General features: G+C 46.1%; 58 protein-coding genes, 5 tRNA genes and 1 pseudogene (1 of these 64 running past the window's edge). 51 read left to right on the top strand and 13 right to left on the bottom strand.

The genetic code is table 11. From position 1 onward, the window contains the following. The first annotated feature begins 666 nt into the window (after positions 1–666). A complete protein-coding gene (locus E7L17_RS09560) occupies positions 667–1,647 on the top strand; it encodes a DUF4349 domain-containing protein (RefSeq protein WP_316323021.1) in 981 nt (326 codons plus the stop codon). A gap of 68 nt (positions 1,648–1,715) precedes the next feature. Here E7L17_RS09560 and ypeB read toward each other — a convergent pair whose 3' ends face one another. Beyond that, a complete protein-coding gene (gene ypeB, locus E7L17_RS09565; protein ID WP_316323022.1) occupies positions 1,716–3,053 on the bottom strand; it encodes a germination protein YpeB in 1,338 nt (445 codons plus the stop codon). A 339-nt stretch (positions 3,054–3,392) separates the two neighbouring features. Between ypeB and ruvC the strand changes: the two genes are divergently transcribed. The 17 genes from ruvC (at position 3,393) to E7L17_RS09650 (ending at position 17,364) form a co-directional block, all read left to right on the top strand. Beyond that, positions 3,393–3,902: a crossover junction endodeoxyribonuclease RuvC gene (ruvC, locus tag E7L17_RS09570; protein ID WP_316323023.1), complete on the top strand. Its 510-nt coding sequence runs from the start codon at positions 3,393–3,395 to the stop codon at positions 3,900–3,902. Next, the gene (gene ruvA / locus E7L17_RS09575) at positions 3,903–4,502 is read left to right on the top strand and encodes a Holliday junction branch migration protein RuvA (protein ID WP_316323024.1); all 600 of its coding nucleotides are present in this window, start codon (positions 3,903–3,905) and stop codon (positions 4,500–4,502) included. A gap of 3 nt (positions 4,503–4,505) precedes the next feature. After that, positions 4,506–5,564 (top strand): Holliday junction branch migration DNA helicase RuvB, encoded by a 1,059-nt coding sequence (gene ruvB, locus E7L17_RS09580; protein WP_316323025.1) that lies wholly within the window; start codon positions 4,506–4,508, stop codon positions 5,562–5,564. A gap of 118 nt (positions 5,565–5,682) precedes the next feature. Further along, positions 5,683–7,035, top strand: coding sequence for a phosphoglucosamine mutase (gene glmM, locus E7L17_RS09585; RefSeq protein ID WP_316323026.1), 1,353 nt, complete (start codon positions 5,683–5,685; stop codon positions 7,033–7,035). Positions 7,036–7,047: 12 nt separating this feature from the next. After that, a complete protein-coding gene (locus E7L17_RS09590) occupies positions 7,048–7,911 on the top strand; it encodes a class I SAM-dependent methyltransferase (protein ID WP_316323027.1) in 864 nt (287 codons plus the stop codon). 168 nt (positions 7,912–8,079) lie between these two features. Further along, positions 8,080–8,928, top strand: a complete 849-nt coding sequence (locus tag E7L17_RS09595) for an energy-coupling factor transporter ATPase (RefSeq protein ID WP_316323186.1) — start codon at positions 8,080–8,082, stop codon at positions 8,926–8,928. Between the two features lie 27 nt (positions 8,929–8,955). Beyond that, on the top strand, positions 8,956–9,828 hold the full coding sequence (locus tag E7L17_RS09600; protein ID WP_316323028.1) for an energy-coupling factor transporter ATPase: 873 nt from the start codon (positions 8,956–8,958) through the stop codon (positions 9,826–9,828). Next, the gene (locus E7L17_RS09605) at positions 9,825–10,637 is read left to right on the top strand and encodes an energy-coupling factor transporter transmembrane component T (protein WP_316323029.1); all 813 of its coding nucleotides are present in this window, start codon (positions 9,825–9,827) and stop codon (positions 10,635–10,637) included. Before E7L17_RS09600 ends, E7L17_RS09605 begins: the two co-directional genes overlap by 4 nt. Before the next feature lie 13 nt (positions 10,638–10,650). Beyond that, positions 10,651–11,406 (top strand): tRNA pseudouridine(38-40) synthase TruA, encoded by a 756-nt coding sequence (gene truA / locus E7L17_RS09610; protein WP_316323030.1) that lies wholly within the window; start codon positions 10,651–10,653, stop codon positions 11,404–11,406. Then, positions 11,403–12,704 carry a DUF5711 family protein gene (locus tag E7L17_RS09615; protein WP_316323031.1) on the top strand — a complete coding sequence of 434 codons (1,302 nt, stop codon included), beginning with the start codon at positions 11,403–11,405 and terminating at the stop codon, positions 12,702–12,704. Before truA ends, E7L17_RS09615 begins: the two co-directional genes overlap by 4 nt. Positions 12,705–12,907: 203 nt before the next feature. Then, positions 12,908–13,594, top strand: coding sequence for a CvpA family protein (locus tag E7L17_RS09620; RefSeq protein WP_316323032.1), 687 nt, complete (start codon positions 12,908–12,910; stop codon positions 13,592–13,594). A 35-nt stretch (positions 13,595–13,629) separates the two neighbouring features. Next, positions 13,630–14,241: a CDP-alcohol phosphatidyltransferase family protein gene (locus E7L17_RS09625; protein ID WP_316323033.1), complete on the top strand. Its 612-nt coding sequence runs from the start codon at positions 13,630–13,632 to the stop codon at positions 14,239–14,241. An 88-nt stretch (positions 14,242–14,329) separates the two neighbouring features. Beyond that, the gene (locus E7L17_RS09630) at positions 14,330–16,612 is read left to right on the top strand and encodes an ATP-dependent Clp protease ATP-binding subunit (protein WP_316323034.1); all 2,283 of its coding nucleotides are present in this window, start codon (positions 14,330–14,332) and stop codon (positions 16,610–16,612) included. Between the two features lie 371 nt (positions 16,613–16,983). Next, positions 16,984–17,057 (top strand) — tRNA-Gly (locus E7L17_RS09635). Positions 17,058–17,065: 8 nt separating this feature from the next. Beyond that, positions 17,066–17,142, top strand: a tRNA-Arg gene (locus E7L17_RS09640). Positions 17,143–17,148: 6 nt separating this feature from the next. After that, positions 17,149–17,225: transfer RNA gene (locus tag E7L17_RS09645), tRNA-His, on the top strand. 63 nt (positions 17,226–17,288) lie between these two features. Further along, a tRNA-Gln gene (locus E7L17_RS09650) sits at positions 17,289–17,364 on the top strand. A 53-nt stretch (positions 17,365–17,417) separates the two neighbouring features. Here E7L17_RS09650 and E7L17_RS09655 read toward each other — a convergent pair. Next, the gene (locus E7L17_RS09655) at positions 17,418–17,657 is read right to left on the bottom strand and encodes a helix-turn-helix transcriptional regulator (RefSeq protein WP_316323035.1); all 240 of its coding nucleotides are present in this window, start codon (positions 17,655–17,657) and stop codon (positions 17,418–17,420) included. A 111-nt stretch (positions 17,658–17,768) separates the two neighbouring features. Here E7L17_RS09655 and E7L17_RS09660 point away from each other — a divergent pair, with 111 nt between their 5' ends. From E7L17_RS09660 to ilvD, 20 genes are all read left to right on the top strand, one after another. Beyond that, complete coding sequence (locus E7L17_RS09660) at positions 17,769–17,927, top strand: hypothetical protein (protein WP_316323036.1); 159 nt, start codon at positions 17,769–17,771, stop codon at positions 17,925–17,927. Positions 17,928–18,271: 344 nt separating this feature from the next. After that, entirely contained in the window at positions 18,272–18,457 is a 186-nt protein-coding gene (locus E7L17_RS09665; protein WP_316323037.1) for a hypothetical protein, read from the top strand. A gap of 247 nt (positions 18,458–18,704) precedes the next feature. Next, positions 18,705–19,256 carry a sigma-70 family RNA polymerase sigma factor gene (locus tag E7L17_RS09670; protein WP_316323038.1) on the top strand — a complete coding sequence of 184 codons (552 nt, stop codon included), beginning with the start codon at positions 18,705–18,707 and terminating at the stop codon, positions 19,254–19,256. Then, positions 19,249–20,298: a hypothetical protein gene (locus E7L17_RS09675; protein WP_316323039.1), complete on the top strand. Its 1,050-nt coding sequence runs from the start codon at positions 19,249–19,251 to the stop codon at positions 20,296–20,298. Before E7L17_RS09670 ends, E7L17_RS09675 begins: the two co-directional genes overlap by 8 nt. A 209-nt stretch (positions 20,299–20,507) precedes the next feature. Then, positions 20,508–20,972: a GNAT family N-acetyltransferase gene (locus E7L17_RS09680; RefSeq protein ID WP_316323040.1), complete on the top strand. Its 465-nt coding sequence runs from the start codon at positions 20,508–20,510 to the stop codon at positions 20,970–20,972. Between the two features lie 268 nt (positions 20,973–21,240). Continuing rightward, on the top strand, positions 21,241–21,900 hold the full coding sequence (locus tag E7L17_RS09685; protein ID WP_316323041.1) for an amino acid ABC transporter permease: 660 nt from the start codon (positions 21,241–21,243) through the stop codon (positions 21,898–21,900). Then, positions 21,881–22,558, top strand: a complete 678-nt coding sequence (locus E7L17_RS09690) for an amino acid ABC transporter permease (protein ID WP_316323042.1) — start codon at positions 21,881–21,883, stop codon at positions 22,556–22,558. Before E7L17_RS09685 ends, E7L17_RS09690 begins: the two co-directional genes overlap by 20 nt. A gap of 91 nt (positions 22,559–22,649) precedes the next feature. After that, the gene (locus tag E7L17_RS09695) at positions 22,650–23,399 is read left to right on the top strand and encodes an amino acid ABC transporter ATP-binding protein (protein WP_316323043.1); all 750 of its coding nucleotides are present in this window, start codon (positions 22,650–22,652) and stop codon (positions 23,397–23,399) included. A 32-nt stretch (positions 23,400–23,431) separates the two neighbouring features. Further along, positions 23,432–24,316 (top strand): cysteine ABC transporter substrate-binding protein, encoded by an 885-nt coding sequence (locus E7L17_RS09700; RefSeq protein ID WP_316323044.1) that lies wholly within the window; start codon positions 23,432–23,434, stop codon positions 24,314–24,316. Positions 24,317–24,860: 544 nt separating this feature from the next. Beyond that, a complete protein-coding gene (locus E7L17_RS09705; RefSeq protein WP_316323045.1) occupies positions 24,861–25,523 on the top strand; it encodes a formate/nitrite transporter family protein in 663 nt (220 codons plus the stop codon). A 153-nt stretch (positions 25,524–25,676) separates the two neighbouring features. Beyond that, a complete protein-coding gene (locus tag E7L17_RS09710; RefSeq protein WP_316323046.1) occupies positions 25,677–26,858 on the top strand; it encodes a diaminopropionate ammonia-lyase in 1,182 nt (393 codons plus the stop codon). Positions 26,859–27,071: 213 nt separating this feature from the next. After that, positions 27,072–28,157, top strand: coding sequence for a PucR family transcriptional regulator (locus E7L17_RS09715; RefSeq protein WP_027103879.1), 1,086 nt, complete (start codon positions 27,072–27,074; stop codon positions 28,155–28,157). 191 nt (positions 28,158–28,348) lie between these two features. Then, positions 28,349–29,041 carry a cell division ATP-binding protein FtsE gene (gene ftsE / locus E7L17_RS09720; protein WP_316323047.1) on the top strand — a complete coding sequence of 231 codons (693 nt, stop codon included), beginning with the start codon at positions 28,349–28,351 and terminating at the stop codon, positions 29,039–29,041. After that, positions 29,031–29,939, top strand: coding sequence for a permease-like cell division protein FtsX (ftsX, locus tag E7L17_RS09725; RefSeq protein WP_316323048.1), 909 nt, complete (start codon positions 29,031–29,033; stop codon positions 29,937–29,939). The genes ftsE and ftsX overlap by 11 nt, the downstream gene beginning before the upstream one ends. Further along, positions 29,929–31,113: a murein hydrolase activator EnvC family protein gene (locus E7L17_RS09730; protein ID WP_316323049.1), complete on the top strand. Its 1,185-nt coding sequence runs from the start codon at positions 29,929–29,931 to the stop codon at positions 31,111–31,113. The genes ftsX and E7L17_RS09730 overlap by 11 nt, the downstream gene beginning before the upstream one ends. Before the next feature lie 123 nt (positions 31,114–31,236). Then, positions 31,237–32,562, top strand: coding sequence for a S41 family peptidase (locus E7L17_RS09735; protein ID WP_316323050.1), 1,326 nt, complete (start codon positions 31,237–31,239; stop codon positions 32,560–32,562). A gap of 144 nt (positions 32,563–32,706) precedes the next feature. Then, a complete protein-coding gene (gene greA, locus E7L17_RS09740) occupies positions 32,707–33,189 on the top strand; it encodes a transcription elongation factor GreA (RefSeq protein WP_316323051.1) in 483 nt (160 codons plus the stop codon). A gap of 197 nt (positions 33,190–33,386) precedes the next feature. Further along, positions 33,387–34,892, top strand: a complete 1,506-nt coding sequence (lysS, locus tag E7L17_RS09745) for a lysine--tRNA ligase (protein ID WP_316323052.1) — start codon at positions 33,387–33,389, stop codon at positions 34,890–34,892. Positions 34,893–34,898: 6 nt separating this feature from the next. Next, positions 34,899–35,654 carry a hypothetical protein gene (locus E7L17_RS09750; protein ID WP_316323053.1) on the top strand — a complete coding sequence of 252 codons (756 nt, stop codon included), beginning with the start codon at positions 34,899–34,901 and terminating at the stop codon, positions 35,652–35,654. 92 nt (positions 35,655–35,746) lie between these two features. Then, positions 35,747–37,402: a dihydroxy-acid dehydratase gene (ilvD, locus tag E7L17_RS09755; protein WP_316323054.1), complete on the top strand. Its 1,656-nt coding sequence runs from the start codon at positions 35,747–35,749 to the stop codon at positions 37,400–37,402. A gap of 182 nt (positions 37,403–37,584) precedes the next feature. Here the strand turns inward: ilvD and E7L17_RS09760 are convergent. From E7L17_RS09760 to E7L17_RS09775, 4 genes and pseudogenes are all read right to left on the bottom strand, one after another. Next, a pseudogene (locus E7L17_RS09760) lies at positions 37,585–38,507 on the bottom strand (linear amide C-N hydrolase). A 227-nt stretch (positions 38,508–38,734) separates the two neighbouring features. Further along, positions 38,735–39,226, bottom strand: a complete 492-nt coding sequence (gene tadA, locus E7L17_RS09765; RefSeq protein ID WP_316323055.1) for a tRNA adenosine(34) deaminase TadA — start codon at positions 39,224–39,226, stop codon at positions 38,735–38,737. Between the two features lies 1 nt (position 39,227). After that, positions 39,228–40,235 carry a type II CAAX endopeptidase family protein gene (locus tag E7L17_RS09770; protein WP_316323056.1) on the bottom strand — a complete coding sequence of 336 codons (1,008 nt, stop codon included), beginning with the start codon at positions 40,233–40,235 and terminating at the stop codon, positions 39,228–39,230. 177 nt (positions 40,236–40,412) lie between these two features. Further along, positions 40,413–40,901, bottom strand: coding sequence for a helix-turn-helix transcriptional regulator (locus tag E7L17_RS09775; protein WP_316323057.1), 489 nt, complete (start codon positions 40,899–40,901; stop codon positions 40,413–40,415). Between the two features lie 186 nt (positions 40,902–41,087). Between E7L17_RS09775 and E7L17_RS09780 the strand changes: the two genes are divergently transcribed. From E7L17_RS09780 to E7L17_RS09790, 3 genes are all read left to right on the top strand, one after another. After that, entirely contained in the window at positions 41,088–41,768 is a 681-nt protein-coding gene (locus E7L17_RS09780) for a hypothetical protein (RefSeq protein ID WP_316323058.1), read from the top strand. A gap of 176 nt (positions 41,769–41,944) precedes the next feature. Further along, positions 41,945–43,375 (top strand): flotillin family protein, encoded by a 1,431-nt coding sequence (locus tag E7L17_RS09785; RefSeq protein WP_316323059.1) that lies wholly within the window; start codon positions 41,945–41,947, stop codon positions 43,373–43,375. A gap of 61 nt (positions 43,376–43,436) precedes the next feature. Continuing rightward, positions 43,437–44,207 carry a DUF975 family protein gene (locus E7L17_RS09790; protein WP_316323060.1) on the top strand — a complete coding sequence of 257 codons (771 nt, stop codon included), beginning with the start codon at positions 43,437–43,439 and terminating at the stop codon, positions 44,205–44,207. A gap of 227 nt (positions 44,208–44,434) precedes the next feature. Here E7L17_RS09790 and E7L17_RS09795 read toward each other — a convergent pair whose 3' ends face one another. The 3 genes from E7L17_RS09795 to E7L17_RS09805 form a co-directional block, all read right to left on the bottom strand. Then, complete coding sequence (locus E7L17_RS09795; RefSeq protein ID WP_316323061.1) at positions 44,435–45,655, bottom strand: FprA family A-type flavoprotein; 1,221 nt, start codon at positions 45,653–45,655, stop codon at positions 44,435–44,437. A gap of 17 nt (positions 45,656–45,672) precedes the next feature. Beyond that, positions 45,673–47,583: an acyl-CoA dehydrogenase family protein gene (locus E7L17_RS09800; protein ID WP_316323062.1), complete on the bottom strand. Its 1,911-nt coding sequence runs from the start codon at positions 47,581–47,583 to the stop codon at positions 45,673–45,675. 69 nt (positions 47,584–47,652) lie between these two features. After that, positions 47,653–48,063: an Rrf2 family transcriptional regulator gene (locus tag E7L17_RS09805; protein WP_316323063.1), complete on the bottom strand. Its 411-nt coding sequence runs from the start codon at positions 48,061–48,063 to the stop codon at positions 47,653–47,655. Positions 48,064–48,566: 503 nt separating this feature from the next. Here E7L17_RS09805 and E7L17_RS09810 point away from each other — a divergent pair. From E7L17_RS09810 to E7L17_RS09830, 5 genes are all read left to right on the top strand, one after another. Next, entirely contained in the window at positions 48,567–49,271 is a 705-nt protein-coding gene (locus E7L17_RS09810) for a lantibiotic protection ABC transporter ATP-binding protein (protein ID WP_316323064.1), read from the top strand. Further along, entirely contained in the window at positions 49,264–49,986 is a 723-nt protein-coding gene (locus tag E7L17_RS09815; RefSeq protein WP_316323065.1) for a lantibiotic immunity ABC transporter MutE/EpiE family permease subunit, read from the top strand. Before E7L17_RS09810 ends, E7L17_RS09815 begins: the two co-directional genes overlap by 8 nt. A 2-nt stretch (positions 49,987–49,988) precedes the next feature. Beyond that, positions 49,989–50,747: a lantibiotic immunity ABC transporter MutG family permease subunit gene (locus E7L17_RS09820; RefSeq protein ID WP_316323066.1), complete on the top strand. Its 759-nt coding sequence runs from the start codon at positions 49,989–49,991 to the stop codon at positions 50,745–50,747. A gap of 80 nt (positions 50,748–50,827) precedes the next feature. After that, entirely contained in the window at positions 50,828–51,487 is a 660-nt protein-coding gene (locus E7L17_RS09825; protein ID WP_316323067.1) for a response regulator transcription factor, read from the top strand. Next, positions 51,478–52,842 (top strand): HAMP domain-containing sensor histidine kinase, encoded by a 1,365-nt coding sequence (locus tag E7L17_RS09830; RefSeq protein ID WP_316323068.1) that lies wholly within the window; start codon positions 51,478–51,480, stop codon positions 52,840–52,842. The genes E7L17_RS09825 and E7L17_RS09830 overlap by 10 nt, the downstream gene beginning before the upstream one ends. A gap of 314 nt (positions 52,843–53,156) precedes the next feature. On the opposite strand, the gene E7L17_RS09835 is transcribed toward E7L17_RS09830, so the two are convergent. The 4 genes from E7L17_RS09835 to E7L17_RS09850 form a co-directional block, all read right to left on the bottom strand. Then, positions 53,157–54,110, bottom strand: coding sequence for an ABC transporter substrate-binding protein (locus E7L17_RS09835; protein WP_316323069.1), 954 nt, complete (start codon positions 54,108–54,110; stop codon positions 53,157–53,159). Positions 54,111–54,348: 238 nt separating this feature from the next. Then, positions 54,349–54,425: transfer RNA gene (locus E7L17_RS09840), tRNA-Arg, on the bottom strand. An 82-nt stretch (positions 54,426–54,507) separates the two neighbouring features. Beyond that, positions 54,508–54,816 carry a helix-turn-helix transcriptional regulator gene (locus E7L17_RS09845; protein ID WP_316323070.1) on the bottom strand — a complete coding sequence of 103 codons (309 nt, stop codon included), beginning with the start codon at positions 54,814–54,816 and terminating at the stop codon, positions 54,508–54,510. Continuing rightward, complete coding sequence (locus tag E7L17_RS09850; protein WP_316323071.1) at positions 54,813–55,025, bottom strand: hypothetical protein; 213 nt, start codon at positions 55,023–55,025, stop codon at positions 54,813–54,815. Before E7L17_RS09850 ends, E7L17_RS09845 begins: the two co-directional genes overlap by 4 nt. 323 nt (positions 55,026–55,348) lie before the next feature. Here E7L17_RS09850 and E7L17_RS09855 point away from each other — a divergent pair, with 323 nt between their 5' ends. From E7L17_RS09855 to mnmA, 5 genes are all read left to right on the top strand, one after another. Continuing rightward, a complete protein-coding gene (locus E7L17_RS09855; RefSeq protein WP_316323187.1) occupies positions 55,349–55,741 on the top strand; it encodes a helix-turn-helix transcriptional regulator in 393 nt (130 codons plus the stop codon). Continuing rightward, positions 55,722–56,186 carry an ImmA/IrrE family metallo-endopeptidase gene (locus tag E7L17_RS09860; protein ID WP_316323072.1) on the top strand — a complete coding sequence of 155 codons (465 nt, stop codon included), beginning with the start codon at positions 55,722–55,724 and terminating at the stop codon, positions 56,184–56,186. The genes E7L17_RS09855 and E7L17_RS09860 overlap by 20 nt, the downstream gene beginning before the upstream one ends. Positions 56,187–56,335: 149 nt before the next feature. Continuing rightward, positions 56,336–56,866 carry a hypothetical protein gene (locus tag E7L17_RS09865; protein ID WP_316323073.1) on the top strand — a complete coding sequence of 177 codons (531 nt, stop codon included), beginning with the start codon at positions 56,336–56,338 and terminating at the stop codon, positions 56,864–56,866. Between the two features lie 12 nt (positions 56,867–56,878). Further along, complete coding sequence (locus E7L17_RS09870) at positions 56,879–57,394, top strand: flavodoxin family protein (RefSeq protein ID WP_316323074.1); 516 nt, start codon at positions 56,879–56,881, stop codon at positions 57,392–57,394. Continuing rightward, positions 57,391–57,671, top strand: partial view of a tRNA 2-thiouridine(34) synthase MnmA gene (mnmA, locus tag E7L17_RS09875; protein WP_316323075.1) — the 5' portion only. The gene runs 790 nt beyond the window's last position; only the first 281 of its 1,071 coding nucleotides appear in the window; it begins with the start codon at positions 57,391–57,393; its stop codon lies off the right edge, out of view. Before E7L17_RS09870 ends, mnmA begins: the two co-directional genes overlap by 4 nt.

Consider the following 57,671-nt stretch of genomic DNA (forward strand, 5'->3'; position numbering starts at 1 on the left):
GTATCGATTCTCTCCCCTTGGATCCCCTCTCAACGACCAAAGGCTCTGCCTTTGGAATCCGGGTGAGCTCCCGCTCTGCATCTATTTTCCGCACAGGAACAAGCCTGTGCGTTGCAGATTGCGCTTAAGGTTTTGATTGTCGCTCGTAAATGAAAAAAGAAACTAGCTACCGAGCATGTTTCTGCGAGGGGACGAGAGCGCTCTAAAAATGACCGCCGACGGGCGAAACTTGTATGTTTTTTCTTTATGTACTTAGGAGAGTGGGCATTTTTAATGGAGCGCCTTACCGGGGGCTTTCGTTTAATAGTTTGGGGGAGGTGTTCCCCAAACGGAATCCCCTGCGGCACAAGCCGCTATAACATCTCTTTTTTATTTTTACAATAAATATAAGAGATGTTGGTTCCTGCACAAAATTACTCAAAAGCAATCATTTGTTAAACAAGTAAAATGATCTGGCAAGTGTGACAAAATCCTGCCCCGGCTTGAGGGGCGAATGAAAGAAATAAGAAATTTTCTGCGGCATTAACCGCTTTAAATAGCAAAAATAATGTAAGTAAGGTTACGGGATTGTTTCTTTACAGAAAATAGAGCTTCCTGCTATAATCTGGTAAAACGGGCAGGCGATACCTGCAAACCCCTTTTCGAACAAGAAAGGAGCTGATTCCCGTGAGAATTCAAAAAAGATATGTGGCCATTGCGGCAATGTCAATTATTGTCTCAATCTCTCTGCTGTTTGCTGCGTGTGCCGCCACCGGAGTAAGCAACAATACTACAGCCGCCCAAAGTGTAGAAGCAAAGGCTTCCTCCGTTATGAAGGTTACAGATTCACAGGAGAAAGAAAGGGCTGAAGCAGGCGTAGCCGATGCCCCTGCGGAACAGAAGTCGCTTACAAGCCAGATGATAATCGAGCGACTCAACTACCGAATGGAAACATTGGAGTTTGATAAATCGATTCAAACCATGCAATCCCTTGCGGAGGAGCTGGGAGGGTATATTCAGGAATCGGGTGTAGATGGTGATGGTGCGCTGCAAAAAAACGACAGCCGAACCGCCCATTATGTTCTGCGTATTCCACAAGAAAAGCTGAAGGTGTGGAAAGAGCGTGCTCCCAGTATTGGAGCAGTTTTGAATGTAACCAGCAATAGTGAAAATATTACCGAAAGCTATTTTGACACGGATGCACATTTAAGCGCTCTGCGCACACAGAGGGAGCGCCTTTTGGAATTGATGAAAAAAGCGGATAAAATGGCTGATATAGTAGAGCTGGAAAAGGCTTTGGCGGATGTTACCTACCAAATGGAACAGCTTACCGCCATGCTGCGCCAGTATGATTCTCAGGTGAAATACAGCACGGTAACAGTGGATTTGTTCGAAGTGAGCAAGGCAACCATTATCGATAAAACACCTGTGACCCTTGGTGAAAAGATAGCGTACCAATTCCAACAATCTCTGCGCTGGATGGCTGAAGCGGGGCAGGGCGCTATTATTGTATTGCTTGGAGGCCTGCCAATTATACTGTTGGCAGTGGTGATCGGTGTTATTTTGGGGCTAGTATTGCGCCGCCGTAAAAAGGGGCGCACGGTTCCGGTTGCTACGACAATGGCGGAAGAAGTTCCCGATGAATTTAAAAATCCTCCACAGGAATAAATAAAAAAACAGGGCTTATCGGTAACCACTTACGTGGTCGAATCGATAAGCCCTATATTTTTCTATTTTTATTGCGTGAGAACGCCGTTGTCGGAGAACAACAGAATTAAAATATCGCGCTCAAAGCCCTTATTGGCATCAATATACACAAGCACCTGCTCTTTTTTCTTATCCTTGCTTTCGCACAAGAACTCATAGGTCGTTACTTCGTTTAGGCCGGCTGTTGGGATGATTGCCAGCTTACCTTCCTTTACGGTAAGGTAGGGGCTAACAGATTTCTGTGCTTCCGCCATGGTAAGAGCCACCTTGGGTACAGCACGATTGGTGTGGTTCATTACATAGCCGGTTGCGTCCATCTCAACAATTTCGCCGGTGTCCATGGCAACAGAGACCTTGATTAGGTCTGGGTAATAAACGGTACCTTTAATTGCGTAAGCGAAGTTAATGGTGCATTTGCCGTCGTGCATAAAGTAATAGCTTTCTTTCATGCCGGTAAAGCCACGGGAATTAAGAAATTCTTGCGCTTTCTTTAAACACGCTTTGTAATCGAGCTTATCGTTCGTAATGTTGCGAGGGTTCATCAATCGTACTGGTACACCGCCCGCTTTTGTAATGGATACCCGTGTATCACCATACATAAAGTTATAGGTGGGGAGACCGCCCTCGTTGTCTGTGGTATGTGTGAGCTTGGATTGGTCAACGTTCAGGAATTTAGCGGCCAATAGCTGTGCATTACCCTGCTTAATTCCCTCTTTGCCATCAATCAGCTTAGGCTTCTGCTGGCCGATATGGTCGGAGAAAGGGCCATCGTAAATCAGCTTGGGGTAATCTTCAAAGTCTTTGGCAATACTCTCCAGCCGATCACTGAAAACGGGCTGCGAGGCTCTCAAACCCTTTACCAAAGATTCTGTTTCGCCGATTCTTATATTTCCGGCGGTAAGCTCATCCTGAACCTGAGAAAGCCCCTGCCGCAGCTTGGTGGCATAATTGCCAAGGCTTTGAATTTGCTCGTATTCATCCGCACTAATTTTCCCGCCGGCGTTAATTTTCCCAGAAAGGGAAGTAGAGAAATCTCCTACTTGTGAAATGAATTTACTCATGTTGTCAAATTCATCCCCTTTGAGAGGTAACGCCGACAAGGCAGCTTTTGCACCGCTGGAATCACGCATCAGGCGTGCCGCAATACCGCTTTGTTGTGTGGCAGTATTGGTGTAAACTGCCTTAGTCAGCGTTGTTTCGAGGCTCGACACATAGTCCCCCAAATCACTGAGCGAACGGCGGTAGCTATATTCAAGGTCTGTGCGGTACCGGTTTGCGGTCCACCATCCGCCAATTGCGGTGCCGGTGAGCAATAGCACCAGAGCAGTGGCTACGCTGCCGATTTGAATTTTTCTTCTGCGGGTCATTTTCGTTCCCTCCGTTTCTCATTTATTTTGAGCGGAAGGGTAAAAAATATACGAAGTTAAAAAAATGTTAATACAATCAATTGTCAACTGTTATTTTGTATATTCAATTGACAATTGGCGTGCTTTTGCTATACTTGATAAGGAAATTAAATTTAGAAAAAATACCTTAAAATTTGGATGTTCGGAAACTTGGATTACAGCCTGAAATGCTTTTCACAAGCATGGTTTTATGGTATAATACCCGCAAAGCGGCTGTAAGAAAGCCAAAATTTTAAGATGTCGCCACGGTGCGTTGCGACTGTGGTATAATAGATAACGAATACAGAGCGGAGCGGTAAAATGGTAATCATGGGCATTGACCCAGGGTACGCAATTGTTGGGTACGGAGTTGTAAGTGCGCGTTCGGGCAAATACCGACCAATGGAGTACGGTGCTATTACAACACAGGCGGGTGAAGTGTTTGAAGACCGCCTTGTTTCCATATACGATTCGGTTTGCGCAGTATTAGCACATAACCGGCCGGATGCGGTTTCGATTGAGAAGCTGTTTTTTACAAATAACAAAACGACTGCAATTGGTGTTGCGGAAGCGCGCGGAGTGATTTTGCTTGCGGCCCGAAAGGCTGGTGTACCAATTTTTGAATATACGCCCCTTCAGGTAAAGCAGGCAGTAACTGGCTACGGGCAGGCAAAAAAACCGCAGGTGATGGAAATGACGCGTAAGCTTTTGTGCCTTACCGAATTGCCAAAGCCGGATGATACCGCGGATGCGCTCGCAATGGCAATCTGCCACGGACAAGCGGCAGGTTCACCCTTGCGCCGCGCCTTATTGTCGGGAGGAATTAAATAAATGTTTTACAGTGTATCGGGCATCTTAATTCATGCAGAACCAAATCTTGCGGTAGTAGAATGCGGCGGCGTAGGCTTTAAATGCTTTACGTCAATGAATACACAGCGTTCTCTTCCGCAGATTGGCGAAAAGGTTCACTTATATACGCACCTGAGTGTGCGCGAAGACGCTCTAGATTTATACGGCTTCTACACAATGACAGAGCTGAATTGCTTTAAAATGCTTACATCCGTGAGTGGTGTTGGTGCGAAGGTTGGCGTTTCTATTTTATCGGAGTTGTCGCCGGAGCAGGTGGCGCTTGCGGTGGCTTCGGGAGACAGCAAGGCGTTGTCCCGCGCGAGCGGTGTTGGCCCAAAGCTCGCACAGCGCATTGCACTGGAGCTCAAGGATAAAGTGAAGAAAATGGGAGTTGCTACGGTCTCAGCTGGTGAAATCGCAATTAACCCCGCAGTTGGCAATGCCGCCGGTGCGGTAAGTGCATTGGCAGTGCTGGGCTGGTCGCCTACGGAGGCCGCACAGATTGTAGGCAAGTTCGACGGCACCCTCCCTGTGGAGGAGTTAATCCGGCTGTCACTCAAATCAATGGGAGGAGGGCGTTAAGGCATGGAATTTTCCTTTGAAAATGAACTGGATTTGGAAAACCGTGTCGTAGCCCCCGATTATAACCCGGAGGATGCAGAGGTGGAAAACCCACTGCGCCCTCGCCAGCTATCCGAATACATTGGCCAGAAGAAGGTAAAAGAAAACCTTGCCATTTTTATGGAAGCGGCAAAGCAGCGAAAAGAAACACTCGACCATGTTCTGCTGTACGGCCCACCTGGCCTTGGTAAAACAACGCTAGCGGGTATTATAGCGAACGAAATGGGTGTGGGGGTACGCATTACATCTGGTCCGGCGATTGAAAAGCCGGGAGACTTAGCGGCGATTTTAACGAATCTTTCTCCGGGTGATGTACTGTTTATCGATGAGATACACCGGTTATCCCGCAGTGTAGAAGAAATTTTATACCCGGCGATGGAGGATTTTGCGCTCGATATTATTACCGGCAAGGGGCAGATGGCGGCTTCTTACCACCTGCCGCTGCCACCATTTACGTTGGTTGGCGCTACAACCCGAGCAGGGCAGCTTTCAGCGCCGCTGCGTGACCGTTTTGGTGTGGTGCTTCGTTTGGAGTTATACTCACCAGAGGAGTTGGCGCAGATTGTTACCCGCAGTGCTGGTATATTGGATATGCCGATTGAGCCGGAAGGAGCCTTGGAGCTGGCTTCCCGCTCTCGCGGTACGCCACGAATCGCAAACCGCTTGCTGCGCCGCGTGCGTGATTTTGCACAGGTAATCAGTGATGGTGTGATTACAGTGGAAGCAGCTCGGGGGGCTTTGGAGCGGCTTGAGGTGGATGAAATTGGCTTGGATGCGAACGACCGACGTATGCTCCACACCATGATTGACTATTATCGGGGTGGACCAGTTGGACTGGATACGATTGCAGCTGCAATTGGTGAGGAATCGGTTACGCTCGAAGATGTTTATGAGCCGTATCTTATTCAAATCGGCTTTTTAAGCCGTACGCCCCGCGGGCGCTGTGTTACACGCGCCGCATACCTGCATTTGGGGCTTACTCCTCCAGAAGATATTGTGGGATCACAGCAAAAACTGTTTTAATTTATTGAGTGAGTTATATATCAAATACATACAGGGCAGATTTTCTGCAATGTTTGGGCGAAGCAAGAGAGTTTTATTTCTATAATTAATGATTGAATCGATCGATGGGAGACGCAACATGGGAAGATTGTTTGGAACCGATGGCGCCAGAGGCGTTGCAAATGCGGATTTAACCTGCGAGTTGGCAATGAATATTGGCCGTGCCGCAGCAATGGTGTTGGGTAAGGGCGGCCATCGTCACCCTAAAATATTGATTGGTAAGGATACCCGTATTTCTTCCGACATGCTCGAGAGTGCTTTGGCGGCGGGTCTTTGCAGCATAGGGGCAAATGTCGTGCACCTTGGGGTAGTGCCTACCCCCGCTGTGGCATATTTGGTGAAAAAGTACGGTGCAGATGCAGGTGTAATGATTTCTGCCTCACATAACCCCTGCGAATTCAACGGGATTAAAATATTTAGCAGCACGGGCTATAAGCTGCCCGATGCGCTCGAGGAGCAGATTGAGGCAATCGTTCTTGACCATGAAGAAAAACCGCAGTACCCCACCGGCGGCGAGATTGGTTCCATTTCTTCTGCACCCGGTGCGCTGCGTGACTATATTGACCATGTAAAGAGCACCGTACCGGAGGGCGCGCTGCGCGGCCTGCGTGTTGCACTGGATTGCGCAAATGGTTCTGCTGCAACAACGGCAAAAGCTTTGTTTACCGAGCTGGGTGCGGAGTGCCACATGCTGTCCGATGAGCCGAACGGTGTGAATATTAATGATAACTGCGGTTCCACTCATATGGAAACGCTGATGGAATATGTAACCGCCAATCACATGGATGCCGGCCTGGCATTTGACGGTGACGCCGACCGCTGTCTTGCAGTGGATGAACAAGGAAAGCTTGTAGACGGTGACTTTCTCATGGCGATTTGCGCGCTGGATTTAAAATCGCAGGGTCGCTTATCGAAGAGTGCGGCAGTTGGAACCATCATGACAAATATGGGATTTATCCGCTTTTGTGAAGAAAATGGAATTAAATTTGCGGCAACTAAGGTGGGTGACCGCTATGTGCTCGAAGAGATGCTGCAAGAAGGCTATAATTTTGGCGGCGAGCAGAGCGGACACATCATTTTCCTCGACTACGCCACTACAGGCGATGGTCAAATGACGGGTGTGCAGCTTTTAACCATCCTCAATCGCCGCAAAGCACATCTTTCCAGTTTGGCAACCTTAATGGCTCGTTACCCGCAGGTGATGGTCAATGTGACCGTAAGCCGCGAGGGCAAGCTTCGCTTCTATACCGACTCGGAAGTTAACGAGGCAATTGAACGCGCGAAGGAGCGTCTTGGTTCCGGCGGGCGGGTTGTAGTGCGCCCCTCAGGCACAGAACCGCTGCTGCGTGTTATGATTGAGGGAGAAAATCACGATGTAATTAGTAAGCTTGCGCACGAGGTAGCAGATGTTGTGCGCGAACGCTTGTCTTAACGGAGGAATAATTTGAGAGCAGCTAACTGGAACGATTATGAATTGCTGGACGCTTCTGACGGGGAGCGGCTGGAACGCTGGGGTGAAGTAATTTTGATTCGCCCTGACCCGCAGATTATTTGGAAGACTCCGCGTGAGCACCCCATGTGGAAGTGTGCCCATGCGCGCTACCTGCGCTCGAATACTGGCGGCGGGCGCTGGGAAGAATACCGCACCGTGCCGGGCATGTGGAAAATTAAATACCACGAGCTTACGTTTCAGCTCAAAACAATGGGCTTTAAGCACACTGGTATTTTCCCAGAGCAGGCAGTCAACTGGGATTTTGTTCAAGATAAAATTCGGCAAGCCAAACGGCCGGTAAAGGTGTTGAATTTATTCGGCTATACAGGAGCGGCTACGCTGGCCTGTGCTTCTGCCGGTGCAGAGGTATGCCATGTGGATGCCTCAAAGGGCATGGTAGCGTGGGCAAGAGAAAATGCAGTGGCCTCTGGTTTGGGGGACAAGCCCGTTCGCTGGCTGGTAGATGACTGCGTTAAGTTTGTGCAGCGCGAACAGCGCCGTGGCAACACCTACGACGGTATTATTATGGATCCGCCCTCCTATGGGCGTGGACCAGGCGGTGAGGTTTGGAAGCTGGAGGAGCAATTGTACCCATTTGTTCAGCTTTGTGTCCCCTTGCTATCGAAAGATGCTTTATTCTTTATCTTAAATTCCTATACCACAGGGCTTTCCCCTTCGGTAATGGTGTATTTATTGGGAACACTGTTAAAAACGCAGTTTGGCGGTTCGGTTTCAGCGGATGAAATCGGTCTTCCAGTTACACAAAGCGGAATGGTACTGCCCTGCGGCAATACCGCAATCTGGCAGGCAGATTAAGTCTACCACTTAAAATAGAAAATCGAGAAACGGCTCGTTCTCTTGCGAAGGCAGTCGATTTTTGACGAAATTATGCAGAGAAGAACGTTAAACTTTAGGATGCTCCATTTTATGGAGCAAAGCCAAATAACGAAAAAAGAAGGCAGTGCCTTCTTCATTGGAGCAGGTATGGAATATCTCAAGGCGGAACACGTATCATTTTTTTACGACTCAACTGAAGAAGGGGAACAGGCACAGCAGGTGCTGCGCGATGTTTCTATGGAAATAAAAAAAGGCGAGTTCGTTGCACTCTTGGGGCACAACGGCTCCGGTAAATCTACCATGGCGAAGCATTTTAACGCAATGCTACTTCCCAGTGGAGGGCATGTGTATGTGGATAGTATGGACACCGCAGACGAAAGCCTCAAATACGAAATTCGCCGACGGGTAGGTTTGGTGCTGCAAAACCCGGATAATCAGCTGGTAGCCAGCATAGTGGAAGAAGACGTGGCGTTTGGGCCGGAGAATCTTGGGGTTCCTCCAGTAGAAATACGCCAAAGGGTAGATGCGGCACTACAGGCCGTAGGCATGGCAGAGTATGCTTCACATTCGGCGTACAAGCTTTCCGGCGGGCAAAAGCAGCGCATCGCCATTGCGGGAATTATTGCAATGCAGCCAGACTGCATTGTGCTCGATGAACCAACCGCGATGCTCGATCCTCGCGGCAGAACTGAGGTCATGGAGACCATCCGCCGGCTCAACCGTGAGCACGGCATTACGGTGGTACTCATTACCCATTACATGGATGAAGCTGTGCAGGCTGACCGTGTGATTGTTATGGACGGCGGCGAAATTCTTGTGGAGGGAAAGCCGCGTGAGGTGTTTTCGCATGTAGAGCTTCTGCGGCAGCACCGCCTTGACGTTCCCCAGGCAACGGAGCTTTTGTACCGGCTTGGGCAAAACGGCTGCACCGTACCAGAGGGTGTTTTAAACGAAGAGGAATGTGTGGCCGCCCTTGAGCTGCTGCTCAAAGCCTGACCCGGCGAAACGGAGGAACAAAACGGCATGTCCGAAGTGATATTGGAAACAAAAGACTTAACATACCGCTATGGTATGGGCACTCCCATGGAGCAGGTTGCGGTTGATAACGTAAATATAGCGATTCGCCGAGGGGAGTTTCTCGGGGTAATCGGTCACACCGGCTCGGGAAAATCAACGCTGATTCAGCAGCTCAATGGCCTCATGCGCCCTACCTCTGGCCAAGTGCTGCTCAATGGAAAAGATATTTGGGCAGAACCCAAAAAGATTCGCGCAGTGCGCTTTCAAGTGGGACTGGTGTTCCAGTACCCCGAATACCAGTTGTTTGAAGAAACCGTATTTCGCGATATTTGCTTTGGCCCACGCAATATGGGGCTTTCTGAGGAAGAGGTAAAGGAGCGCGCACTCGGTGCGGCAGAATTTGTGGGTCTTCGCTCTGAGCTGTTGGAGAAATCTCCATTTGAGCTTTCGGGTGGTGAAAAGCGCCGTGCAGCCATTGCTGGCGTGGTCGCCATGGACCCCGAAATTTTAATTTTAGATGAGCCTGCAGCAGGACTCGACCCGCAAGGGCGCGACCAATTGCTCGACCAGATTCGCACGTACCATGAGCGCCGCGGCAATACCGTTCTGCTTGTTTCGCACAGTATGGAAGACATTGCCCGTGTTGCTGACCGTGCATTGGTAATGAACCATGGTAAGGCCGCTATGTTAGACTCTGTGCAACATGTTTTCTCTCGCCGAGAGGAGCTTGAGGGCATGGGGCTTCGCGTACCGCAGATTACGAAAATTATGAGCCTGCTGCGCTCCAAGGGTTACCCGGTAAATGAGGGAGCTCTTACGGTTGAAGAAGCTCTGCGCGATTTAATGCCGCTGCTGCGGGAGAGGGGATGCGTGCGATGATACGGGATATAACGCTCGGTCAGTATTTTCCAGGAAAATCTTTAGTACACCGTATGGATGCCCGTGTAAAAATTGTACTGACCTTTGCTTTTATTATATTTATTTTTATTGCAAACAATCTGCCTGCCATGCTGCTCATGGTTGGTATGGTGCTCAGTGCCATGCTTCTTTCCGGTATTTCGGTGCGGCAGTATTTAAAGAGCCTGAAAGCGGTTATTATTGTAGTCGCTTTAACGGCGGTTCTCAATCTGTTTTATGGCAGTGGCGATATTCTGCTCCAATGGGGCTTTCTAACAATTCGCACCGGTGGCGTGATTAACTGCATTTTTATTGCGGTGCGTATTATCAGTTTGATTCTGTTTAGCTCGGTGCTTACCTTTACCACTTCCCCAACGGATTTAACCGATGCGCTAGAGCGGATTATGAAGCCGCTGAAGATTTTTCATGTGAAGGTACATGAAATTGCAATGATGATGACGATTGCACTTCGGTTTGTTCCGACTCTTCTGGAAGAAACCGATAAGATTATGAGTGCACAGAAGGCACGCGGTGCAGATATGGAGAGCGGCGGCGCCATTCAGCGCGTAAAAGCCCTCATTCCTATTTTAATCCCGCTGTTTGTATCCTCTTTTCGCCGTGCGTATGAACTGGCGATGGCGATGGAATGCCGCTGTTACCGCGGCGGCGATGGCCGCACAAAAATGAAGAGCCTGCGCATGACGGCACTGGATGGATGGGTGATTGCCATTTCCTCCGCTGCGTGCATGGGTGTAATCTTGTGCGTTATTCTAATGCCCAGCCTGTTATGAGGGAGGGGATTTGATGCGCAATATCCTTTTTATTGTTAGTTATGATGGCTCTAAGTACCACGGTTGGCAGGTGCAGAAGAACGCCCTTGCTGTGCAGGAGGTTTTTCAGCAGGCGATGGGTCGGGTATTGGGCAGTACTCCCGATTTAAAAGCGTGCAGCCGAACCGACACGGGTGTACATGCCCGACAGTTTTGCATTAGCGTAAACGTTGAGCGTGATATTCCCTTAGAGCGCCTGACGGCAGCGATGAACCATTTTCTACCGCCAGATATTGCGGTGCTTTCCTGCCGGGAGGTTCCAATGGATTTTCATGCTCGGTATTCCTGCCGCGGTAAAGAATATGTATATCAAATTTGGAATACACCGGTTCGTAATCCGTTTTTAAATGGGTATGCACTGCATTACTGGTACCCAATGGATTTGGAAAAGCTGAATCGTGCAGCGGCTCATTATATTGGCGCACACGATTTTACTTCCTTTTGTACACTTGATGTACGTGACCGAGGTGACATGGTTCGCACCGTTACAAACGCGGAGCTAAGCCGCAGTGGAGACATGGTTACCTTTACCGTTGCGGCGGATGGATTTTTGTATAATATGGTGCGCATTATGGTGGGCACACTGCTTCGAGTTGCCCAAGGAAAGTTTGAGCCGGAGCAGATTCCGCAAATTTTGGAGCGTTGTGACCGCGGTGCCGCGGGCCCAACCGCTCCTGCCTGCGGACTGTACTTAAACCGAGTCTTTTACGATGAGGAAGTGATGGGATGACTCGAAAGAGTAAGGGAAAGCGCTTTGCTGATGACGAAAGTGATTTAGAAGAGCTTGACCGCGAGGGCAACCCGAATGCTCGGGAACACCGCGAGCAGGTTGTGTTCCCGCAAATGCCCCGCTGGCTGTACCGTGTGATACTTATTTTGCTTATATCGGTTGCCGGCCTTTTGGTGTGGTTTAATCTCGATAACCTTACTCCGCAAAACATTGGGGGCTGGATTCAGTCCAAAGTTGTGGGCATGGGTATGGGAGACGACTACCCGGTATCACTGAATAATGGCCGCAATATTTCTCCTGCTAATTTTTTTGCCGCAGATAAAAATGCAGTTGTGGTAAGCGATACCTCTATTACTGTTTTAAACTCTACTGCAAAAGAGCTCACGCGTCGGCAACACAGCTTTTCGAACCCGGTGGCAAAAGCGTGGGGGCAGCGCGTGCTGGTGTATAACCTAGGTGGCACCGGTTTTCAGGTGGATAGCATCTCGAAAGCGGGGGAGCGCCGAATAGCTGAGGCGGATATTCTCGCTGGTGCAATTGCCGGTAACGGACGTGTTGCCTTGGCAACGGAAAGCCAAGGGTATTACTCCCGCCTGTCGGTCTACGGAGAAACCGGTAAACCCTTTTATACTTATGATTTCTCGGAATATTACATTACCCATATCGCCCTTAATCGCAGTGGTACCCGCGCCGCAGTAGCTGGCGTGGCGGCTAAAAACGGAGCAATGGTTTCCGCTGTTTATTTATTTGACTTTGGCAGTCCCAAGCCACTTTCTCAGCTTACGTTTCAAGATAATTTAATATTATCGCTCAATTATGGGCAAAATGGAGCTGTTGTTGCTGTTGGCGACCGCCTCACCAGTGTAATCTCTGAAAATGGGGATAAAACCGATTATAGCTATGGCTCACAGACCTATATTGGCAGCTCGGTAGACAATGGCCGAACGGCACTTTTGCTATCGCCTTATGCCAATGCGACCTCTGCAAGCCTTGTTCTGCTGGATGTAAAAGGAAAGCAAGTGGCTTCGGTGCCACTGGGGCATACTGCAGTGGATATTTCGCTGTATGGTGATACGACTGCGGTTCTGCTGAGTGACGAAAGCATTCAAGCGTATACTGCGTCCGGTGGGGTGCAAAAGGGCACATGCAGCGGTGGAAAAGATGCGCGCGCGATAGCGCTGCGTGATGAAAGCTCGGTTTATGTTCTTGGATTTAATGAAATCCGCTTAGAAAATTTTGGTGTACCGCAGGAGCAAGCGGCAGGCAATATTTCTACGCTTCCGTCTTCCAGCAAGTAAACAAACGGCGCTTTCACCGGTATTTTGTCTGGGGAAAGTGCTGTTTTTTGTTCGTAAGCGTGTAGCACATTATTTACATTTTGTTTTTTTTCTTACCTTGCCGTACTATTTGCTTTGTGATATATTATTAGAAAGGCTCGCTCGACAGCCTGTATCATTTTATTATGCCCGCTAGGCGGGCTCAGAATTTGGGGAGGTTGCCGGTGACCATTATTGATTTAATTTTAATAGGAATTCTCACTTGGTTTACGATTGTAGGTTGTGAAAAGGGGTTAATTCGTTCCCTGGCTGGTTTTGTTGGCTATGTGGTTGCTTCCGTAGCGGCGGCGGTGATTGGTCGCATGGCGGCTGGCGCATTGTACCAAAACTTTATTTACGACAACATGGTAGGCAAAATTACAGAGACCCTGCAAAAAACAGCAGGACAGGGCGCTGATCAGCAAGTACAAGCGCTGCAAGGCTCTTTGCCACCCTTTTTAGGCAATCATATTTCGAATGAAGGTTTTTTGTCTGCGCTCAATGGTTCTATTGAAAAAGCCGCACCGCAGATTGCAAACCTGCTTTCTCCGTCTGTCATCGGCTTTACTCGCTTGGTGATTACGGTAGTTTTGTTTTCAGCTCTTTATTTTGTGGTACGTATTGTACTACGCATGCTAAATTCCATATCTCGCCTACCAATTTTACACCAAATAGATATGGCAGCTGGCGGCGTGGTTGGTTTTTTAAGTGGCTGTGCAATTGTGCTCTTGGTGTGCATGCTGCTTCAGCTTGCTTTACCCATGATGAAGGATGGGTTGTTTGGCATAACGCAGAGTGAATTTAAAACCTCTTGGGTTTACCAATCACTTTATGAAAAAAGCCCGGTTAATTTCCTGTTCCCTGAGGAATAATGGGGGATAGCCCTGTGGCTGATGGGAGTGGAGAGATGAGGGACATTAACAAAAACATTACGATTCCGAATGCGCTATCTGTTTTTCGCATTCTTTTGATTCCACCGTTTGTGTTGTACTTTTTAGGCCAGCAGTGGAAGGCAGCGGGAGTCGTACTGGTGGTATCTGGCCTTACCGATTTGGTAGACGGGTACATTGCCCGCCGATTTAACCAAATTACAGAGCTTGGCAAGCTGCTGGACCCATTAGCAGATAAGCTGACGCAGGCCGCGGTAGCAATTTGCATGGCGATTGTAGAGCCGGTGCTAGTGCCTTTTTTGGCGGTGTTTGTAATAAAAGAGACCGTAATGATTATTGCGGCCTGTGTGCTTTTAAAGCGCAAGAAAAGACCAACAGCTGCAAAATGGTACGGTAAGGTTGCTACTGGCATGTTCTACGTTTCTTTTGCTGTTATTTACGTTTTGAAGGGATTTTTTGGTTACGAAAACTTTTACCTAACAATTACGCTTTTGTCGGCAACCGTCGGTATGATGGTATACGCCTTTTTAAGATATTTTGGAATATTCTGGACGACTCTTCACTCCGAAGACCCCAAAGATACGGTGGATTTGGAGCTGAAGGCCAGACGCACTATCAACCGAAAATAGGGTTGATAGGTGCCGGTTTGCCCCAATTTCGCCGCAGGGCAGCACCCTATTTTTACCCGTAGCGGCAGCGGAGGAAAGAATTCACAAGATGATTTGTTCAAGATGCAAAAAACGCCCAGCCGTTGTGTTTGTTGCCTCCAGTGCAGACGCAAAAGATGCCAGAGGATATTGCCTCAAATGTGCCAGAGAAATGGGAATTCAGCCTGTTAAGGATATGATGAGCCAGATGGGCATTACAGAGGATCAATTGGAGACAATGGAAGATCAGCTCGACGAAATGATGGGAGAGCTGGCAGAGACCACCGAAGACGGTGATGGCTTTGTACCCGGCGGCGCGGCCACGTTCCCGCTCATTCAAAGTATGTTTGGTGGCAATAATAAACCTGCACCGGAGGCTTCCTCCGGCAGTGCGGAGACCACGCAAACCGTAGAGCACAAAAAGACCGAAAATAAAAAGAAACGACGCAATATCGATACCTACTGTACAGATCTTACAAAGAGAGCAAGAAACAACGAGATTGACCGTATTGTGGGGCGCGACCAAGAAATTGCACGTGTAATTCAAATTCTGTGCCGGAGAACCAAAAATAACCCTTGCCTGATTGGCGAGCCGGGTGTTGGTAAAACTGCCATTGCAGAAGGTCTTGCGATCCGCATCGCGCAGGGAGATGTACCTGCCAGACTGCGTAAAAAAGAGATTCACTTATTAGACCTTACGGCACTGGTAGCCGGTACACAGTTCCGCGGTCAGTTTGAAAGCCGCATTAAGGGTCTTGTTGATGAAGTAAAGGCGGACGGCGACGTGATTCTGTTTGTGGACGAGGTGCATAACCTGGTTGGTACCGGCGATGCAGAGGGCTCCATGAACGCCGCTAATATATTAAAGCCTGCTCTTTCACGCGGCGAGATTCAGGTAATTGGTGCAACTACCTTTACCGAGTACCGCAAATACATTGAGAAAGACAGTGCGCTGGAAAGAAGATTCCAGCCCGTGAAAATCGGCGAGCCTTCCGTAGAGCAAACAACGAGTGTTCTCCTTGGAATTAAGAGCTATTACGAAGATTTCCATCGTGTACGTGTTCCGGATGACGTGATTCGCCGTGCGGTGGTATTGTCTGAACGCTATATTAACGACCGCTTTTTGCCGGATAAGGCAATCGACCTTTTGGATGAAGCCTGTGCCAGTGCCGCGCTTCGCAACCAGAAGATGGCGGATTACGATGCGGCAACCTTCCGCTTAGATACTCTGCGCCAAGAGGAGACCGACCTGACTGCCGATGGTGTGGAGCCGGATTACGAAAAGCTTGCACAGGTTCGCTACGAAATTGCAAGTTTAGAAGAAAAGACCCGTGTTCTGATGCCCGAAGCAATTGGTGCCGATGTTGGGCTCGATGATTTGGCACATGTCATCGAATTGTGGACGGGTATTCCCGCCAGCCGTGTGCAGGAAAGCGAACTGAAAAAGCTTGCTGGACTGGAAGATCTCTTAAATAAAAAAGTGATTGGTCAGGAAGAAGCGGTTACTGCCGTAGCAGCGGCAATTCGCCGCAGCAGGGTGCAGATCAGCCCCCGCCGCCGTCCCGCTTCCTTTATCTTTGTCGGCCCGACCGGTGTAGGTAAAACGGAGCTGGCAAAAGTAATCTCCAAAGAGCTGTTTGATACGCCTGAGACTCTGATTCGGCTCGACATGTCCGAATTTATGGAGAAGCATTCGGTTTCGCGTATTATTGGCTCGCCCCCCGGCTATGTGGGGTACGATGAGGCCGGTCAGGTCACCGAAAAGGTGCGCCGACGCCCGTATTCTGTTTTGCTGTTTGATGAAATTGAAAAAGCGCATCCCGATGTAATGAATATCCTTCTGCAGATTTTGGATGAAGGCCGCATTACAGACGCACAGGGGCGCACGGTCAATTTTGAAAATACTATCATTATCATGACCTCGAACGCAGGCAGTGAAAAGCGTGAGGGTGCCCTCGGCTTTGCGAAAACAGATGCGGATGTAACCCGTGAAAAGACCATGAAGGCTCTTTCGGAATTCCTGCGGCCGGAGTTTTTAAGCCGTGTGGACGAAGTAATTGTATTCCGCTCGCTCAAGGTGGAAGACTTTATTAAGATTGCTGCTCTCATGCTGGAAGAGTACATTGCGGCACTCACGGAGCGTGGAATCCGCTTTGCTTACGATGAAAAGGCCGTAAAGTGGCTTGCAGAACATGCGGTTGGCGGCAAGAGCGGTGCACGTGATTTGCGTAACCTCATTCGCCGTAAGGTGGAGGATCGTATTACCTCTGAAATTGTGGAGCACAGCGATTCGCCGTTGTCCGGCATCGCCGTAACGGAAGAAAATGATGAAATAAAGCTGGAAATCATTTAATTATTTTCTAGCTCACAATGAAAAAGCGCCTTGAACCAGTTATGTAATCTGATTCAAAGCGCTTTTTGCATATAGGAAGTTGATAAATTTATATTTCCTGCTTATTATTTGGTAAAGGCCAATATAGGTTGCTTTTTGGAATCGAATTCGAGTATAATGGTGAAAAATGAATCTTAAATTTAGTTGGTAGCTCAACCAGAGAATAAATCAATTGTATTTAGCAGAAACAAAACGGTTTTATGCCGTTAAATTAAGAGGATATTTGTTGTATTGCTTATTGCGAAGAGTTCCCAGTTCCTGCAAATAATTTAGTGAGCTATCTTGACAATTGGCATAGGGACATGTTATAATTCATAACGTCGCTTTTGATTGCGGGTGTAGTTCAGTGGTAGAACTCCAGCCTTCCAAGCTGGTCGTGTGGGTTCGATTCCCATCACCCGCTCCAAGATATTCGCGCCAATAGCTCAGCAGGATAGAGCAACTGCCTTCTAAGCAGTAGGCCAGGGGTTCGAATCCCTTTTGGCGCGCCATATATGGTGGATGTAGCTTAGCCGGTTAAAGCGCCAGTTTGTGGCACTGGAGATCGTGGGTTCGAATCCCATCTTCCACCCCACTGAAGAAGGCGAGGCAAAGATGAAAATTTTTGCCTCGTTCTTATTCGCTATAATGTATCTATTGGGCTGTAGCCAAGCGGTAAGGCAACGGACTTTGACTCCGTCATTGCGATGGTTCGAATCCATCCAGCCCAGCCATAAGAGACCGTCGATGTAAATCGGCGGTCTCTTATTTTTTTATTCTAAACTTTTTATTTGAGTAGTTCATCGTAAGAGGATTCGAGTGCATCTCGAATGGCTCGCAGTTGTGTTGCGTAAATATGTTGAATCCCTCGTTCTATTTTTACTAGAGACTCTCTCGTCATTTCGATATCTGCAAGCTGAAGTCGGCGAATGAGTTCGGTTTGCCCAATTTTCTTTTTAAGCCGTATTTCTCGAATGTTTTTGCCGATATGAATTTCATCATCTTGTTTTATTTTTTGATTGCTCATGATTGTGCCCTCCATTTTTGAACTAATTTTAGTCCATTTATCTTGATTGTAGTAAAAACAAGTGATATGATGGGACTGATTTGAGTCCAATTTTGTGGGAGGTGAGTGGGTTTGAAAAAGATTACAATCATGATGGAAGATTATCTGTATACGTTTTATAAGAAAATTGGTGAAAGCGCAGGAGGATTAAAAGCAGAGCAAGTGATTGCAGATACCCTATATAAATTTGCTGGTGAGCTTTGTGTAAATGCTTTAAATAAGGAAAAGTAAGCACATCAAAAAGCATTTATAATTCCTTGGTTTTGGTTTATTGTCTGTCATCTGCTATAATATTAGCAAAGAGAAAATAAAAACTCCTTGTTGTGAAGATAATCGAAGTAAGGGGGGGAAGACCCATGAGAAAGAATGCAATTCGCTCAGAATCGATTTTTGCCCTTTTCAGCATCTTGAGCTAACTTTATGTTTATTATTACGCTACGGTTTTTTATTATCGGTCTATTGGAACGGTTTTCGATTTTCTGTATGAGTTTATTGCAGTTCCGGCGTTCTACTTTTTTGTCGCCACTTTTATTGTGACCCTACTATCCTCTTTGTTTTCATTTCGTGGGGTTCCGTTGATTCAAAATAAATCAAAGCAATTCATTGCTGCGGTCCTAGTTGCTTATGCTTTATTTGTGGTGTTGAAAAAAAGTGGCGTAATTGTTCTTCTACCAATTCTTTTTGGAACTACTTATTGTGCAGTTTATTTTGTGATGGGGTGTTTGTATGCCCTTGCTATCGCAAAACCCGAAATAGAGTGAATGCTTCATAGATATATACTTGTATGGTATAAATTATTTTTGTGCGCGCTTCCTTATTGTGGGGCGCGCTTTCTGTTTTGTAGTACCGGTTAGTTTCAAATATCTTACGTCATTTAATCATTAGATTCCGTACTGTTTAAGTGACATCAAAAATTAAATTGACTTTAATTATGGAAAAGTGAAACCTAATGGTAACTTCTTCCGTATTGTTAGGTGCTTACCGGAAAGCGCCTTAAGGAGGGATATTTTGAACGATACAACTATGATGGCTATGCTCAATGAAGACGAGGAGCTTTGGTACTCTGCGTTAATTGACGGTTACTCTCGCTATGTAACGGCAATTATCAGCGGAATCTCAAGAGGCTCTCTTACGAATGCCGATATAGAAGAGGTAGCCGCAGATGTTTTTTTCAAAATATGGTTGAAACGCGATCAAATCCGTGCGAAAAGCCTGAAAGCGTTCATCGCACAGGTAACGCGAAGTACCAGTATCGACATGCTCAGGAAAAAGGGAAATGAATTTGTTTCTTATGAAGATGACACCCTTCCAGTTAAGTTCCAAGAGCATTTGGATGAGCTGGCGATTCGCCGAGAGCAGGAAGAGATTATAAAATCTGCTGTGGAGTGCTTTGGTGAACCGGAACGGGAAATATTTATCCGATTTTATTATTTTGGAGAGACGGTAAAGACAATAGCAGATAGACTCCAAATAAACACCAGCACCACAAAAACAAAATTGCACCGCTCCCGCTCCAAATTAAAGGTGATTTTACTGGAAAGGGGATATGACTGTGAATAGAGAGAACGAGAAAGACCAGTTCTGGAAAATTTCGGATTTGGCCTCAAATATACCCGATGAAAAAATATTACCGATAGAGCCGCAGGGAGATTCTACCGTTACCCCCTCCTACGACCGCATCAAATCTCTTGCGCTCAAGAAGCGCAAAGAACACTTGTATGGAAAAGAGGAGAAAAGCGTGAAAAGAGTATCGAGTCGAATCGTGCTTGTCGCTGTTATTGCAAGCCTGTTAAGCGTTACCGTATTTGCCACGGTTGCTTTGGGCGGACTGGATTATATGAAAGGCATTTTTGGCAGCAGTGCCAGCTCGGTTCAAAATGAAATTGTGACTCCGCAAATACAGGCTTCCGCAAATGGACGCAGTATGGCAGTAGAAGCACTGGTGACCGATGGCTTTATTACGAATATGGTTGTTTCTTTAACCGGTGAACAGCCAGATGACAAAGACCTATTTACCGTAACCTCAAATACTGAAATTCGCTCCAATGGCTGGCATGCTATGGAGGAATTTACCACTGCGGGCAAAACCTACTACGCCTTAGACCTTGTAAGCAAGCAGTACTTTAACGCTGCCAACGTAACACTATCCCTCAATAAACAGGTAGCGCCTATTGAGCTTTCGGTTCCTTTGGAAAATCAGCTTGGGAATGCCGTTGTTTATTTTCCGAAAAACACGCAGGTGCAGAATACAGAGCTGCGGCAGCTGCAAGTATCACCCATGGGCTTACTTCTTATTTGCAACGAGAAAAACCCGCAGGGCGGCTTGCCACCGACAAGCATGCTACTAAAGCTCTCGAACGGAAAGACCGAAGAAGTGGAAATGAGCTTTGCCGCCAGTGACCGTACCGTTGGCGGCGGTGGTGGTGCGGTTTTGACCGATGACCCGAAAGATATGCCTTTGATAAGCACTTTCCAAGGCGAAAGAAATCCCAAGGGAGAGCTTGTAATCAGCGGCCAATTCTCTCGCATTTTGAATCCTGCCACAATTGATAAAGTAGTGGTTGGTGGTGTGGAATATGCGGTAAAGTATTCCAATAAATAAGCGTTCCAATAAACCCAAAACAGAGAAAAGAAGCTCCCGCATAGGCGGGGGCTTCTTTTTGCTAGAAACAGGAAAAGGTTTCTTTTTTTTCACTACATTCTATGATATACTGGTTTTTATTAATGAGATAATACGGAGAATAGGAAAATAAATGGTGCGGTACAGTGCCGCTTTTATTGCGGGTACAGAAGTGGAAAGGGGATAACAACATGATATTCCGGAACGGAGAATACACCGATTGCGCAGAACTAACCGAGATGCGCGTGGAATACCTCAAAGCGGATTGGGGAACTCTGACGGAAGAACAGGAAGCGGCGATTCGGGAGCAGCTGCCAAGCTGTTTTGAGCGGCTGTTAGGAAAGAGCCTTGTCGCTTATGTTGCGGAAGAGAGCGGGCAATTAGCAGGTACAGTGTTAATGCTCATTACAGATAAACCGGCAAGCCCGGCATTCTTGAATGGTGAAGTGGGGACGCTAATGAATGTTTACGTTCGTCCCCAATACCGTAAGTTGGGTCTTGGGGCAAAACTGGTGAACATGGCGCTGGAGGATGCCCGCCAAAAAGGCTTATGCCATGTGGAACTGGACGCGACCAAGCAAGGAGAAAAATTATACGAATACCTTGGCTTTCAAAAAGTAGAATCTCACTATACGCCGATGGTATTCGCGCTATAACAAAATTTTTTAACTGTTTTGCTGCACGAAAGTATGGCAATTGCCGCTCCCAATTTTGGGCAACTTTCGTGCAGCATTCTGCGGTCTTTAGAAAAAACGAATCAGATAGTTGACACGGTGGAACAGATGTAGTAATATGTAAACACGAATTCATATATGATTACTACGATATAGGTGGAACCTTATTTTGTGAATGCCGTATCATAGAAAAAGTAATTAGTAGAAACTTTTTAATATCTGAGATCACATATGAGGAAGGAACTGGATTTTGGATTTTGAATTTATACAACAGAACGTGCCTATGTACCAAACAGCGGCACTGCTAACACTGCGAATTGCGCTGTGGGGCGTTTTGTTTTCATTTTTTGTTGGGCTGTTTTGCAGCCTGGTTCAATACTATAAAGTACCTGTAATGCGCCGAATTGTGGGCGTGTATATTGAGCTTTCCCGTAATACACCGCTGTTGGTTCAATTGTTCTTCTTGTATTTTGGACTGCCGAAGCTTGGTGTTGTCATCAGTTCTGAGAGCTGCGCCGTATTAGGCTTGGCCTTTTTGGGTGGCAGCTATATGGCAGAAGCGTTCCGCAGTGGGCTTGAATCCGTTGAAAAGAGTCAGCTAGAGGCAGGGCTCAGCATTGGGCTGCGCCATTCTCAAATTATTCGCTATGTAGTTTTGCCGCAAGCTCTTTCTGTCTCCGTGCCGGCATTGTGTGCCAACGTTATCTTTTTAATTAAGGAGACATCGGTATTCAGCGTGGTGGCTCTTGCAGATTTGATGTACGTTGCGAAGGATTTAATCGGCCTATACTATAAAACGGATGAGGCGCTATTCTTGCTGGTAACCTCGTATCTCATCATCCTGCTGCCGATTTCGATAGCCTCTTCGCTTTTGGAAAGGAGGCTGCGCTATGCCGGATTTGGGAATTAATATCTTACTTGATGGGCGCAATATGGTGCGCCTGCTGGAAGGCCTCTGGGTCACGGTTCGCATTGCGATGCTTTCCGTTGCGATTTCAATGGCATTGGGTGTTCTGCTCGGTATGGTGATGACGCTGAAAAATCCTATAACAAAAGCGCTTTCCCGCATTTATTTGGAGACGGTTCGCATTATGCCGCAGCTTGTGCTGTTGTTTCTCGTGTACTTTGGCGTTACCAAAACCTTCGGAATTCATCTTTCGGGTGAAATATCTGCTATTATTGTATTTGTGTTTTGGGGCACTGCCGAAATGGGTGATTTGGTGCGTGGCGCGCTCATATCCATTCCAAAGCATCAATACGAAAGCGGTAGGGCAATTGGTCTAACTGGTGTACAGATTTACCAGTACATTATTATTCCACAAACGTTTCGCCGGTTATTACCGCTTGCAATCAATTTGGCAACGCGCATGGTAAAGACGACCTCTTTAATCGTGTTGATCGGCGTGGTAGAGGTGCTCAAGGTTGGCCAGCAGATTATTGAGGCAAACCGTTACACAGCACCCACCGCAGCATTGTGGATTTACGGTGCGATTTTCTTCCTCTATTTCATTGTTTGCTTCCCCATCTCTCGCTTGGCGGGAAGACTAGAGAAAAAGTGGCAGGAATAATTCTTTCATAGTCCCGCTTTTTGTGACGAGGCAGAGAAAGAAACACTTGAATGTTTCGAATAAATAAGGCTCTGGAAGGAGTAGAACATAGATGGGTAAAACAGAAACTCTGCTGGAAATACGCCAGCTTAAAAAAGATTATGGCTCCGCAGATGTACTGAGGGATGTTTCACTTACGGTAGACCGTGGTGAGGTGGTTGTGGTAATTGGACCCTCCGGCTGTGGCAAAAGCACCTTGCTACGATGTATCAACGGGCTGGAGCCCATCCAGTCCGGAGAAATCTTGCTTAGCGGGCAGGTGCTTACGGATGGTTCCGCTAATTGGAGCCAAATCCGCCAAAAAATTGGAATGGTGTTTCAAAGCTATGAGCTGTTTCCCCATATGACGGTAATGGATAATGTGCTGCTTGGCCCCCTTAAGGTGCAGGGGCGCAAGCGGGAGGAAGCCGAAAAAATGGCGGAAAGCATGCTGGAGCGTGTGGGCCTTTTGGAGAAGAAGAGCTCCTTTCCTCGCCAGCTTTCTGGTGGGCAGAAGCAGCGTGTTGCAATTGTGCGTGCACTCATGATGCAGCCGGAAATTATGCTATTTGATGAAGTTACGGCGGCACTTGACCCCGAAATGGTGCGCGAGGTACTCGATGTAATGCTTGAGCTTGCCAAGGGCGGAATGACCATGGTGATTGTAACACATGAAATGCAGTTTGCCCGTGCAATTGCAGACCGAGTTATTTTTATGGACCGTGGCGAAATTGTGGAGGCCGGTGAGCCGGAAGAGTTCTTCACAACACCGAAAACAGAACGGCTACAACGATTTTTAAATATTTTTACTTTCGAAAAATGAGTTTAATTCAACTAAGAAAGAGGGATTTATTGATGAAAAACAAATTGAAAGCGTTATCTCTTGCACTTGCCCTTACATTATCTGTCGGCGTGCTTGCAGGCTGCTCTTCCAATAAAGCAGCATCCTCCGGCGCAGAGGCATCTTCTCCTGCACAGGGTACCGGAACGGCTCGCTCTGTAGAAGAGATTAAGAAGAGCGGAAAAGTGATTATTGGCGTATTTAGCGACAAAAACCCCTTTGGCTATGTGGATGCCAACGGAAAATACCAAGGCTACGATGTTTACTTTGCGGAACGAATTGCAAAGGACTTAGGTGTAAAGCCTGAGTATGTATCGTTAGAGCCTGCCAGCCGTGTGGAATATGCCAAAACTGGCAAAGTGGATATTGTCCTTGCGAATTTTACCGTAACAAAGGAACGTGCCGAAACAGTTGATTTTGCACTGCCTTACATGAAGGTTTCATTGGGCGTTGTAAGCCCGGAGAAGAACCTGATTACCGATGCGAAACAGCTTGCTGGTAAAAAGCTGATTGTTGCAAAGGGAACAACTGCAGAGACCTACTTTACGGCAAACCATCCGGAAATTAATCTGGTGAAATTTGACCAGTATACCGAAACCTACAATGCCCTGCTGGATGGCCGCGGCGACGCTTTTTCAACCGATAATACAGAGGTTTTGGCTTGGGCGCTCAAAAACCCCGGATTTAAAGTGGGAATCGAAAGCCTTGGCAATGTAGATACCATTGCTCCTGCTGTGCAGAAGGGCAACAAAGACCTGCTCGATTGGCTCAACAATGAGATTAAGGAACTGGGCAAAGAGAATTTCTTCCATAAGGACTTTGAAGAGACCTTAAAGCCTGTGTATGGTGATGCCGTTAAACCGGAAAGCCTTGTAGTTGAAGGCGGAGAAGTGAAATAATATTTCAATCGAATAAGAGGTGTGCGGTCATTTGCCGCATGCCTCTTTTTTATTATGAGAAATTGAGATTCGATTTTAGTAGGCAGAAAAAGAGTTGAGGGTCTTATCTCTGCCCGTAGAACAGGCCGGTTTATTGTAAATAAGTGCGGCAAGGTCTTAAATATCGTCTAATAAATGGGGGAAATCAATTAAGAAAAGAAGAAAATTAGATAGATGCTTCTCTGTTTTAATAATATATAATCTCTATTTCTTGTTTTTATAAATAGCTTTTAATTATTTAATGAATTGTTAAGTGGATATTATTCTTTGTAATTTAATAGCAAAGCTGTATGAAGTATGGCATATAAGTTTTCTTTTTTGAATTTGTGGAGGAAAAGCTCCTAAATTCTATTAAATAATTCAATTTGCATTTCTTGCTATTGGCAGGGGCATAGACGGATATAAGACGCGCTGCTGTTGGATTGAAAAAGCATCTGTGCTAAAATAGGCGGGTGTTAGTAACTACGATTGCGGGTGCGGCCCGCTGGGGAAAAGAGGAATTTATATGGATAGAATTAGAACTTGGACGGGAACGTTCGTACTGGCCATTCTGGCAGGAATCAGCATTGGCATAGGCTGTGTGATTTACATGCTGCAAGATAATCCGGTTATTGGTTCCTTTCTGTTTTCGGTTGGATTAATGACGATTTGCGTGTTCCGCTGGAACTTGTTCACCGGTAAGCTGGCATACATTTCGTACCGCGACCCCAAAAAAGTGCTTTGGCTGTTTGTGATTTGGCTAGGCAACCTGCTGGGAACCTTTTTACTAAGCGTGGCGATGTCCGCTACACGCCAGGCAGGAAAACTGCACGAAAAAGCACTCCATCTGGTTGAAATTAAGCTGGGCGATAATCTTTTGAGCCTTTTCATCCTTGGTATCTTCTGCGGCCTGCTCATGTATGTAGCGGTAGATGGCTTTCGCGAAAATCCCCATCCAGTGGCAAAATACCTAGGAATCATCTTCAGCGTAATGGTTTTTATTTTGTGTGGATTTGAGCACTGCGTTGCCGATATGTTCTATTTTTGGATGGCAGGCGCACTTGGAAAAGGCCTGCTGAGCCTTGTGGTAATTTCACTTGGTAATATTGTTGGCGGTGCAGGCTGTGCCGCTTTGCACCGGTTAGGTGGCCGTTTAATTGAAGAGCAGCAGCCCGCTAAGGCGGAGTAAGCGCCCCCCCTTGCATTTGCGGGAGTAAGCTGATATACTCAATTTAACATAGTTTTTCCGTTTGAGCTTAAGCACCTCTATGGAAAAAGAAAAAGCCATGCGTTTACACGCACGGCTTTTTTTGTAAAGATTTAGATTGAGGGGAGAGTTTTTATGGCACGAGAAGTGGCTCTGTTGACAGGTGCTCCCGTACACCGAGCTGATTTTGAGTATTTTACGGAAGAAGAATTATCTTTTGTTCAAGTATTTCACCGCTCCATGCCTCAGTATAAAGAAACACCACTCGTTTCATTGCCTCACTTAGCACAAAAGCTAGGGCTTGGGAACATCTTTATTAAGGATGAATCGAAGCGCTTTGGATTAAATGCGTTTAAGGGATTGGGGGCTTCTTACGCCATTGCAAGAATACTATGGGAGAATTCCGGTTTTTCCGGCGCTCCAGACTATTTGGCGTTAACAACTCCAGAGGCGAAGGAAAAAGCTTGTGAGCGCGTATTTGTTACCGCAACAGACGGCAACCATGGTAAAAGCGTGGCGTGGGCATCCTCTTTGTTTGGAAGCAAAGCGAGAGTGTATATGCCAAAAGGCTCAAAGGAAAGCCGTGTGAAGGCGATTCGCAGCATCAATGATACTCCGGTTGAAGTGACCGAGTTAAATTACGATGATGCAGTGCGTCTTGCGGCAAGCTGGGCAAACGAAAATGGTCAAACCTTGGTACAGGATACCGGTACTGCGGAGTATACGAAAATTCCCCGCGATATTGCATTGGGATATACCACAATGGCGGCGGAGGCTTTAGAGCAGATGAAAGCTGCCGGAGGACCAACTCCCACACATGTGTTTCTTCAAGCGGGTGTGGGGTCTATGGCAGGTGGGGTTCTGGCTTATTTGGAACAAAAATTGATAAAAAGCCCTCCTTTTGCGGTTGTTGTGGAACCCGATACCGTTGCATGTGTGTTTGAATCGGCTAAAGCGGGCGTACCTGTGGCAATTGGCGGGAATCCTCAAACAATTATGGCTGGCTTAAACTGCGGGGAACCAAATCTTCTCACATGGCCGGTTTTGCGTGATGTTGCATCCTGTTATGCCGCGTGCCCAGATTGGGTTACCGAGATTGGCATGCGTACACTGGCACACCCCGTTCAAGGGGATGAAGCAATCGTTTCGGGCGAATCCGGTGCGGTAGGCTTGGGATTGCTGGTGCATTTATGCTGTTCATCGGAGATGTGTGAACAGCGGCAGCAAATGGGGCTTGATGAAAATGCTTCCGTTTTGTTGTTTAGCACGGAAGGGGATACCGACCCTCAGGCTTACCAAAGTATAGTTACAGATTAAAAATGAATAATAAAATGGTACGTTTGTAATACAATCGTGCCATTTTTCACTTTAAAACGCTATTCAATTCCTTAGCAGAAAGTTTTTTAACAAATAATCGGTTCCAAGCTTGAAATTTAGTGAAAATTTGTGTAAAATATATTGGACAATACCAATTTAATTTACTTGTAATTATCCAGTTCATCTGGAAAACTGATAAAGTGAGGGAGCATCATGTCAAATAGACTGTTTCAGGGAGTTATTCACCAAATGCGCGACGCGATTGACAGAACAATCGGCGTCATTGACGAGACCTCGGTTATTATTGCCTGCAGCGAGCTGGGTCGGATCGGTGAAGTGAACGAAAGCATTACTCCGGACACCATTGCTTCGCCCAATCCCTTTGTGGTAGGAGGCTATACCTACAAGTCTTTTGGCAGCCGTCCCCGTCCCGAATACGCTGTATTCGTTTCGGGCAGCGACAGCGAAGCGATGAAATATGTTAACCTGCTTTCCATATCGCTGAGCAGCATAAAGCAATACTACGATGAGAAATACGACCGCAGCAATTTTATTAAGAATGTAATTCTCGATAATATTTTGCCCGGAGACATTTATCTCAAAGCCCGCGAGTTGCATTTTAACTCGGACGTAAGCCGTGTTTGTATGCTCATTAAGATTTCGAACAAATCAGACATTTCTGCTTACGATGTGATTCAGAATTTGTTCCCCGACAAGAACAAGGATTTTATCATCAATATCAACGAAACCGATATTGCATTGATTAAAGAAATTCGTACTGGTATTGAGCCAAAGGATTTGGATAAGTTGGCCAGCTCCATTGTGGATACGCTGTCGAGTGAGTTCTATACCCACTGCGTGGTTGGTATTGGTACGATTGTGGTAGGTATTAAAGATTTGGCGCGTTCCTTTAAAGAAGCACAGGTAGCACTTGAGGTTGGTAAGGTGTTCGACACCGAAAAATCCATCGTCAGCTACGACAATCTGGGTATTGCCCGCCTGATTTACCAGCTTCCCACAACTCTATGTGAAATGTTCCTGAAGGAAGTATTCAAGCGCGGTTCCATTGAATCGCTTGACCATGAAACTCTGTTTACCATTCAGCGTTTCTTTGAAAACAACCTGAACGTTTCAGAAACTTCTCGTAAACTGTTCGTTCACCGCAATACGCTCGTGTACCGTTTAGAAAAAATCAAAAAAATTACCGGGCTGGATTTGCGAGAATTCGAGGATGCCATTGTATTTAAGGTGGCCTTAATGGTTAAGAAATATCTTTCCTCGAATCCAGTTAAATTTTAATCGAAAAGAATAAATACGTTACAGAAATATTACAAATTTATTCTTTGAAAGAACTTTAAATCTTTCGCCCATTGGTATTATGTAAACATACCAGTGGGTGTTGATTTATAGGGAGAAATACTGCCGAATACTAGCGTACTTTGGCGTACGTATTGGCAAACACGGGGAAATTTATTTTTGGAGCGATGACATTGATAGAATTTATAGATGTTTGCAAAACCTACGGGAACGGTACAGAAGCGCTCCGAGGTGTGAATTTAAAAGTTGAAAAAGGCGAATTTGTTTTTATTGTGGGCTCTTCAGGAGCAGGTAAAAGCACCTTTTTAAAATTGATTACATGTGAAGAATCTCCCAACAGCGGCGAGATTATTGTAAATGGCCGAAAGCTTTCTACCGTAAAGCGTAGAGACGTTCCCTATGTTCGCCGAACGATGGGAATGGTATTTCAGGATTTTCGCCTCATTGATAAAATGACGGTGTACGATAATGTGGCATTTGCAATGCACGTTGTGGGTGCTTCGCAAAGAGAAATAAAGAAGCGTGTTCCTTACATATTAAATTTGGTTGGCCTAGCAGAAAAAACGAATTGCCGCCCGAAAGAGCTCTCCGGCGGAGAGCAGCAGAGGGTGGGGCTTGCGCGCGCGCTGGTGAACAACCCCAGCATGATTATTGCGGACGAGCCTACCGGCAATATTGACCCCGCTCTTTCGTTTGAAATTGTTGGCCTTTTAAGTGAGATTAACCGCAGGGGCACTACCGTACTAATGGTCACGCATGAACACCGGCTCGTTAAGCATTTCCGCCGCCGTGTGGTGGAGATTAACGACGGGCTGGTTGTGGCCGACAGCTGCAATCTTGCTTTGGAGGTACCCGATGAGAATTAGCAGTATCAGATACTTACTCAAGGAAGGTGTAAAAAACATTTGGGTAAACCGAATGATGGCCTTCGCATCCATTGGTGTTTTGGTGGCATGCCTGCTAATGACGGGCGCCGCTTCTCTTTTCTCAATGAATTTGAATATGGCAATGCAGTCGCTGGAAAGCGATAACTCCGTTACCGTATATATGGCAAACGACCTCCCAACGCTCAAATCGGTACAAGTTGGGGAAGAGATTAAAAAGCTGGAGAATGTAGAAAGCTGCGAGTTTGTTCCCAAAGGGGAAGCGCTTGAAGCACTGATGAAGTCGATGGGGGACGACGGCAGCGTGTTTACCACTCTGCTGGGGGATGACAACCCTCTCAACGATGTGTTTAAGGTAAAGATGAAGGACCTTGCCCATTACAAAGACACGGCGAGCAAAATCGGCTCAATAGAGGGTGTTTACAAGGTTCGTGATTATTCCGACGTAGCTGCAAAGCTGACAAGCCTAGACCACTTAGTTACAACGGCAGGCTCTTGGATAATTTTGATTCTCAGCCTGGTTTCTATTTTTATACTCTCAAATACCATCCGTATTACCATGTTCTCACGCAGGCTGGAGATAAGCGTGATGAAGTCGGTTGGTGCTACAAACAGCTTTGTTCGTGTTCCGTTTGTGGTAGAAGGTGTTTTAATCGGCCTGTTATCCGGTCTTTTAGCGAGTGGATTGCTCGCACTTATTTACGATAAAACACTGAAAACCATAACGGGTATTGTTCCTTTCTTCCAGCCTCTACCGTTGGGGAGTGTAATGGGACAGATTATATTGTTATTCATTGCCGCAGGTGCCTTTTTTGGCGCACTGGGCGGAGGTATATCAATCGGTAAATATTTGAAGGGAGGAAGTTCCATTGGCTGGTAAAGGCAAGCGTTCCATTGTGGCACTCGTTTTAGCGGTCTCCCTCGTTTTTTCAAGTGTACCGTACGGGGTGCAGGCCAGCTCATCCATTAAACAATTACAGGATAAGCAAAATAGCCTGAAAAAGCAGCAGGAGGCGACTGCCGCCAAGCTTCGTCAGCTTAAGGCAGACAGAGCCAAGCAGCAGGAGTATAAAAACACGCTGGACACTCAGGTGCAAACAGTGCAAAGCCAAATTGACACGTTGGGTGAACAAATAAGGGCTTTGAACGCTGATATAAAGGATAAAGAATCGAAGATTAAAGAAAAGCAAAGTAGCATTGATGCCAACGTGGAGCAGCTCAAGCAGCGCGTTCGCGCGATTTACCTGCTGGGGGAATCCTCTCAGCTAGAACTGATTTTGGGTGCACGGGATGCTACCGATTTCCTGGATAAAACCGAGCTAGTGCGTTCCATTTCACAGCACGACAAGCAGGTGATTGACGCACTGAAAACGGATATGGCGGCGATTAAAACACAAAAGCAGCAGATTGAAGAGAATCGCGAGAGTGCCGCACAGGCCAGAAAAGAGCTAGACAGTAAAAACACGGAATTGTCGGGTCTCTTGTCGGAAAGCTCGCGCATATTAACCGAAATTTCTGCCAATGTGGTCACGACCAATTCCGAGAATAACCGGTTGGCGGCAGAACGCAAGAAAGTGGATGCTGAAGTTGACCAATGGTATAAAGATTACTACGCAAGTATTAAAAACAATAACAACAATAATCAGGCCAGTGGTGGTTATGTGAGTAAAGGCCAGTTTACATGGCCCGTTCCTGGATATACTAAGCTCACTTCATATTGGGGTGACGGCCGTAATCATAAAGGAATTGATATTGCCGGCTCTGGTATATACGGGAAAGCAATTGTTGCAGCCGATAGCGGTAAGGTCATTCTTGCCAACCACAGCGGTTGGGGCGGTGGCTATGGACTTTGTGCATACATAGACCATGGCGGCGGATATTCCACCCGTTATGGGCATGCTAGCAAAATTGTTGTGAATACTGGTGATGTGGTGAAAAAAGGGCAGGTTATTGGCTATGTGGGCAGTACAGGAGACTCCAGCGGCCCTCACCTGCATTTTGAAATTCGCGTGAATGGTGTTGCGCAGAACCCAATGAAGTGGTTTGGTAAATAACACCGTTTCACTGGATAAGATGTTTGATTTCTTCCCTTACCGCAGGTAAGGGAAGAAATTGCTGCTTTTATCTAAATTAACAGTTAAGCAGTTAGATGATATGAAAAGATGGAGAGAAAGTATATGAGCAAAAAAGTATCGCTCGGTGCAGCGGCGGCCATGTCTTTGGTAGCCGCCACGATTACGGTTTCTTTGACGTATACCTATGCGATGGGACGCTTTAACGAGAAAGTGGCTGATGTAAATGAACGTCAAGCCATGTACACAAAGCTCAGTGAAATCGACCAAAAGGTACGGCAGGATTATATAGGGAAAATTGGAGAAACCGATTTAAACGACGGCCTTGCCGCTGGGTATATGGCAGGGCTAGGCGATGCCGGTGCGAAATATCTTTCTGCTGAAAAATACAAGAATTACCTGAGCTCCAACTCCAAAAAGGCGGTTGGTGTTGGTGTTCGCACCGTTCAGGATGCGGACGGGAATATGGAGGTTATTGAGGTTTTGCCCAACTCCTCCGCCAGCAAAGCCGGGCTGCAAAAAGGAGATGTCATTCTCTCGCTAGACGGTAAAGAGGTTATTCGCCTGAGCTATGGCGAGGCCGTAAATAAGCTGGATGGTACAGTTGGCACTACGGTAAAGCTGGGTCTGCTGCGAAAATCAACGGAGAATGGCAAGACTGCAACCAAACAGATGGATGTAACAGTTACCCGTGCGGAATACCAGCGGGTTACGGTTTCTTCTTCCATTATTAACGGCAATGTTGGCTATATCGCTATTTCTGAATTCCAAAGCACGACCAAAAATCAGTTTGTAGCCGCGATTAATAATCTGACGGAAAAAAAGGTGGTCGGCTTTGTGGTTGACTTGCGAAACAATTCCGGCGGTAGTGTAGAGGTTATGGCCTCTGTGCTGGATGAATTCCTGCCTGCAGTTAGCTTGGTCAGCTATGTAGACAGAGGCGGGAAAATCACGGTGGAGTACAGCTCGAAATCCGGAGAAATCAATTTGCCCGTTAGTGTAGTGGTAAATGCCAGCACTTACGGAGCTGCGGAAATATTTGCTGCGGATATGAAGGACTATAAGAAGGGAAAACTGATTGGTGAGAAAACCGCAGGGCGTGGAATGAAGGAAGATGTAATTCCTCTGTCTGACGGTTCCGCAATACAGCTCTCCGTGGGAAACTATACCCGCATTGACGGTAAGACTTTTCATGGGGTCGGCGTGAATGTGGATATGGAGGTTGAAATGACCCCCGAACAAAAGGATTTGCTGCTGCGCCGCTCCCTTACAACCATGGAAGATCCACAAATTCAGGCTTCCGTAACGGCACTCGTAAAGCAAGGGGCAGATGTACAGCAAATTCCCGGTACCGACAGTGGTAACTTTGATAACAGTGCCGCTCAAACCGGGGCAAAAGCGCCCGTGAGCTCTTCGGTGAAGAGCAAATAATACGTTGACAGACTCATACTTGTTCACTATAATAGATATATTGCGAAGAACCGTCAGGCTGCAAGGAATCCACGGTATGTATGAAATGGATTTCGGTTTGCGCCCGGCGAATAAGTTCACTCTGAAAAAGGTGGTAAACAGCTGATGGCAAAGCAGGTCATTTTAACCCAAGAAGGCTTAGAAGCCCTTGAGCAGGAGTTGGAATATTTAAAATCGGTAAAACGAAAAGAAGTAGCCGAAAAAATTAAAGTCGCTTTGTCTTTCGGTGATTTGTCCGAAAACAGTGAATATGATGAAGCGAAAAATGATCAGGCGATTATGGAAGCACGTATTGCTGATATTGAGGTAATGCTGAAAAACGTAGTCGTGATTGATGAAAGTGAATTAGGAAACGAAAATATTCACATTGGCTCTAAGGTTGAGGTTCGTGTAACTCCGGAAGGAAGAGATTCTTCTGTTAAGGAATATAAAATTGTTGGTTCCAACGAAGCGAATCCTCTTCTAGGCAAGATTTCGGATGAATCCGCAGTTGGCAAGGCTCTTTTGGGCCACGGCGTGGGTGATAAAATTGAAGTGGAGGTTCCGGCAGGAATCATCCATTATGAGATTCTTACCATTTCGAAATAAAGAATCCGGAACAGTACACAACACGGGGCGGGAGTGAAAATTTTCACCCTGCCCCGTTTTTGCACAAGAAAGCACGTTTTTATTCCGATAAGTAATATACTTAGCGTGTTTCACTGAGCAGGATCTAATCTTTTAAATTTATACAATATACCGCCAAGTGCGGAGGAATACAGTAAACAGGGAGAGTAGAATTAGTTATGAGCGATAAGACAAAAGAGCCTGTGGAACAGGAACAGCAGCAGGATATTAGCGAACTGCTTCAAATTCGCCGGGACAAGCTCACTGCTTTGCAGGAGAGCGGCAAAGATCCGTTTGAAATTACAGTTTGCGAGCGAGATGCCTTTGCACAGGATATTCGGGACCGCTTTGAAGATCTGGAAAACCAAGATGTAGTGATTGCAGGCCGTATTATGAGCTGGCGCGACATGGGCAAAGCTAGCTTTATGGATATTCAGGACCGCACTGGTCGAATTCAGGTCTACCTGAAAATAGACGATATTGGTGAAGAAACATACCGCGGTCTTCAAAACTGGGATATTGGCGACCTTGCGTGCGTGAGCGGCTTTGTATTCCGCACCCGCAGAGGAGAAATCTCCGTTCATGCAAAAAGTATTACTCTTTTGGCAAAATCATTGCTTCCGCTGCCGGATAAATTCCATGGTCTAAAGGATACTGATTTGCGGTACCGCCAGCGCTATGTGGATTTAATTGTAAATCCCGAAGTGAAAAATACGTTTGAGAAGCGCAGCCGTGTAATTGCGACAATTCGCCGTATATTAGATGAACGTAACTATGTTGAGGTAGAGACTCCTGTATTGAACTTGATTCCCGGTGGCGCCTCTGCTCGCCCGTTCATTACCCACCACAATACACTCGACCTTGATTTGTACCTTCGTATTGCACCAGAGCTTTATTTAAAGCGCCTGATTGTGGGTGGAATGGAAAAGGTTTATGAAATCGGTCGTTTGTTCCGCAATGAGGGTATGGATGTAAAGCACAACCCGGAATTTACAACTATTGAGCTGTACGAAGCTTACACCGATTACAACGGTATGATGGACTTGACCGAGCGTCTGATTAACGCATGCGCGAAAGAGGTCTGCGGTACCGAAGAGATTTCTTACCAGGGAGAAGAGGTAAGCCTGAAGCTGCCGTTCTGCCGCATGACAATGAACGACGCGATTTTAAAGTATACCGGAGTTGATTTCCTGTCCTTTAAGGGAGATACTGCCCGTGCGCTGGAAGAGGCGAAAAAGTTCCATTTTGAAACAAAGAAAACCGACTCTTGGGGCGACATTATGAATCTCTTCTTTGAAGAGAAGGTTGAGGGCGAGCTGGTACAGCCCACCTTTATTTACGATTACCCGGTAGAGGTATCTCCGCTGACTAAACGCAAGAAGGATGTTCCCGAGCTAGTAGAGCGCTTTGAGCTGTTTGCTACCCGCCGTGAATTTGCAAATGCGTATTCGGAGCTTAATGACCCGCTAGATCAGCGTGAACGCTTTATGCACCAGATGGAGCTCAGAGAAGCCGGAGACGAAGAAGCAAATATGATCGACGAAGATTTTATTACCGCTTTGGAATACGGTATGCCGCCAACCGGCGGAATGGGCATGGGCATTGACCGCTTGGTCATGCTGCTCACAGACAGTGCATCGATTCGTGACGTGCTCTTGTTCCCCACTATGAAACCTAGGGAGTGATTTCGCTTGGCTAGAGATCGGTATCTGTGGAATGCAGGGGATGACTCGATTCACTCAAATGGTGAAACGGCACCCCTAAGCGCTAAAGGAAAATGGAAAAATTTTTGGTATTATCATAAATTTCACCTATTAATTGTTTTAGTGCTGGTTGCTTTGGTTGCAGGCTTTGTATATGAGCTTACAACCAAGGTGGAGCCGGATTATCAAATCGGAATTCTAACAGAAACAAAGTTCTCAGATGATGCCGCCTCTATACTGGAGAAAAAAATAGCCCAGTATGGGGAAGACCGCAATGGAGATGGCCGCGTAGTTGTACGTGTGAATTCTTACTTGATTGTTATGGGTGAGAATAAGCCGGTAAGCGACCCGAACCTCCAAATGGCAAGCGTAGCGAAGTTCTTATCTGACCTAGAAATGGGAGACAGTATTCTCTTTTTAACAGATAGCGCAAGTTTTGAATCGCACCAAAAGACGCGGCAAATGTTCTCGAACCTGAATGGTACTGTGCCAAAGCATGGAGAAGAGAAAGAAGCCGATATGCGAGTGCCATGGAAGAATGCAAAACCGCTTTCTTCTTTGATTACAGAAGACGATTTACGTAATTTAGATGTAGACAGCCGAAAGGCTGTACTTCAGCAATTGGATGGCCTAGGCGTTTCTATGCGGGTATTTAAGGGAACTCCACTGGAGCAAAACCCTGAGAAAACATCTTATTACGAACAAAACCGCACTTTGTTTAACCGACTGGTGTATGGGAAATAAATGAGGGAAGTGTGAACTTGTAATGCCGCTGAGGCGGCAGACATTTCATTTTAGTGAAGCCTATGAGGGCAGTATTAGGAGGGAAAAACACGATGAGAAGCGATTTAATGAAAGAGGGCGCTGCACGCGCACCACACCGCTCTTTGCTTTACGCATTGGGTCTGACAGAAAACGAAATGAAGCGCCCCTTTATTGCTGTGGTGAATTCCGCCAGCGACTATATTCCGGGGCACCGCCACCTAAAAGACATTAGTGAGGCGGTAAAGGCTGGTATTCGCAACGCAGGTGGTGTACCATTTGAGTTCAATACCATTGGCGTTTGCGATGGACTGTCTATGAACCACAAGGGAATGAAGTATTCGCTCTGCTCTCGCGAACTGATTGCGGACTCTGTGGAAGTTATGCTTACCGCACATCCACTGGATGCCGTCGTGTTTATTCCGAACTGTGACAAGGTTGTGCCGGGTATGCTTTTGGCTGCCTGCCGCCTGAATTTGCCCAGTATTTTTGTGAGCGGTGGCCCCATGTTACCAGGCTTACATAACGGTGTTCGTTTTGGCCTTTCTGAAATGTTCGAGGCCGTAGGCAGCTATGTTGCCGGTAAAATTGATGAAGCTGAGCTTACTGCATTGGAGAAATCCGCATGTCCTACCTGCGGCTCCTGTTCCGGTATGTACACGGCGAACTCCATGAACTGCCTTACCGAGGCAATTGGCTTAGCACTGCCCGGTAACGGCAGTATTCCGGCCGTTATGTCGGAGCGCATTCAGCTTGCAAAAACAGCAGGCGAACGAATTTTGGAGCTATACCGTGAGGATTTGCGCCCCAGCGATATTTTAACGGAGAAATCCTTTGAGAACGCACTTCGTTCGGAGATGGCTCTCGGCTGCTCTACCAACTCGGTTCTGCACTTGACTGCCGTTGCCTATGAGCGTGGTGTAAAGCTCGATATTACAGATATTGACCGCATCAGCAAAGATACTCCCCAGCTTTGCAAGCTGAACCCCGCCAGCGACGTGTTTATTACCGACCTGAATCAGGTTGGCGGTATCCCTGCAGTCATGAAAGAGCTGGCACGCGCTGGAAAGCTCAATACCGATTGCAAAACGGTTTTGGGTACAGTAGCAGACCGCATCAATCGTGCTCCTGAGGCGGATGGAAAAATTATTCGCAAGCTGGAAGACCCATTCCGTAAGGATGGCGGTATCGCTGTGCTTCAAGGCAACATTGCCCCGGATGGTGCGGTGGTAAAGCAAGGTGCGGTTGCTCCTGAAATGATGCAGCACACTGGCCCTGCTCGCTGCTTTGACTGCGAGGAGGATGCTTCGGAGGCAATTCTCTCTGGGAAAATCAATGCGGGAGATGTGGTTGTGATTCGCTATGAGGGACCCAAAGGCGGCCCCGGTATGCGTGAAATGCTAACTCCCACCTCTGCTTTAACCGGTATGGGGCTTGGCTCGAGTGTAGCACTGATTACGGATGGACGTTTCTCAGGCGCAACGCGTGGTGCAGCGGTAGGCCATGTGTCACCGGAAGCCGCGGTTGGCGGCCCTATTGCGCTGATTCATGAGGGCGATATCATCGATGTGGATATTACCAATCGTGTGCTGAACCTGCATGTGGAGGAAGCGGAGCTGGTAAACCGCCGCAAGGATTGGAAAGCGCCGGAAAAGGAGCTTACCGGTTACATTAAACGCTATGCACAGCATGTGACCTCCGGTTCACGTGGTGCAGTATTTGAGAAATAAAGAGATAGAAAAAAGAACTGTCCGTTATAACGGACAGTTCTTTTTTAATGCCTTATGTCAGCCTATTTGTTAATAAAGTGAATAGAGAAAATCAAAGTGTTTTCAACAATATGTTAACTAATTGTTGAAAACACTTTGATTTTTACTTTTTGTATTTAATAAAATCGGTAGTTAGGTTCTATTTAAACGAAATTAATTTTCTGAAAAAGAATGGGACGGCTCAAGGAGCCAAGACGTATGGGGGATTGACCCTCTCGGTAATTCTCCCACATACTTGCAGTTTGAATTTGGAAATTCTCATATGTTTTAAAATAATATTCGCAAGTTTTGGTATTCAGGAACATAGTGTATCTCGTGTAATCATAGGTTTCCCGACTACTAATGACAGCTCCCTTGGGAATGGAGACGCTTTCTAACACATGAAAACCAGCCATTACGGTTTCCTCTTTGGTTTGGGGAGTTGGTAGGTGTGTTTTGAGATATGCGGTTCGTGCAAAGCGTTCCGGAGCAGTATAGCCGCCAGGTAAAAGAGAGGTTCCCGCTCCCTGCCCAAATGGTTTTAAGGTAAGATCGCCCCACTGGCTTTTTGATGTTTGTCTGGGTGATACCTGTGAGTAGGTCTTTAGGTTGGTTAAATGCCAAGGGAATTCTGGACTGTTTGCCAGCACGCCAATGGGGTTTTGGTACACGTTGGTACCCTGCACGGTGCGTTCAATGACGATGCTTTTGCCGCTGCGGTCGGTCATAATCCAGTGCAGAGGGGCTTCTGATTCGGTAACGGGGTCTGCAAACCCCAAAATGGATATTTGCGGAACCAGTTTTTCCGCTTCTTCAATAGTTGCACAGTTTGCAAGGAGAAAATGAAGAAAATCCATTGCGGCTACCGGCATTTTCCCGGGTGTCGGCTTGGATTCATACGCTGCATAACCAGCAAAATACAAGGCTCCACCCGCAAGCCCTTTTTCATTGACACCATCGAAAAATCGTACCAAACATAATTGCGTGGCAATATATAGAGCTCCGGCTCAATGTCGTATGAAAAATCTAAGGTACGGCCTAAAAAGTTTTCCCCCTGCGCGTTGAGGAGTGTGATTGATGTACACATATTAGCGACCATCCTCTCATTTTAAATGGATTTATAGTGTTAGTGGAAGGGCAATGGTTGGTGAAGCATAGTCTTACTACATTTTAAGGAGATATCGTGGATAAAAAATTGCAGCCTGCATAGGCAGGCTGCGGTTATGTTTTATTATAATAACCGGCATAAACCCTGTTGCTATTATAATCTCTTATACGATAAATGGTGTATGATATTCATTTGTTGAAACAGGCTTACTCTATCACGTCTTTTTTCTTTTTTGCCCGTTTGTCGCGTAGAATTTGAAAAAACTGGGTAAGCACCGCGCTGCATTCCTCCTGCAATACACCAGAGATAAGCTCGGGATGGTGGTTATACGGCAGCTCAAACAGATTGATGACAGAGCCGCAGGAGCCTGCTTTTGTATCGCTCGCGCCATATACGACCCGCGCAATGCGAGAGTTGATAATTGCCCCGGTACACATGGGGCAGGGCTCTAACGTAACATAAAGATCGCATTCCCAAAGTCGCCAACCACCTAATGCTTGGCAGGCCGCGTGAATGGCCTCAATCTCTGCGTGGCATAGGGCGTTCTTTTGCTGTTCACGGCGATTTCTGCCGACTGCAATAATTTCATCGCCTCTCGCTACAACGGCACCGACAGGAACCTCACCCTCTTGTGCTGCAATTTGTGCAAGCTCCAGCGCTAGGCGCATCATTTTTTCATCTTGCTCCGCATTTCTCATATTAAAAATTCTCCAGCGTATAAACTGCCGTGGAAAGCGAAATTAGAATCAAAGCAACGGATGCGGGATTCCAAAGAGTCGTAATAAATTTTTGCGAGGGAGAGAGAAGCGAATTATTTTCATTCAATTGAAATAAGTTTTTGTTATGACGGGAAAGTAAAACCAACGCGACAACTCCTGCAATTGCTGAGCTAAAAAAGTAAATGGTATATGCAGTATTGGCGGTGAGTTGGTCGGTATAAAATTGAGAGAACTGAAAGAGAACGGAGGTGCCATTATTGATAAAGTGAATGAGGATGGATACCCACAGGCTCCCGGTCTTAATAACGGCAAACGCTAGAACCAGACCGCAAGGGAACGCAAACAGCATCTGCGCAAAATTGCCATGGTAAATAGCGAATAAAAAGGCAGAGCTGAATATAGCAATGGTATCTCCAAACTGGCGCAGGCCACTTAGAATAACGCCGCGGAAAATAAGCTCTTCTGTTAAAGCGGGAATCAGCGCGAGTGTGATAAAAAAGAGTACCTGTACCAAGGGGTCTTCGTTTAAAGGTAGCTCAGGAACCTTTCCGCTGTACCCCATGGATTGAAAAAAGGAGACCAGCATGCTTGACGGTATATTTGCTGTTGTGCAAATTCCGACTCCAAACACGACGATTCCGAGAGCAAACAGTGGCTTTACCGGCTCAAACCGAAGTGCATTGGAAGGAGTGATATGGCGAATTCCCATATAAAAGAATACGGGTAAAGTAAGCCCAATTAGATACACGGAGGAGTAAGAAAAAAAGTAAAGAATGGGCGGAATTCCCTGAAAGGCATCAAGAGGGGAACCCACAAGCCCCAATTCCCGCAAATACACACGCGAGGAAAGTGACAGTACCGTAACAAGCACTTGAATAACGATTAAAACAACACAAAGACGATTCGCCTCCCAGCGAAGTGCCTTTTTTTCTTGCTCGGCGGGGTACTGGCCAAAATTAGATGGCATGGCGGTGGTTGGATGCTTCATGCGAAATCTCCTTTTCAATACAAAACACTCTTTAGCGGCAGAAAAAATAACATATTCGCCGCGTGAGTTGTGCATGAGATTTGTGATTAATAGTTTATTCCAATTATAACACACGAAAAGTCAAATGGGAATCGAAGCAATCAATTTGAGGGAACACAGCTCCATTGCCGCATTCCCTCAATAATTCTCTATTTCATCCAGTAGCAAAAGTGCGTTGGCCCGAATATCTACGGAGGCGTAAACGCCGCGCTGTGCATGCTCTGCCGCAAAACGCGCGTGTTTGGTGGCAGAATCGTATTCTCTTTCCAGCGCATACTGGCGTGCAAGAATCAGGTGGGCGCGTGCAGCAATGGCATCACTTTCGTCGTGCAGGTCGTGCGTCAAATTGCCTGCAAGCAGAATTGCAGAATCTGCCTGACCTTGTGCCAAAGCGTTTTTTGCCTGAGCCAACGTTTCAATCGGGTCATCTCCCGCAACAAGCTGAACCATCGGAATAGACAGAACCTCAGACAAATACTCCAATGTTTTCATAGAGGGGGTTGCTGTGCCACTTTCAATTTGGCTTAGCATATTGCGTGTGATAAAGTCGCCGACTACCTCGCTTTGGGTTAGGCGTTTGGCTAAGCGGGCTTCCCGTATCTTTCGGCCAAGTTTCTGTGCGTCCATTCCAATTCACCTCCGTAACGCAACGTAAATTTTATTTACACTAGTATAGCAACTTCTGTTCCATTTTTCAACTAAAACTATTTTATGCAGAATAGCAATCTTTAACAAACAATAGCAAAATCAATTGACACAGCCAATTCTCGGTGATATACTAAAGTAAATAACATTTACATTGAGGTGAGGAATATGCAGGAGTGGTGGGGGACTCTGGATTTATTATCGCAGGTATTATACTGTATTGCCGTACCTTCAAGCTTGATTTTATTCATTCAAGTTGTAATGACAATTGTGGGCTTTGGGCAAAGCGGCCCAGGGGTGAACCCCGATGATCTCTCTGGATTTGATAGTTTTGGAGATTCTCCCGATTTCGATTTGGATATGAGCGGAGATGCAGGGGTGGATTCTGGGGACCTTGGCACAGGGGATGGCGGAAGCCCCGGTGATTTGGGTGCCCTGCACCTGTTTACCTTAGAAGGAATTGTGGCATTTCTTACAGTGTTCAGCTGGACGGCTATTCTTGCGTATCAAGCTGGAACAGCCGGAACGATTTCCGTATTAATTGGTGCTGTTTTGGGTGCGGTTGCCATGTTTGGTGTAGCGAAGATAATACAGCTCACGTCGCGCTTGGCCTCCAATGGAACACTGCAAATGCGCAACGCTCTTGGGCAGACTGCAACGGTTTATTTGGTAATACCGGCACGCGGTACCGGGCAGGGAAAAGTAAACCTGACGGTACAGGAGCGGTTTATTGAAGCCTCTGCCATTACGGATGGTGCAGTGAGTATACCAAGCGGTGCGTTTGTGCGTGTTGTGGATGTTCGTGCAGATAATGTTCTGGTTGTGGAATTAGAGGAAGAGTCTTTTTAATTTTGCCGAGGGTGGAGTAACTACACCAGATATGTAACTTTGCATCCTTTTAGATTAATTAATTTTATCTCATTGTTGCAAGATCGTAGCAAGGTGTATCAATTTGTTTTCAGTCGGTCTTTTCCGGTGAGAAACCAATTATAGTAGAAATAATATGATTAATGGGAGGTCTATTTATGGGAATGGAACTTATTGTAGCAATTACGATTATTGTGGTTGTGCTGTTTGCCGCTTTACTTGGTGTGCTCTCGCGCTACCGCAAGTGCCCGTCTGACAAAGTTTTAGTAATTTACGGAAGAGTTGGCAATGACAAATCGGGGCAGACGAAATCCGCAAAATGTATCCACGGCGGTGCTTCTTTTATCATCCCGATTATTCAGGCGTACCAGTATATGGATTTAACGCCGATTTCGATTAATGTTGACCTGAAAAGTGCATTATCCAAACAGAACATACGCGTTGATGTACCTTCTCGGTTTACGGTTGGTATTTCAACGGAGCCGGGAATCATGCAAAATGCGGCAGAACGGCTTTTAGGGTTGAAGATGGCAGAAATTCAGGAGCTGGCAAAGGATATTATTTTTGGTCAGCTGCGTTTGGTCATCGCAACCATGGACATAGAAGAAATTAATACCGACCGCGATAAGTTTTTACTTGCAGTTTCGAATAATGTGGAGATTGAACTAAAGAAAATTGGTCTTCGCCTCATTAACGTGAACGTGACGGATATTAACGATGAATCCGGCTATATTGACGCTTTGGGTAAGGAAGCGGCAGCCAAAGCAATTAACGATGCGAAAAAGAGCGTGGCTGAGAAGAACCGCGATGGTGAAATTGGCCATGCAAACGCGCTCATGGATCAGCGTATTAAGGTGGCGGCGGCAGATGCCACTGCCATTCAGGGTGAAAATGATGCAAAAATAGAGGTTGCTCAGTCAGATGCAAATCGACGTGAAAAGGAAGCCGAGGCACTGCGACAGGCAACAGCTGCCGAAAAGGTGCAGGCTGCTATGGCGTTGCAGGAGGCTTATGGAGCGCAGGAAAACGCGGAAAAGCAGCGTGCGGAGCTTGTGCGAGCCTCTCAAAGAGCGGACGTTGTTGTAAATGCGGAAATTGATAAACAGCAGAAAGAAATCTCTGCCGAGGCAGAGGCGGAGGTAACCCGCCGCAGAGCCAGAGGTGAGGCAGACGCTATTTTTGCAAAGATGGAAGCACAGGCACGAGGCGTGGAAGAGATTTTAACCAGACAGGCAACCGGTATGAGGCAGCTTGTGAATGCGGCAGGTGGCGACCCAGATGCTGCGGTTAAATTTATCATTGCAGATAAGCTGGAGCAGTTGGTTCAGCTTCAGGTGGATGCCATTAAAAATATTAAGATTGACAAGGTCACGGTATGGGACAGCATGGGAAGCGGAGAAAATGGGACTCCAACCACAGCGAACTTTCTCTCTGGGATGCTGAAATCTATTCCCCCAATGAATGAACTATTTCAGCAAGCAGGCATGAATTTACCGGAGTTTCTTGGAACAGATGCATCCGTGGGTGAAGCCATTCCGACAACTAATCCAGAAGAAAAAGATACGGAAAAAACAGATTCCCTATCATGACAAAAAAGCGATCCCCACACTGGCAGTGAATACATCCATAGGAAAGGGGTTTATGTAGAGTATGTGGAGCAGAGAAATTCTAAAAAGCAATGCAAAAACTGCAATCCGTGGAAAAAAGTTTTGGGTAGCGTTTTTAATCTTAGCAGTATTTGAATTGGTACCAGATTTGTTGTGGTATGTGATAGGGTATGAAAAAATAAATGATGAGTTTATTAATGCAATAATTTATCGTACACCTATGCCAGATTTGGGGCAGGCGCTGGGTTATAACTTAACTTATCTTTTGATTAACATACTGATTTTGACGCCTATCTTTGTGGGAGTGCGCGGTTTCTTTGTTCGCAATCGCTTTAATGCTGGTAAGCCCTCCGATGTATTTATGGCGTTTCGTGGGGGATACGGCAATATTGTTTTAGTCAGCTTTGTAACGAATTTATTTATCGGTCTATGGTCGCTTTTGCTGCTTTTTCCCGGAATTATAAAGACGTTTGAATACTATATGGTGCCGTTTTTGCTATCGGATAACCCGAAGCTTTCTGGGAAAAGAGCAAGAGAAATCAGCCGTAAGATGACGGACGGAGAAAAAAGTCCAATCTTTGTGCTCTTGCTTTCATTTATTGGGTGGTTCATACTTCTTTTTTTAGTTGGCGCGTCTTTTGACATGTTTTTATTTGTCTCACCAGTGATGAATGCGATTAGTCAAATCGTGGTACGTTTGGGCAATGTAATGATTATGGTGTATGTGTATGCAACCTTGGCAGAGTTGTATCTTTTCCTGCGAGACCGGGCGATTCAAACCGGTATGGTACAGCCTGAAGAGCTTGGGTTATAATCGATTTTTCAGGTAAGAGAGCAAGAATAAAACAGAACACCGGCACAGCATAGGCTGTGCCGGTGTTCTGTTTAAAAAAAATTACCGACCCTCCTGCCAATATAGGGGTACTAGCAGGGGAATCGGCAATTTTTAATCTGCGGAGTCAAGCTGCTTACGTCAGCATCGTGCTTCGCTGCGCAGCATTAAAACAAGGGAGTGGCAGCTGATGACCGCAGGGGAATCGGTTAGTTTTCTTCTTTCATCGATTCTAAAATGGCATCCGCGAGCGTATCCAGTTCTACTTCCTTATCCGCTCCAAGAGAGGAGGCCATGCTGATTCGCTCATTGAGCACAGTCATATCCTTCATTTCTTCGGTAAGGAACTTGTGCATTAAATCGCCGGAGCAGCAAGCCCAAGAACCATTCTCTATAATGGCTACTGTACGCTTTTGCACGTTCAGCGCCTTCATGTCGAGCAGGAAGTTGTGCATTGCCGGGTAAATACCCAAATTATAAGTAACGGAAGCAAGCACAATATGGCTGTACTTAAAGGATTCGGAAATAAGCTGCGATACGTCGGTAGAAGAAACATCGTATAAAGCGATGTTGGTCATACCCTTATCGCAAAGCTTTGCAGCCAGTGCCTGTGCGGCAGACTCTGTGTTGCCGTACATAGAGGCATAAACTACTAAAACACCTTTTTCTTCTGGTGCATAACGACTCCAGGTGTCGTACTTTTGAATAAAGTACATTAAATCTTCACGCCAAACGGGACCATGCAGGGGGCAAATAATTTTAATCTGGTCTAGAATGCCGCCTGCCTTTTTCAGCAGCAACTGAATGTGCGGGCCGTATTTACCAACAATGTTGGTAAGGTAACGGCGAGCATCGTCGAGCCAGTCGCGGTCAAAATTGACTTCATCTGCAAACAGCTTTCCGTCCAGTGCACCGAAGGTGCCAAACGCATCTGCTGAGAAGAGAACGCCGTTGGTAACATCGAACGTGACCATAACCTCCGGCCAATGAACCATGGGGGCAAATACAAAGGTAACAGTGTGATTGCCGAAGCTGAAGGTATCACCCTCTGCAACCTCTATCAATTTGTGTGCATCCACATGGAAGCCAAACTGACGCATCAGCATAAATGCTTTTTCATTACTGATAAGGGTAATGTCTGGCCAGCGAAGCAATATTTCATCGATGGAGGCGGCGTGATCCGGCTCCAAGTGATTGATAACAAGATAATCGAGTGGTCTGCCGTTTAGTACATGCTGGGCATTTTCAACCAGCTGGCGGCAGGAGGACCAATCTACGGTATCAAACATAACGGTTTTTTCATCCAGCAGAAGGTAAGAGTTGTAAGAAACACCTCTGGGGATGGGGTACGCATTTTCAAACAGGGTGAGCCGGTGGTCGTTGGCTCCTACCCAATATAAATCTTCGGTAACATTTCTGACGCAATACATCGTTTTACCTCCCTCTATTAAGCCTCAATAAACTGTTCCTTGGGCTCGGCGCACTCAGGGCAAACCCAGTCTTCCGGCAGTTTTGCAAACAAAGTACCGGGTGCGATTTCGCTCTCTTCGTCGCCCAGCTCCGGCACGTACTCGTAGCCGCAACCACAGCAAACGTAACGGGGGCCAATCGGCTGGGGTTTGGGCATTTGCGGGCGCTTCATCTTAATCATGGGCGGTGCGGGCTGCTTTTCACCGCTGCCCAGAGCCTCTGCCAACAAGGGCAGAACTTCGTTTACGTCGCCAACAATACCATAGTCGCAGTTTTTAAAGATGGGAGCATTGCCATTTTTATTGATTGCCACAATAATGGAGGCGTCTTTAATTCCCTTTAAGTGCTGGGTTGCACCGGAAATACCACACGCAATATACAGGTTACCGGTAAACTTTTGGCCGGACATGCCCACATAGCGGTTGAGCGGAATGTACTTGAGTGTTTCTGCCACTGGGCGGGAAGAACCAATTGCGGCGCCTGCGGCTTTTGCAAGGTTCTCGATCAGCTTCATGTTTTTCTTTTCCCCAATGCCCTTACCCGCCGAAACAACGCGCTCCGCGCGAGCGATTGGGGTATCAAGCGCAATGCCGACCGTAAAGTCAAAGCCATCCTTTTTGAGCGCTTCTGCCAAAGCCTGAACCTGCTCTTTGGCGTCGCCTTCACGAAAAAGAACTTTTTTACGCACACCGGTAATGGGTGCGGGTTTTTGCATATGGCGATCGGCTCCGCCAGCTTTCTTCGGCGGTTTGCCTAAAATGTGAGAGGCAATAACAACGCGCTGAATCTCGTTGGTGCCCTCGTAAATGGTGGTAATTTTTGCATCGCGGTACATGCGCTCTACTTCCATACCCTTCAGGTAGCCGGTGCCGCCGAAGATTTGGAGTGCATCGTTTGTAATTTCAAGTGCAACGTCGGAAGCATATTGTTTGGCCATGGCAGATTCCATGCCGTAAGGCTCGTGGTTTTCTTTCATTTCAGCGGAAGAGTAAATCAGGAAGCGTGCGCAGCGCAGCTTGGTTGCCATATCTGCAAGCTTGAAAGAGATAGCCTGCTGAAAGCCGATGGGCTTGCCGAACTGAACGCGTTCTTTTGCGTAATCTACCGCTTGGTCGAATGCACCCTGTGCAATACCCAGCGCCTGCGATGCAATGCCAATACGGCCGCCATCCAGTGTAGCCATCGCGATTTTAAAGCCGTCGCCATCTTTGCCGAGAAGGTTCTCTTTTGGCACCTTAACATCGTTAAAGATTAATTCTGCAGTGGAGGAGGAGCGAATGCCCATTTTATCGTAATGGTCACCAAACTCAAAACCCTTCCAGCCCTTTTCAACAATAAAGGCCGAAATTCCGTGCGTGCCTATGTCTGGTGTGGTAACCGCGAAAACAACGTAAATGTCTGCCTTGGGGGCGTTGGTAATAAAGATTTTACTGCCGTTTAATAGGTAATAATCACCTTTGTCGATAGCGGTGGTTTCGGTTCCGCCTGCATCGGAGCCTGCATTTGTTTCAGTTAGGCCAAATGCACCGAGCTTTTCGCCCTTACATAACGGAACTAAGTACTTTTTCTTTTGCGCTTCGTTACCGAAGGCAAATATGGGCCATGTGCCTAAAGAGGTATGTGCGGAAAGAATGACTCCGGTGCCACCGTCTATACGGGAGAGCTCTTCTACTGCAATGGCGTAGCTGATGATATCCAGTCCCAGGCCGCCCCACTCTTTGGGGTAAGGGATGCCCAGCAGTCCCATCTTTCCCAGTTCAGCTACCGCTTCATCGGGGAACTCATTTTCCTTATCCAGCAGAAAGGCCAGGGGCTTTACTTTTTCCTCTGCAAAATTCCGAACCTTTGCCCGGAGTTCCTCGTGCTGCTGTGTGGTCTTGAATAACATATTGCTTCCTCCTTTTGCGACTAATCTATCGTTAGGTTTTTGCTGCAAATAAAAAATAGAGAGAGAAGGTCAGCTGCCAAATAAAATGGTTTGCAAGGTGTGTGAATCTAGCTCGCGGTTAATGTCCTTTTGAATTTGAGCCAACTGAATGTGTGTCTTGCAAATCGCACCGCCGTGCGCCTTTCTCCACGGGCACTCGTAGCCTGGTTCGGTACAAGCGCTTACAGCGGCTTCGCGTTCCATAGCACGAATAAGCTGGTACAGCGTAATGGTATTAAGGTTTGCTGTTAATGAACAGCCGCCTTCCGCTCCTCGTGTTATTTGAAGAAAGCCCGCTTTCTCCAGCTTTTTCAGTATTTTATAGGCAAACTGTTGGGGGATCTGCTCATTTGCAGCCAGTTCAGCGGCAGTTTGGCGGTTGCCGTCTGCCAGTGCGCGCAGAATTCGCAGTGCATAATCCGTTTCTTTCGTAATGAGCAATGTGACACCTCCACTTTCTTCCTGCATTTTAACAAACTGGATATTTTTTGTCAAGATTAAATTTAGTAAAAAGCTGTTTTTGAAGATAAATTTCAGAAAATTTTTATGTAAAAACTACAAAGATAAAAGAAAACAAAAATCGAAAAAAGTTGAGAGGCATGTCCTTTTGCAGGAATGGTGCTGAAAATAGCACTTAATAATTTATTTACCTGTTGGAAGTTTCATTCATTGTAAATAACAAATGACGCAGGTATTTCACAATCTGAAATAAGAACAGGCATTTCTTGCCATTAAAAGCAGCGGAGTGTTATTGTTTGGTAAATAAGTCCAATTATTGCGCTCTTTATAGCAATGTTTGTCAAGCTAGGTGTGAATATTTAAATATATTCCGTCTGTTTGCCAGTATGATTTTATTTATGGAATCAGGCTATACCAAAAGCTTATAAAATCTTTATAAATGCCCTATATGCTAATAAACAAGAAAACAAAAAGGGGCGTTTTAGATGCAATATATTCTTACCACAAAAGACCTTTGTAAAAATTTTAAAGGTCAACCTGCAAATAAAAATATATCAATCTCTGTTGAGCAAAACTCGGTGTATGGCCTGCTCGGCCCAAACGGAGCAGGAAAATCGACTCTGCTGAAAATACTTACCGGGATGCTTGCACCGAAATCCGGTGAAATCTATTTTAATGGGAAGCCGTGGGGGCGTGACTCACTATTAGACATTGGTGCACTCATTGAATCGCCGCCTATTTACGAAAATCTAAGTGCACGTGAAAATCTGAAGGTACGCACGCTGCTCTACGGTCTGCCAGATAGCCGCATGGATGAAGTGCTGCACACAGTGGGGCTAACCAATACGGGCAAAAAGAAAGCGGGTCAATTTTCGATGGGAATGAAACAGCGGCTTGGTATTGCCATGGCACTATTAAACCACCCGAAGTTGCTTATTTTGGATGAGCCGACCAATGGCCTTGACCCAATAGGAATTGAAGAGCTGAGAGAGCTGATTCGCTCGTTCCCTGCACAGGGCATTACGGTGATTCTCTCCAGTCATATTTTGTCTGAGGTGCAGCACGTTGCGAATCACATTGGAATTCTTGCAAATGGCAGACTTTGGTACGAGGATAAAATTGATGCCGAGGGCAATCTGGAAGAGTTATTCATGGAGGTTGTGAGAAAGGCGGGTGCACAAGATGTTTAATTTGGTGAAATCGGAATGCTTAAAGCAGAAGCACACCTTTCAGCCGAATTTTATATGGCTGGCACCTTTGCTGACACTCCTGATGGGGGTGTTTTTAATGGGTGGTGCCGATCTTCAAAACGGCTCGTATAACTGGTGGTACACCATTCTGCTGCCGGGCAGCTTTACTATGTTCATTTCATTTATGACGGCAAGAGAAAAAGGAAAAAACAGGCATGGCCTGTTTGGAATTGTGGTACAGAAAAGCAAGCTGTGGCAAGCGCAGATTATGGTTGGAACACTGTATCTGTTTGCGAGCTGTATGGTTTTCTTTGCCGGTGCTGCGCTGGGAGGTTTTGTATTTGAGGAAACGATCCCAGTCGCAGCTTGCCTAGCGGGTAGTTTGGTATTGTTTATTACCTTTGCTTGGCAGACTCCGCTTTGGATGTTTGTGACCGAAAAGCTGGGAGCCTTTGCGGCTGTCTTTATTAGCTTTGTGTGCAATTTGGGAGTGGGAGTGTTTTTTGCAACCGAGCCACTTTGGTGGATACCCTTTTCCATTCCTGCGCGACTAATAACTCCCATTATTGGCGTATTGCCAAACGGCTTGTGGGCAAAAGCGGGCAGCGAGCTTACAAACAAAGGCGTAATTGTACCTGGATTATTAATTTCAATTGCACTGTTCATGTTATTAACAGTTGTAACTACTCGGTGGTTCCAAACAAAGGAGGTGTAACAATGCAGACGTTCATTCGTAATTTTCGCTCAGATATGTACCGATTTACACATTCGGCACTCATGCCGCTCCATCTGCTGGTTCCGGTTCTGGGTGCAGGTATATTTCTTCTCTATTACAATACGTCGCGTTGGGATGAGGTTCTGAAAGTAGAGGCTTATTTACAGGCTTTGGCGCTTGTATTCCCGTTTTTAACTGGAATCATTGTGGTAATGGCCAGCGAACAAGAACTACATGCCGGGGGATTTCAGTTGTTGCTTGCTTGTCCGGGTAAGAGACAAACACCACATCTGAGCAAGTTAAGTGTATTATTGTTATTTGGCCTTTTTGCCTGCACTGTGGCTGTTTGTGGGTTCGGAGCTGTTTTTACGGCAACGGGTCATAGTTTACTGCCCATGTCTTTTTTCTGGCAGGCAGCACTGCTTTTATTCTTAGGGAATATGCCGCTGTACCTTTTGGAATATTTATTGAGCTTTTCTTTGGGGAAAGGAATTGGGCTTGGCCTAGGGTTAATAGGAAGCCTACTTTCGGCATTGCTGATTACGGGTCTTGGAGAGGGTATCTGGCCATTTTTACCATGGGGTGCAGCAACTCGCTATTGCACCATTTTAGTAGAAAGTAATATGAAAGGGCTTGCTTTCCTTGAAGCATCCGGCGTAAAAACCAGTTTGCTCTTTCTTGTTGTTTATTGCGTTGTGCTGCTCTTTCTACTGGTTTTTTGGAGCAAAAAGTGGGAGGGCAGAAAAGTAGAGACGGAGTAGACTTGCTTTGGTACTTTCTTTTGTTGTTTCGTTTTGGAGGATATACTATAATAAATGAAAAGAACGTAGGGGGCGACAGAATGGCAAATATTATAGCGATTGATGATGATGTGGGTATCTGCAAGTTGATAGAGAACACACTAACAAGAGACGGACACTGTGTTACCTGCAAAAACAGTGCGGTTGGTCTGACTGCTCAAGACCTTAAAATATATGACCTTATTCTACTAGATGTGATGATGCCAGGAATGGATGGCTTTGCTTTTTGCCAAACAATACGCCAAAATGTAGATGTCCCCATTTTATTTATTACAGCAAAAACAATGGATCAGGATCTTGTGGATGGGCTTTCCCTTGGTGCGGATGATTATATTAAAAAACCGTTTAGCCTTGCGGAACTGCGTGCCCGTATATCTGCTCACCTGCGTAGAGAGCACCGGGAACACCACCAAACACTGCTCTTGGGTAAGTTGCGATTCGATTTGTCAGAAAAGAAAGTTTTTTATGATGACGAGGTGCTTCCACTGACCAAAAGTGAATACGAAATTTGTGAACTGCTGGCTCGCCGAAAAGGGCAGGTTTTTTCGCTCGAATACTTGCTGGCGCAGATATTCGGCTTTGATTCTAAAAGCGACATTGCGGCAATTCGTGTGCATGTAAAGAACATTCGGACAAAGTTTTCTATATACGGCAATTGTCCCATTGAAACGGTATGGGGGGTGGGGTATACATGGAAGTGAAAAAAGCATCCTCCTTATCCATGCTGTTTTTACGCTATTTAATGGGATTTTGCCTGCTGTTGCTGCTGTTGGTATTTGCTGTGCTTGCAGGCTTTTATTATGCAATGAATACCGGGCTTCTTCTGTCGGCGAACCATGCGGAGCGTGCGCTCCAGAGCAGTGAGAGCCAGCTCGCCGCGAGCCAGCCGTTTGATTCTTCTCAGGTGCCATATCCCTGCTCTTACGCACTGTTTGACAACAAGAATATATTGGTACAAACGGATATGTCTGAAAAAGCAATTACAAAATTGAAAAATACACTTGCTGCCAAGGAAGAACTGCCCCAGAACCAGTATCGGCGTATTTTAAGAGAAGATGGTAGTGTTTTAATTGTAGAATTTGATATTAGGGTACATTTTGCAGATCCTGAGCTAAACAAAAGAATACCTAATCCAGAGCTGGCGGAGCTCATATTTCTTTTTTTATGTTTTCTTCTATTTGCAGTGCTTATCGCTCTAAAATTTAGCAAGCGACTAAAAGTGGAGCTGGCGCCCCTTACGAAAGCAACCGATGCCATCCGGCAAAAGAATTTGGATTTTGAGATTTTTCCCACTCATATCCGGGAATTAAACACGGTCTTGCAGTCGATTGATGATTTAAAATCCGCCCTATCTGCTTCATTAAAAGAGCAATGGATTATGGAGCAGAGCAAGAATTTTCAGATTTCTGCAATCGCGCATGACCTGAAAACGCCGCTAACGGTAATAAAAGGAAATACAGAATTATTGCTGGAAAGTTCCGTGCAAGCAGAAGATAAAGAATTGCTGCAATACATTGGATCCAGTGCAGATAAAATTGAGAATTATACCCGCCTTTTGATCTCTGCAGCATCACTTTCAGAGGAGAATGAAAATACGAACCAGCTGTTTTCTTTTCCAGAGCTAGTAAATGAACTGGAAAAGCAAGGTATGGCACTTTGTAAGACGAAGAGTATTGATTTTGTGTTACAAACAAAAGATATGCCAGCCGATTTTACAGGTGACCGATTTCTAATTAGCAGTGCGGTAATTAACCTGTTAAATAATGCAGTGGAGCATTCGCGAGAGGGTACTCTTATTACCTTGGAGATAACCGGAGGAACAGAGGGTTACTTATCCTTTACAGTTGATGACAGAGGTTCTGGATTTTCTGCAGAAGCGCTGAAAAATGCGGACAAACAATTTTACACGGAGCAATCTGCTCGCAGTGGCAAACACTACGGCCTTGGGCTGTATATTGCGAAAATTACAGCTGAAAAACATGGCGGAAGGCTAATAATTGCCAATCGCGAAGATGGGCCGGGCGCAAGTGTCACATTAGAATTGCATCGAATTTGATAATAAATTCGTCCATTTAAAATAGAACAGCTGCAAGCTCTTTTGTAAAGGGCTTGCAGCTGTTCTGACTTATTTTATCTAATTGTTAGTTGTTAGATTCTTTTTGTATATCTTTTTACACTAACGGTTTAATTTTATATTATAAAACCGTTAACCCGCTAATATTGTCTAGTATGCCATTAGATATAGACTCCCGTTTCTGTATTTGATAATTCGTGTAAAATCCAGCATTCCTTTTGATAATAAGCAATTCATCTTAATAATAGATGCAGGAATCAATGCACGCTTACTTATGCGGTAAGTTTAAAACAGGTTTATGATTGAGTGGATTCCAACATTTTATTGGTAATAATGTCGATTTGAGCAGATAAGGAAAGAATATCATTAAACCAAAACATATCGGATGAAGCCTGAATCAGCCTGCCTTCTTTTACAGCAGGAAGGTTTTCCCACACTTTGTTATCAGCTAGTCTTTGTTTTCCAGTGTTTAGCAATATATAATCGCCCATATACTCTGGGAGTACTTCGTACGAAAGGTCCACAGCGCCATCTTTAAATGCTTTTGATAATTTTTCTGGAGCCGAAAGACCTAACATATCATAAACAAGTTTACCGCCTCGCCCTGCTTCATAAGCACGCACCATACCGCCAAAAACTTCAATACAAGCAATGCTCTTGTTCTTCAGCCCAGCATTCGCTAATTTAGATTTGGACTCTGCCAGTTTTTGATTAAATGATTTTATGAGTTCCTCCGCCTTTTCTTCACGATCAAATACTTCACCGAAAAAGCGAAGACGCTTTTCATAGCTCATGCTGAAAAAATCACCGGCTAAAGTGGGTGCAATTTTAGACAAGGTTGTATAACTGTTTTGATCATAATTTCCCCAAATAATTAAATCAGGATTTAATGACATGAGCTCTTCTGGATGAACTTCCCATCCGTCAATTAATGTAACACCCTTTGCTAATTGTTCAAACGCAGAGCCTTCACTAAAGGTAGCACCTACCGGGGTGACGCCAAGAGCTATTAAATCACCTTGGTTATAGGTGATAATAACTTTTTGAGGGTTCTTTGGGATTTTGACATCTCCATATTCCATATGAATTGTCTTAGTTTCCGACAAGTTAGATACATCGCTAATGGTAGCAGGAGCGGATACATTGTTCTTGTCATTTGTTTTTCCAGATGACGTATTGCATGCGGAAAAGAGTAATGTCATGGAGAGCATTACCGCAATAATCGCTTTGTTTTTTGTTCTCTGAAACATACAAGTTCTCCTTTTTAACTGTGTTCGTTAAAACTAACATTTCCATTCTTGTTTTCTGCGTGCGCCATTGATTGGCATATAACATATTCGGATTACAGTAACAATTTATGGATTCATAATCCGATGTACATATTAATGAAATCTCAACGGTAAATTAGTTGCAACTAACTTATTATATCATTGCTGTCAAGACGGCATAAAAACAGCCTGCAAACAAAAAGTTTACAGGCTGTTTTTATGGCGTCCCCGGCGCGATTTGAACGCACGGCCTTTCGCTTAGGAGGCGAACGCTCTATCCAGCTGAGCTACGGAGACAAATAATAAATGGTAATGAAAACCCTGCCCCGTGGGGCAACTAGCTGTTTTATTTTACAGCAGGGCAGGGTATTTGTCAATATTATTCGAGGCGGTCAAATGAGTATAAAAGCACGCGCCCCAAGCGCTGACGTGCTTTTTTTAAGTGCCTACTAACAGTTGATTCGTGAATGGACAGCTCATCTGCCGCCTGCCTTGCCGTTAAGCCGTCAAAGAAACAAAGCTGTAAGCATTCACGCTGGCGGTCCGTGAGCTCGCCGTCCATCGCCTTGCGAAGTGTTTGCAGCATGCGGCGGTACTCCGTATCTGAAGTTTCCCCTTGCCGGGCATATATTTGAAATCCTGCGAGGCCTTCTGTAAACTGGTCTAACGATAAGCGCTTATTCCTCAAAGCTTTACACCTCTTTTCGCGTAGCTCTGTAACAATTTCCCGGTTTCTCGGCAATCGAGATACATTGAATATAAAATTGCGATTCTTAAATCCAAATCTTTTGCTTCATTTGCCGTGACTTCTTTTCGCTGATTGCGCAAAAAATCAACTCTATTTTTAAGCTCTGTTGCTTCTGTAAGATATTCTTCTCCCCAACTCATATAATCCATGTCATTTCTCCTTTAAATACACGTATTGTGTAGATTGAATGACAAAGCACGGCAGAGTGGAATGAAATACCGGGGCTTGTCAAATACATCATAACATAGCAATACCCATGCTTCAATACAATTATTAAACAAATGTTCGATAATAATCTCACAGGGAGATTTTTGGTACAACGCTGTGAGCAGCATCAAAAACTCCTATATAGTGATTGATTAAACACGAAATGTGTGGTAAAATAGCATCAATTAAAACCCAAATAAAGCAGATTTTCTTTAATAAGCTGGTGTATTGGCTTTGTGAGGGTGGTTTTGAATGGGTGAGCAGTATGTTTTCGGTTGAATTAAAACGACTCCGAACAGAATATGGAATGACGCAGGCACAACTAGCAAATCGTTTGGGAATTTCTGCCTCTGCGGTGGGTATGTATGAACAAGGGCGGCGTGAGCCGGACAGCGAATTGCTGGCACGCTTGGCGCGCATGTTCCACGTGAGTACCGACACCCTTTTGGGTTTTCGGCAAGAGCCACAGGCAGAGCAGGAGCAAGAGGTGAATACTGTAATTGACCGATTTACCAGCATTCTAAAGAATCAGCAGGGGTTGATGTTTAATGGTACACCCCTTTCCGAAGCGGACCGAGAAAAAATAGTGAATGCAATCCGAGTGGCGGCTGCAATCGCCATTCCGGAGGAGGGAGAAAATGACGAATCAAAGGATTGAACAGGTGGTTCGCTCACTCAGGCTGCGTTATGGCAGTGGTGATGTATTCGAGCTGTGCGACCTTCTGGGCATCCCCGTGCTATGGCAAGAGCTCCCCCAGTGTGTAAACGGCTTTTGCCTTTGTTTTCAACAGCGTTTTACAATCGTGTTGAATTTATCCGTTTCCCCCAAGCTGCACAATTATATTTGTGCACACGAACTGGGGCATGTTCTTCTGCACGGAAAAACAAATACAATTGAGCTAAGTGAAAACACAAATTTTTGCATTCCTAGAATTGAAAATCAAGCAGATTATTTTGCGGCTTGCCTCTTATTGCGGGATAGACTACCGGACTGGCAGCAGTGGTATAACCCCCTTACGGTGGAGTGCATTTCACAGCTTTCGGGTATTCCGGAGCGAGTGGTTACCCTTTGTGTAGCAAATGGCCAAGCGTTGGTATCGTAAAATTTTTTAGAAAAAATAAATTAACAAAATTTTTCTGTTATTCCATGACCTTTTGCGATATAATAAGTGCAGCTATTGAAAAAAATTGCCGTTTCGGCCGGGCTTTCCGGCAATTTATACGGAACGGTGCAGCGGATAAAGGAGAAGCTATGAAAATTTTATCTTCCGTCGCATCCAGTGTGACAAAAGCGATTGATTTTGTAGTGGAAGCCAACCGAAAGAGTGCGCTGATTAACCGGATCAAGGCCGTAGTACGCAGTGAGGAAAAGAACATTGACCGTGCGTATATTGCTTTGGGTAAATACTATTTTAATAATCTGCGCGACAAAAATCTGGAAGAGACAGAGCGCCACTGCTTGTCACTTGAAAATTCCCGCCGCCGATTGGACCGTGCTTTAACTCGTTTGGAAGAACTGACCGATGAGGAAGAGGACGATTACAACGAGTATGAGGATTATGAGGACTGCTATGCTTGCCAGGCTCGCAATGTGGAGTTTGACGGCTATGATGACGACCTGTATGAGGATGAACGTGAACTACACCGGGTTGATGGGGTTGGGAGAAGCCATTCTCATGCGGCCTCAGAATACGATGATGAGTTTCGTACAACAGAAGAGAAAACCACTGGTGAAGCAGCCGATGAAATTGACGGCAGTGTGATTCCTCCCAGCGAAGAGTAAGGGAGTGCCGGCATGAAACCTTTAATTGTGTGTTTTTCTCAAACGGGGAAAACAAAAAAGCTGTGTGGCTGTATGGCAAAATCGCTAGACGCCGATTTTGTGGAGTTAAAAGAAATAGCCCGTCGTGGCCTAATTGGTGCTTATACGCTTGGCGTATATGACGCAATTCGGCGCAAGAGCGGCGACATATTGCCTGTTGATACCGATATTTCAGAGTATGATACTCTGGTAGTTGCCTCCCCTGTTTGGGCAGGCAACGTTACGCCCGCCGTAAATGATTTTGTTCGGGAATATGATTTGAACGGCAAAACGGTGTATGGGTTTATCACCCATGCCGGCGGCGCGGGTGAGGCAGCCAACCTGCTGCGAACCGAGCTTGAGCAGGCAGGGGCGATTTGCCCGCATGTGCTGGATTTGCAGGCAACACGAGAATTGATTTATGATGTAAAGGCGGAGCGAAAAGCGTTCCGCCTAACAAGTGACGGCAAGCTGGAGCTCAGCGAACAGGACGGAGAAAAGAAAGAATGAGCAAAAAAATACTGCTGGGAATGAGCGGCGGGGTGGATAGCTCTGTCGCTGCTCTTTTGCTGCAGAAGCAGGGCTATGAAGTGACGGGAATGACCATGCGCCTTCGCCCGGATGAGTACATGTGCAGCAGCCAAAATGGTGGCTGCTGTTCTTTGGATGACATAGATGACGCGCGGCGTGTTTGCTACCGACTAGGTATTGAGCATTTGGTCATGAATTTTACGCAGGAGTTTGAGCGTGATGTAATTGACCCATTTGCGAAGGAATACCAAGCCGG

The sequence above is a fragment of the Clostridium sp. genome (genome assembly GCF_032576335.1).
Lineage (GTDB): Bacteria > Bacillota > Clostridia > Oscillospirales > Acutalibacteraceae > Faecalispora.

Bases quoted from the DNA above. Each gene is read 5' to 3' on its own strand.
- ypeB (WP_316323022.1), bottom strand. From the start codon at position 3,053: ATGACCCGCAGAAGAAAAATTCAAATCGGCAGCGTAGCCACTGCTCTG.
- ruvC (WP_316323023.1), top strand. From the start codon at position 3,393: ATGGTAATCATGGGCATTGACCCAGGGTACGCAATTGTTGGGTACGGA.
- ruvA (WP_316323024.1), top strand. From the start codon at position 3,903: ATGTTTTACAGTGTATCGGGCATCTTAATTCATGCAGAACCAAATCTT.
- ruvB (WP_316323025.1), top strand. From the start codon at position 4,506: ATGGAATTTTCCTTTGAAAATGAACTGGATTTGGAAAACCGTGTCGTA.
- glmM (WP_316323026.1), top strand. From the start codon at position 5,683: ATGGGAAGATTGTTTGGAACCGATGGCGCCAGAGGCGTTGCAAATGCG.
- E7L17_RS09595 (WP_316323186.1), top strand. From the start codon at position 8,080: ATGGAATATCTCAAGGCGGAACACGTATCATTTTTTTACGACTCAACT.
- E7L17_RS09600 (WP_316323028.1), top strand. From the start codon at position 8,956: ATGTCCGAAGTGATATTGGAAACAAAAGACTTAACATACCGCTATGGT.
- E7L17_RS09605 (WP_316323029.1), top strand. From the start codon at position 9,825: ATGATACGGGATATAACGCTCGGTCAGTATTTTCCAGGAAAATCTTTA.
- truA (WP_316323030.1), top strand. From the start codon at position 10,651: ATGCGCAATATCCTTTTTATTGTTAGTTATGATGGCTCTAAGTACCAC.
- E7L17_RS09615 (WP_316323031.1), top strand. From the start codon at position 11,403: ATGACTCGAAAGAGTAAGGGAAAGCGCTTTGCTGATGACGAAAGTGAT.
- E7L17_RS09625 (WP_316323033.1), top strand. From the start codon at position 13,630: ATGAGGGACATTAACAAAAACATTACGATTCCGAATGCGCTATCTGTT.
- E7L17_RS09630 (WP_316323034.1), top strand. From the start codon at position 14,330: ATGATTTGTTCAAGATGCAAAAAACGCCCAGCCGTTGTGTTTGTTGCC.
- E7L17_RS09655 (WP_316323035.1), bottom strand. From the start codon at position 17,657: ATGAGCAATCAAAAAATAAAACAAGATGATGAAATTCATATCGGCAAA.
- E7L17_RS09680 (WP_316323040.1), top strand. From the start codon at position 20,508: ATGATATTCCGGAACGGAGAATACACCGATTGCGCAGAACTAACCGAG.
- E7L17_RS09690 (WP_316323042.1), top strand. From the start codon at position 21,881: ATGCCGGATTTGGGAATTAATATCTTACTTGATGGGCGCAATATGGTG.
- E7L17_RS09695 (WP_316323043.1), top strand. From the start codon at position 22,650: ATGGGTAAAACAGAAACTCTGCTGGAAATACGCCAGCTTAAAAAAGAT.
- E7L17_RS09700 (WP_316323044.1), top strand. From the start codon at position 23,432: ATGAAAAACAAATTGAAAGCGTTATCTCTTGCACTTGCCCTTACATTA.
- E7L17_RS09705 (WP_316323045.1), top strand. From the start codon at position 24,861: ATGGATAGAATTAGAACTTGGACGGGAACGTTCGTACTGGCCATTCTG.
- E7L17_RS09710 (WP_316323046.1), top strand. From the start codon at position 25,677: ATGGCACGAGAAGTGGCTCTGTTGACAGGTGCTCCCGTACACCGAGCT.
- E7L17_RS09715 (WP_027103879.1), top strand. From the start codon at position 27,072: ATGTCAAATAGACTGTTTCAGGGAGTTATTCACCAAATGCGCGACGCG.
- ftsX (WP_316323048.1), top strand. From the start codon at position 29,031: ATGAGAATTAGCAGTATCAGATACTTACTCAAGGAAGGTGTAAAAAAC.
- E7L17_RS09735 (WP_316323050.1), top strand. From the start codon at position 31,237: ATGAGCAAAAAAGTATCGCTCGGTGCAGCGGCGGCCATGTCTTTGGTA.
- greA (WP_316323051.1), top strand. From the start codon at position 32,707: ATGGCAAAGCAGGTCATTTTAACCCAAGAAGGCTTAGAAGCCCTTGAG.
- lysS (WP_316323052.1), top strand. From the start codon at position 33,387: ATGAGCGATAAGACAAAAGAGCCTGTGGAACAGGAACAGCAGCAGGAT.
- ilvD (WP_316323054.1), top strand. From the start codon at position 35,747: ATGAGAAGCGATTTAATGAAAGAGGGCGCTGCACGCGCACCACACCGC.
- tadA (WP_316323055.1), bottom strand. From the start codon at position 39,226: ATGAGAAATGCGGAGCAAGATGAAAAAATGATGCGCCTAGCGCTGGAG.
- E7L17_RS09770 (WP_316323056.1), bottom strand. From the start codon at position 40,235: ATGAAGCATCCAACCACCGCCATGCCATCTAATTTTGGCCAGTACCCC.
- E7L17_RS09775 (WP_316323057.1), bottom strand. From the start codon at position 40,901: ATGGACGCACAGAAACTTGGCCGAAAGATACGGGAAGCCCGCTTAGCC.
- E7L17_RS09780 (WP_316323058.1), top strand. From the start codon at position 41,088: ATGCAGGAGTGGTGGGGGACTCTGGATTTATTATCGCAGGTATTATAC.
- E7L17_RS09785 (WP_316323059.1), top strand. From the start codon at position 41,945: ATGGGAATGGAACTTATTGTAGCAATTACGATTATTGTGGTTGTGCTG.
- E7L17_RS09790 (WP_316323060.1), top strand. From the start codon at position 43,437: ATGTGGAGCAGAGAAATTCTAAAAAGCAATGCAAAAACTGCAATCCGT.
- E7L17_RS09795 (WP_316323061.1), bottom strand. From the start codon at position 45,655: ATGTATTGCGTCAGAAATGTTACCGAAGATTTATATTGGGTAGGAGCC.
- E7L17_RS09800 (WP_316323062.1), bottom strand. From the start codon at position 47,583: ATGTTATTCAAGACCACACAGCAGCACGAGGAACTCCGGGCAAAGGTT.
- E7L17_RS09810 (WP_316323064.1), top strand. From the start codon at position 48,567: ATGCAATATATTCTTACCACAAAAGACCTTTGTAAAAATTTTAAAGGT.
- E7L17_RS09815 (WP_316323065.1), top strand. From the start codon at position 49,264: ATGTTTAATTTGGTGAAATCGGAATGCTTAAAGCAGAAGCACACCTTT.
- E7L17_RS09820 (WP_316323066.1), top strand. From the start codon at position 49,989: ATGCAGACGTTCATTCGTAATTTTCGCTCAGATATGTACCGATTTACA.
- E7L17_RS09825 (WP_316323067.1), top strand. From the start codon at position 50,828: ATGGCAAATATTATAGCGATTGATGATGATGTGGGTATCTGCAAGTTG.
- E7L17_RS09830 (WP_316323068.1), top strand. From the start codon at position 51,478: ATGGAAGTGAAAAAAGCATCCTCCTTATCCATGCTGTTTTTACGCTAT.
- E7L17_RS09835 (WP_316323069.1), bottom strand. From the start codon at position 54,110: ATGTTTCAGAGAACAAAAAACAAAGCGATTATTGCGGTAATGCTCTCC.
- E7L17_RS09850 (WP_316323071.1), bottom strand. From the start codon at position 55,025: ATGGATTATATGAGTTGGGGAGAAGAATATCTTACAGAAGCAACAGAG.
- E7L17_RS09855 (WP_316323187.1), top strand. From the start codon at position 55,349: ATGTTTTCGGTTGAATTAAAACGACTCCGAACAGAATATGGAATGACG.
- E7L17_RS09860 (WP_316323072.1), top strand. From the start codon at position 55,722: ATGACGAATCAAAGGATTGAACAGGTGGTTCGCTCACTCAGGCTGCGT.
- E7L17_RS09865 (WP_316323073.1), top strand. From the start codon at position 56,336: ATGAAAATTTTATCTTCCGTCGCATCCAGTGTGACAAAAGCGATTGAT.
- E7L17_RS09870 (WP_316323074.1), top strand. From the start codon at position 56,879: ATGAAACCTTTAATTGTGTGTTTTTCTCAAACGGGGAAAACAAAAAAG.